Source organism: Pseudomonas sp. Q2-TVG4-2 (assembly GCF_013620795.1).
Classification (GTDB): domain Bacteria; phylum Pseudomonadota; class Gammaproteobacteria; order Pseudomonadales; family Pseudomonadaceae; genus Stutzerimonas.
Map to the genome: position 1 here is coordinate 1 of NZ_LGLW01000003.1, position 56144 is coordinate 56144.

Here is a 56144-nt window from a genome sequence, read left to right on the forward strand (position 1 = left end):
TATCGGTCCGAAGCGGTTGAGCGAGAAGGGCGGCAAAAACTACGATCGCTGGCGCAACATCAGCAGCGAGAAAATCCGTATTGGAACGGAGGAGATCGGCATCCTCGCAGACTCGTTTCCCGAGTACGCCCTTTGGCTAGTGAGCGGCCGGATTGAGCCCGAGCATGGTCACCGAAGCCCGGAATTCGACGAGGCCAACCGAAACTTGCCCAGTCAGAGCGCGGGATAGCGATCACAACGGAAGTGACTAGGCGCTGGTACGCCCGAACGACAGGGAGAGGTTAGGTATGAAGGCTGATTGGAACGACGCCCCGGACTACGTCACAAGGCACCCACGCAAGAGCCGCAGGCTAGCGAAGCTGATCCCTGGACTGATCGGCACGCTGGTGACACTAGCGGTTCTCCAGATGGCAGCCTCAGCGTTCCTACAGGGAACTGCGCAGCGCATTGCTGAAAAGCGCATTCAGCCTAAGCCAGCTCCTATTGCTGAAATCAGCAGAGCAGAGCCTGCCCCTGTCAGGGATTGGGACAAAGTGGTCGAAGAGGTTGCAGCCAGAGGTGCAACGCCTCAGCCGAAATCAGCCCAATCTCAAGTCGACCTCATCGAGACACGGCCCAGCAAACAAACCGTATTTAACGACAGCAACTATGCCCCTCAGGGTGCGACCAACATCGTCCCCGCCACGCGGGTCATCCCCGAGCAACCCGTCAAGACCGCTGCCAGCCGAAAAGAAATCATAGTGGTAGGTAAAGAGTCGCGTATAAGCGACTTTTGCCCTTACAAGGAAGGAAGTATTGGGCGCAGGAACTGTAAGGCGAGCGTGAATTTGAACACCAGAAATTAATATCAAGGCGGAAAAGCTCACACCGCCTTGATGTGTTCTGGTCTACCGCTATGGAAGTTTATGCATTGGAACCTGAGGGTTTATTTGTCGCTCGTGCATCGATTAGAACTAGGTTTTTCCCTTCTCTAAGTTCCAGTTCTTTCATTACCTTAAGGAGTTTATCTAGCTCGGTGTCATTGAAATAAAGGATAACTTTTATCGATTTTTCCGTCTGGTTTGCCGCTTCATAAACCTTAACCTGATTTGCAAGGTTCTGGCGAAGCTTGCTGTTGCTTGCTAGCTTGAACTCTACAAGCGTGGTGTCCTTCGATCCTCTTGAGATCTTATAGTCAACAGGACCCCTGCCGTTATTCACTTCGGAATTTACGTCATCTTCAGATGCATACCACGTCAGACGGAATATCAACTGAAGATCAGCTTCGCGCTTAATCGGGGCACCTTTTACATAGAAAAGGCGGTAGCCGTCGTTGTTCTCGATTACTTGCTTTAAATATTTTACACGTCGAAATGCTTCTTCGAATGTGTCACCTCTTTCTGAATAGAAAGATAACGCTCGAAGAGCCTCAGATAGATTTTTTACTTGGTTGATGAATATTGCTTCGGTTTCGCGAAGTTTTTCTTCACTTATCGCGACCGCTTGCTCTCCGTGGTCTTCTTTAAACTTAATGTAGTGATCGATAAGCGTTGGGAAATTTAGCAGCGTTTTCGATACGGCTTGGTTAATTTCTTTTTGTTTTGCATTGTCAGAAATTTGCCTCAGCAGGTAATCGTTGACCTGATCCCTAAGCTCGACGTTAGGAATAGCCTCAAGGATTAAATCGAAATCGCCAATTATGTCGTGTTTGTTTATCCAGGCTTCATCTTTAGTGAGGATATCTTTAGGCGTAAGAAGAATAAAATCCCCATCAATGTAAGGGAGTTTGTACTTCTTTGACATCCATCGACGTGTTTTGTAGTTGAATTCGGAATGAGATACGTTGACGTCTTTAAGCCGGGTTGGATCAATCTCGGCAAGTGCAAATGACTGGGTATATTCGCACAAGTAACTTTTTATTAGGTTGGTGGTGAAGTCGCTGATGCTGTCTTTACCCACCCCATCTCTAATCAGGCAAAGTTTTTCCAAATGGCTGCCTTTGGTAATTTGTTCGTTACCAAAGTCATTAAAGATAGATGAGAGATTTTCATTTAGCGCAGACGCAAACGAATTGCCTAGCCCTGCACCGCCATTTCCAACTCGGCTATAGCCTAGCCAATTCTGTTTGACCTCAGGAAACAAAAACCAGTGTTTTAGTTGGCCGTCAGATATCTTCCCCCCATCTGACACTTCCCTCAAAAAGCTAATGTAGTTGATAATCCTATCGTGTAAGGCTTGGTATTCCGCTTTGTCGCTGTTGAATAATAGAAAGGGATCTATGAATACTGGAAGGTCATTGATAAGGGATACGTTAAAAGCTCCGTATTTATCCAGTGCTTCCTTTTTTATACCAAAATAGTCAGAAAAATATATGTTCATTTTGGACTTCCTTGTTGCATCAATTGAAATTTTGTTCTGAGTAATGCGGACAATACAGTACCGTTTTGCTGGCAGCAATTTGACATTACTGCCTGATTCGTAGGGAATGCAAGGTATTCGAAAGCCGTAGTAGGGCAAGCGCGCAGGTGTCGAAAACTGTCGAAAACATACTGCGACAATGACCAACAAAGGCCACCAATTTTTTCCACTAGCCAGCAAATGACTAACGTTGACCAACGTAGGCTATTGATGGATATAACAAAATCGGATTTGAAGCCCGGCCGCACCACCGGATGCGATTGCCTTCCAGAGAGGTCTCGAACGAGGCCTGGACTGGAAACTGATGAGAGCCTACCTGAGCTCGACCTCCGAGGCCAAGGCGCTGTCGGGGCGGACCTTGCGCTCGTTGCCGAAGCGTCGGGTGAGGCCGATACGGTCGAAGTGTTCGAGTAGCTGAATGCTGCGCTTGCGGCCGAGCTGGATTTGGTCGCGGAAGGCGGCGGCGCGGATCACCCCCGACTGACGCTCCATGTCCAATACCTGATTAGCCAGCTGGCGGATGGTCGAGTCGGGATAGAAGAGGTCCTTGACGACCTGCTGCAGCTCGCCGATGCGAGACAGTTTGCGCAACAGATGACGCACACGATCCTCTTCGATCTCTAGCTCGCCGGCCAGATCGCGCACCCATGGGGGGTTGAACCGGGCTGACTCCAGCAACGGCCAGAGGCGGGCTTTCAGCGACTCTTCTTCTTCGCTCAGGTGAACGCGGTGCCCGGGAAGATGCAGCCAAGGGCCGTTGGCTTCGATCGTTCCGGCCGCCAGGGTTCGTTCCAGCAGCGCGAGGTAAACCGGCCGTTCCAGCTGGGGCAGCGCGTAGCGGCGCAGACGGTCGCGATCCGGTCCGAGTTCATCTGGTTGTGTTTCATGGAAGCGCTGCAGCGCGGCCACCAGGCTCTGTTCGAGATAGTCCCAGGTGCCGCGGTCGAACAGCCGTGGACCCACCCTCGTGGGGATTTCCAGCGCCTCGTCAGGCAGGCGCCAGGTCTGCCTCGGCCGGTTGAACTGCCGCTCCAACAAGGCCGGCTCCAGGCCATTCATGGCGCTTGGTAACAGCGCCGGCAGGATCTCTTCCAATGTTTCGCCGCCCAAGGCGCGCAGCACCGCCAGACGCGCCTGGCGATGACGGTTGCGCGGTGGGGCGAAGGGATCGAGTACTCGGCCGCCGCCCAGTGTGCGCTGTGCGGATTGGTCCCGCAGTACCACGCGATCGCCGTGCACGGCGTGGGCCGGCGCGTTCAGCAGCAGCTGTGCGTGTACGTGACCGCCGGGCGCCAGGTATTCGCCTTCCAGCAACGCGATCCGGCCCGTTACGTCCTGCGCGCCGAGATGAATGTGCACTGGGGTCCAGTGACGCAGCTCGCGGGCTTCGCTGGGCAGCAGAGTGAATTCGATGTCGATGCGCCGGGTGGCTGCCTGCAGCTCGGGCTTCAGCAGCCAGTCGCCGCGGCTGATCTGTTCCACCGCGAGGCGATCGCCAGCGAGGTTCAGGGCGACCCGCTGGCCGGCCTGGGCCTGCTCGGAGACCCGGTTCTGGGCATGCAGCCCGCGCACTCGAACGCTGCGCCCGGCTGGGCTCAGGGTCAGCTCGTCGCCGACTCGAACCCGGCCGGCGAATGCCGTTCCGGTCACGACGACGCCGGCACCGGTGACGCTGAATGCGCGGTCGATGGCCAGCCGGAAATAACCGTCTTCGCTGCGTGTGCGCACCCCTGCGGCCTGCTCGATTAACGCCGAACGAAGCGCGTCGATGCCCTCCCCGGTGATGCTGGATACCGGAAGGATTGGCGTGCCGGTCAGCGGGCCGGCCTGCAGCAGCGATTCGATCTGCTGGCGCACCTCGGCAATACGCGGCGCTTCGACCCGATCGATTTTGGTCAGCGCCACGAGCGCGCGGCGAATGCCCAGCAACTCGACGATGGCCAGGTGCTCGCGGGTCTGTGGCATCACGCCGTCGTCGGCGGCGATCACCAGCAGCACGCAGTCAATGCCACAGGCCCCGGCCAGCATGTTGTGTACGAAGCGCTCGTGGCCGGGTACATCGATGAACCCGGTGAGGTCGGACTCGCCGAGAGAGGCGTACAGGTAACCGAGATCGATGGTGATCCCCCGCAAGCGCTCGTCGCGGCGGCGGTCGCCTTCTTGTCCGGTCAGTGCCTTGAGCAGCGCAGTCTTGCCATGGTCGATGTGGCCGGCGGTACCGATGATCATGGCGTCAGCTCCCGTTGCAGGTGCGGCAACTGCTCCAGCAGTGCTGGCTCATCATCCAGTTGTCGCAGGTCGAGCCAGAGGGTGTCGTCAGCGATCCGGCCAAGGATCGGGATCGGTAGGCTGCGCAGCGCTTCTTCCAGCTGGCGCAAGCTGCGACCACGCAGGCGCCTGGATTGCAGGGGACGGATACAGAGGGCAGCGCTGGGCAGGCGTGCCACTGGCTGCGCGCCACTGCCGATCATGCCGAGGGCGTCTTCAACCGCGACCTGCCAGGAATCGCCGAGTGCCTTGGCCAACGTCGGCGCCAGGCGCTCGGCCTGGGCCCGTATGTCCGGCTGCGGGCGGCTCAGCAGGCGCAGGCTGGTCAACCGCTCGCCAAGGCGATCAGGATCACGATAGAGGTTGAGTACGGCTTCCAGCGCCGCCAGGGTCAGCTTGTCGACACGCAGCGCGCGCTTGAGTGGGTTCTTCTTGATCTTCTGGATCAGCTCCCGGCGGCCGACGATCAGTCCTGCTTGCGGTCCGCCTAGCAACTTGTCGCCGCTGAAGGTGACGATGTCGGCGCCGTCACGCAGGGCCTCCTGCACGGTGGGCTCCTTCGGCAGACCCCAGCGCGACAGGTCGACGAGACTGCCGCTGCCCAGGTCTTCCAACAAGGGCAGGTCATGAGCCCGGGCGATGGCACCGAGCTCAGCCGTGGCGACGCTGGCCGTGAAGCCTTGCACGCTGTAGTTGCTGGTATGCACGCGCATCAGCAAGCCGCTGCGCGGGCCGATGGCGTTTTCGTAATCTCGCGCGTGGGTGCGATTGGTCGTGCCCACCTCGTGCAGCTTCACTCCCGCGCGGGCCATGATGTCGGGGATGCGAAAGGCGCCACCGATTTCGATCAGCTCGCCACGGGAAATGATGCCTTCTTTGCGTACGCCGAGGCTGTTCAACGCCAGCAGCACGGCGGCCGCGTTGTTGTTGACCACGGTGACGGCTTCGGCGCCGGTCAGCTCGCGGATCAGCTCTTCGATCAGGTCATCACGGTCGCCGCGCTTGCCGGTGGCCAGGTCGAACTCAAGGTTCAGTGGATAACGAGCCGCCAGGGTCATCGCCTCGATGGCTTCATCTGGTAGCAGGGCGCGGCCGAGGTTGGTATGCAGGACCGTGCCGGTGAGGTTGAATACGCGGCGCACGCGGCTGCGATGCTGGTTGGCTAGGCGCTCACCGGCGCGTCCGGCGAGCACGGCTTCGGATAGCTCCAGCGCGGCGAGCTGACCCTGACGGACCGGCTCGCGCAGCTCGTCGAGTAGATCGCGCAGGGTGCCGAGTAACGCTTCGCGGCCATAGCGCCGCTGCAGTGGTTCGCAGGCAGGTGCGCGCAACAGGCGGTCGACCGAGGGCAGGCGAACGCTGCTCATGGCTGCCGCCTCGAATGATGTTGCGATACGGAGAGGGCGGGTTTGGCGCAAATCGTGTCGACCGCGCTGGACCCTGTTGCGAGGTTGCCTGACACGCAGGACTCCATTCTTTTTAGTATTTCGCGAGCAGCATAGACGCTTAAATCGGCACAGGGTTCAGTCGGCCTCGTGTTCTTCCTGGCGCTGAAATGAAAAAACCCGGGCAAGCCCGGGTTCTTCATTTCGTCTACGCGTGTCAGGCGTTCTGGCGGATTCCCGCAACCAGCCACGGCTGGTTCTCGCCTTGTGCACGTTCCATGCGCCAGCTTTCGCTGAAGGGCTCGCCCTGGTCGAAGCGCGAATTCTTCGATACGCCCACGAAGGTGAGGGTGGCGATGGTCTTGTCGGCCTGATCGTCCACGCCATCAAGCTGGATCTGCAAGTCGTCAACGTAGGTGGCCTGATAGGCGTCACCGATCTCGGCCCGCTCGCGCTTGAGGAACTCATGCAGCTGCGGCGTGACGAACTCGGCGATCTTGTCCATCTCGTTGGCATCCCAGTGCTGCTGGAGCGACAGGAAGTGCTCGCGCGCCGCGGCCACGAAATTCTGCTCGTTGAACCAGGCGGGGGCGTTGATCACCGGTGCAGCCGCTGCGGATGTGGCGCTGCCACCGAAGATCGACGGTTGCGCAGGCATCTCGCGCTGCATCGGCGCATGGCCGGCCACGGCCGGTTGCTGCTGGCGACGGCGGGCGGCGAGGAAGCGGAACAGCAGGAAGGCGATACCGCCGAAGATCAGGATATCCATGAACTGGATGCCTTCGAAGCCGTCACCCATGAACATGGATGCCAGCAGACCACCAGCAGCGAGGCCGGCCAGCGGGCCGAGCCAGCGCGATGCACCGCTGGCAGCGGCCGGGGTCTTGCCTGCCTGGGTCGGAGCCGCCTGGGTTTGCTTAGGCGCCTGGCGGGTCTGATGGCTCGGTGCCGAGCCGAAGCTCTTGCCACCACCGAAACGCTTGGCGTGGACGTCGAGACTGAGGGTCAGGCCGATACACAGCGCCATAAAAATGCTGAGCACACGTTGCATTTAGTATTCCTGGGTTGGATGAAGATACGAAGCTGATGGTGCACGGACCGGTCCGGGCGCGCCAGTTGCAGAGTGTTTCTGGCTTTTGCTTCGCTGCGCTTGCCCGGCATCACCGTCAAGCGCAGCGTCGCCTGGCTCAGCGCCAGTTGTACAGTTCTTTCTCTGAAATTTCGTGCATCGGCTTGACCTGCGCCTGGAAGGCTTTCATCGAGGCCCAGATGCGGCCGTTGAGCTCGCTCTGCGCGGCCAGCTCGCCGAGCACGATATCGGACTGCTCGCGCATCGCGGCCAGCACCTCGTCCGGGAAGCGCTTCAGTTCGGCGCCTTGCTGCTTGAGCTGATCGAGGGCCATAGCGTTGTTGTAGACATAATCGTCGATCATGTCGCGGCTCGCAGCTCCGGCGGCTTCGGTGAGGATGGCGCGCAGATCATCGGGCAAGCTGTCCAGGGCCTTTTGGTTGACCAGCAACTCCAGCACAGCCTGGGGCTCCTGCCAGCCGGGGTAGTAGTAGTACTTCGCCGCCTTGTGCAGGCCGAAGGCGAGGTCGTTGTACGGACTGACCCAATCGGTGGCGTCGATCGCGCCAGTCTGCAGCGCGGTGAAGACTTCACCGCCTGGCATGTTGACTGTGGTCGCGCCGAGCCGGCTCAGCACTTCGCCGCCCAGGCCTGGGGTGCGGATCTTCAGTCCCTGCAGGTCGTTCAGCGAGTTGATTTCCTTGTTGAACCAGCCGCCCATCTGCATGCCGGTGTTACCGACCACCATGGGTTTGACGCCATACGGTGCGTAAGCCTCGTCCCAGAATTCCTGACCGCCGCCGCGAGTCAGCCAGGCATTCATTTCGCTGGTCGAGAGACCGAACGGAACTGAGGTGAAGAATTGCGCCGTGGGGACCTTGCCCTTCCAGTAATAGGCGGCACCGTGCCCCATTTCGGCCGTGCCGCGCGAGACGGCGTCGAATACCTCCAGAGCAGGTACCAGCTCACCGGCAGCGTAGACCTTGACGGTCAACCGGCCATCGCTCATGGCGCTGACCCGGTCGGCCAGTCGCTGGGCGGCAGTGCCCAAGCCTGGATAGTTCTTTGGCCAGGCGGTGACCATCTTCCAGTTGTAAGTCTTAGGGGCTTCGCTGGTGGCCGGCTGCGGCTCAGCGGCGGATTCGACTTTCTTCTCATCGTTGCAGCCTGCGAGGCCGAGGGATACAAGCAGGGCAGCGGCGGCACCAAACAAGTGACGGCGTTTCATGAGTAGGATCTTCCTTTGACGGACCTTATTAGTATCGGGCACAGGTTGACGTGCACGTCATAGCGCCTTGAGTTTGGCATAACTGAGCATCAACCACTTGCTTCCTTCATCTTCGAAATTCACTTGCACCCGTGCTTGAGCGCCGGAACCTTCAAAATTCAGGATGGTGCCCTCGCCGAACAAGGAGTGGCGGACGCGCTGACCGAGGTTGAACGGGGTTTCCGGCACGTTGGCACCGTCGAACAGTGAGCCGCCACCCATGCCGCGGGTGTTGAAGCTGCGGCTGATGGTGTTGCTCAGGCGCACTTCGCTGACCAGTGCCGGGGGCAGTTCGCGAACGAAACGCGAGATCTTGTTATAGGTCTCGCTGCCGTACAAGCGCCGAGTTTCGGCGTAGGTGATGACCAACTGCTGCATCGCGCGCGTGATGCCGACGTAGGCCAGGCGGCGCTCTTCCTCGAGGCGGCCAGGCTCCTCCAGGCTCATCTTGTGCGGAAATAGCCCTTCCTCCATGCCAACCAGGAACACCAGGGGGAACTCCAACCCTTTGGCGCTGTGCAGCGTCATCAGCTGCACGCTGTCCTCGTGGTCGCCGGCCTGCTGCTCGCCAGCTTCCAGCGAGGCGTGGTCGAGGAAGGCCGCCAGCGGCGTCTGCTCGTCTTCTTCCTCCTCGCTGTAATGGTCGAAGGCGCGTGCAGCGGACACCAGTTCCTCGAGGTTTTCCACTCGCGCCTGGGCTTTCTCACCCTTTTCGTCGCGGTGGTAGGCGAGCAGCCCGGACTGTTCGATGACCAGCTGTGCCATGTTGTGCAGTTGCATGCCCTCGACTTTCAGGGCGAGGGTGTCAATCAGCTCGACGAAGCCGTTCAGCGCACTGGCCGCACGGCCGGAGACCTGCTTGGTGCCGACCGCCTGGTGCAGCGCCGCCCACATCGATGTGCTCTCTTGGCGGGCCAGCTGACGCAGGCATTCGACGGTTTTCTCACCGATGCCGCGGGCCGGCACATTGATCACCCGCTCCAGTGCCGCGTCGTTGTCACGGGCCTGGATCAGACGCAGGTAAGCCATGGCGTTCTTGATCTCGGCGCGCTCGAAGAAGCGTTGGCCGCCATAGATCCGGTAGGGGATCCGCTCGCGCAACAGCGCTTCTTCCAGCACTCGTGACTGGGCGTTGGAGCGGTAGAGGATGGCGATTTCGCTGCGCGCGAGGCCTTCTTTCTTGATGGCGCTCTCGATGCTTTCGACCACGTAGCGCGCTTCGTCGTGTTCGTTGAAGGCGGCATAAAGGCTGATAGGCTCACCCTCACAGCCCTCGGTCCACAACTCTTTGCCCAAGCGCCCTTGGTTGTTGGCGATCAGTGCGTTGGCGGCCTTGAGGATGCAGGCGGTCGAGCGGTAATTCTGTTCCAGGCGGATGGTTTCGGCGTCGCGGAAGTCTTCGCTGAACTGGTGGAGGTTTTCCACTCGCGCGCCGCGCCAGCCGTAAATCGACTGGTCGTCGTCACCCACCACCATCAGGCTCTCGCCGCCCTTGGCCAGCAATCGCAACCAGGCGTACTGGACGGCGTTGGTGTCTTGGAACTCGTCCACCAAGATATGGCGGAAGCGGCGCTGATAGTGGTCGAGCAGGCCTGGGTTGTCGCGCCACAGATCCAGCGCGCGCAGCAGCAGCTCGGAGAAGTCGATTACCCCGGCGCGGGCACAGGCCTCTTCATAGGCCTGGTAGATGCTCAGCATGGTGGCCAGGAACAGGTCGCCGCTGGGCTGGATATGCTTGGGTCGCAGGCCTTCGTCCTTCTGCCCGTTGATCCACCACTGGGCCTGACGAGCAGGCCAGCGCTGCTCATCGAGGCCGAGCTCACGGATGACCCGCTTGACCAGACGCTGCTGGTCATCGGAATCGAGAATCTGGAAATTCTGCGCCAGTTTCGCTTCTTGCCAGTGCGCGCGCAGCAGGCGATGCGCCAGGCCATGGAAGGTACCGACCCACATGCCTTGTGGGTTGACCTTCATCAGCTGCTCGATGCGCTGGCGCATCTCGGCAGCGGCCTTGTTGGTAAAGGTCACCGACAGGATCGAATGCAGCGAGGCGCGCTCGACCTGGTGCAGCCAGGCGATGCGGTGCACCAGCACACGGGTCTTGCCCGAGCCGGCACCAGCGAGGACCAGGTGACGACCCAGCGGTGCGGCCACGGCCTGGCGCTGGGCATCGTTGAGGGAGTTCAGGAGGAGGGAGATATCGTCATGCATGGGCGGCATTCTATCCGTAAACCGGCCCGGCTCGCTCGTGCAACGGACGGGCGCGGAGATCCGACCGTTTCAGCTGGTATCTCGCGATGAGTGGACGGGCCCGGCTTGGAGCGGCCGACTCTCGACTCTTGCTCAGGTGAGGTTGCAAGGTTGCGCGGCGGTTCTCGTTCGTTGGTCGGAACGGACTGTTACGGGCGGATATCAGCGTGCCATCATCGACAGGTGGCTGCAGCGCCCATAACGCCCTTTCAGACACCTACGACAAGAAAGCTCAATGATCGATTCTGCTCAAACAACCCAATCGGCGTCACCGACCATGAAGGATCAAGCCGTCTTCGATCTCGCGGACCTCGATCAGCGGAGCGAGCGCACGCGACAGCTTTACCAAGGCTCGCGTGTCTCGCTGATACTCATGGTTCTTGCCAGCCTGATATTTCTCGGGCTGCTCTGGAACAAGACACCGTCGCTGGACGTGGCGCTTTGGTCGGGCTGGACGCTGTTGTTGGCGCTGCTGCGGCTGCAGCAAGCGAGCGCATTCGACAAGGCCGATGCGGGCGATCAGCAGCGTCCTTACTGGTACCGCGCGTTTCTTGCCGGTAGCGTCGTCACGGCGGTCACGCTCTGCTACGCGATCGTGGCGCTGGTGCCTGGCGATGACTTCATCCAACAGACCCTTCTTTACGGCGCCACAGGCTCGGTCATCGTTGCCGGCAGCGTAACCAGCGGCGTTTCCCTTCGCGCCTTTTTCTGCTTCGCCGCACCCAGCCTGCTGCCAGCCGCCGTCGTTCTGCTGAGCAGCGATCAGGCGCAGCAGCAGGGCTGGGGCGTGTTGTCGGTCATCGTGCTGCTGACGCTCAGCATGGTCGCCTGGCAGACCAATCGTCTGCTGACCGCGAGCCTGGAGCAGCGCTGCTACAACCAACAGTTGATTGCACGCCTGCAGCACATGCGCGGCGAGGCGTCGGAGCTGAACGGCGAGCTGGCACGCGAGATCGAGCAGCGGCGGCACGCCGAAGCGCGACTACGGGAAGCCTTTGAGGGGCTCGAGCAGCGCGTGGCCGAGCGTACGGCGGAGCTGCGCGAAAGCGAAGCCCGGCTGAACCTGGCGCTCGAGGCCAGCGAGCTGGGGCTCTGGGACTGGGATCTCGAGCATGACGAGATTCATCATTCGCGTATGGAGATTGTGTTCGGTATTGGCCCCAGCGCCCGGCTGCGGCTGGCGGATCCGCAGCGGCCGAAAGTTCACCCGGACGACTTGCCTGAAGTGCGCACAGCCATCATTGCGCACCTCAAGGGTGAAACCGATCTCTACTCGATCCGCTATCGGGTACTGCAGGTAGACGGCCATTGTCTGTGGATGGAAGACCGCGGACGGGTCATTGAGCGGGGCGCCGATGGCCGTGCGCGGCGGATGATCGGTACCCGTCGGGATATCACTGAAGCTCATCGGCAGGCCGAGCAACAGCGCCTGGCCGCCACGGTATTCGAGGCGGCGGGTGAAGGCATGGCAATCATGGATGCTGAATTTCGCTTGCTGGCGGTCAACGACGCCTGCTGTGCGCTGTCGGGTTATCAGCGCGATGAGCTCATCGGGCGCAGCGTCGCACGCTTGGCGAGCTCCGAGGACAGCCGCCAACAATACGCGTCGATTCGCGACTGCCTGGCCCGGGACGGGCGCTGGCAGGGCGAGCTCATCGAAACCCGCAGAAACGGTGAAGTTTACCCGCAGTGGGCTCAGTTACACGCGGTTCGCGACAACCAGGGCAACGTCAGCAATGTGGTGGCGTTCATGTCGGACCTCAGCGTGCGGCGGCAGGTGGAAGAACGCCTGCGTTACCTCACGCACTTCGATGAGCTCACCGGCCTGGCTAATCGCAGCCTGCTCAAGGCTCGTCTCCATAGCGCCTGCGAGCGTACCCGCAACAGCACGCGCGGATTGGCGGTCCTGTACATCGATCTGGATCGTTTCAAGGTGCTCAACCAGAGCCTCGGTCATGAATCGGCAGACCAGCTGCTGCGCGAAGTGGCCCGTCGCCTATCGCATACGTTTTCCGATGCCGACACCATAGCGCGTCTATCAGGAGACGAGTTCGTGGTGGTGCTTGAAGGCTATGGAGGCCTGTCGACCCTGGCGCACACCGGCAGCCGCCTGCTGTCGCGCATCAGCAAGCCGGTGCTGGTCGACGGCCAGGAGCTGGTAGTCAGCGCATCCATCGGTGTCAGCCTGATGCCCGATAACGCGCGCGAAGCCACTGCGCTGCTGCTGCAGGCGAACATGGCGATGCAGCACGCCAAACACGTGGGCGGAAATACCCTGCAGTTCTTCACTGAGCGCTTGCAGGCCTCCAGCCTGGAAAATCTGAAGCTTGAAAACCAGCTGCGCCGAGCAATTGATGAAGGGCAGCTGGAGGTGTTCTACCAGCCGCGGCTGAACGTGGCCGACGATCATCTGGATGCTGCTGAGGCGCTGGTGCGCTGGCGTCATCCGCAGCAGGGCCTGATCGCGCCAGGCGACTTCATTCCGCTGGCCGAGGAGACCGGGCTGATCATTCCGTTGGGTGAGTTCGTCCTCCGCGAGGCCTGCCGGCAGGCCCGTCAGTGGCAGCTGGATGGGCTGGCGCCGATCCGGGTCTCGGTGAATCTTTCGGTGAAACAGCTGCGTCAGGGCAACTTCATCAGTCTGGTGCGTCAGGTGCTGGAAGAGAGCGGCCTGTCGGCAGACAGGCTCGAATTGGAATTGACCGAGAGCCAGCTGCTCGATGACATCGATAACGCCGTCAGTATCAGCCATCAGCTGCGCGCGCTAGGCGTGAAGCTGGCGATTGACGATTTCGGCACCGGTTATTCCTCGCTCAGCTATCTGAAGCGCTTTCCGGTGGATTTCGTCAAGATCGACCGCTCGTTCATCTCGGAACTGGAACAATTCGGCGAAGACGCCGCCATCGTTCGGGCGATCATCGCCATGGTCCACAGCTTGGAGCGGAAGGTGGTGGCCGAGGGCGTGGAAACCCAGGCGCAGATGGATTACCTCAAGGCGCATGGCTGCGATGAGATTCAGGGTTACCTGATCAGCCGCCCGATGCCGGCGGAAGAGTTCGTCAAGCTGTTGGCCTAGCGGTGGAAGGCGGAAGCCGTCAGTTTCGCGCCTACCGGATGTGGCTTTTGCGGGGTAGCTAGCCGCGGGTGGTGCTGCCCTTGACTTCTCGCATCAGCAGCGCATAGAGCAGATCACCCGCTTCCAGCATTGGCAGATAGAAACGTGAGGATTTACTGGCTGGCCCGGCGATCTTCGCAGCGCCAGATCAAGTCATGGCGAACTCCTGCCTTGGCCTCAAGTCATCTCCTAGACAGGGCTTGCCTCGAGCGCGCTGCCGACGCAAGCCAGCCATCACCCGGAGATCATCGTGAGCGTTAACCCCGTCGATGCCAGAGGCAGCCTGATTGCGACGCTTTTGCTCGGGATTGGCCTGATGGCGGCGGTGGATGAGATCGTCTTTCATCAGATCCTTGCCTGGCACCACTTCTTCGATCGATCGACCCTGGCCGTTGCTCTGCTGTCCGATGGGCTGCTACACGCGGCAGAGTTGCTGATGCTGGCGGCCGGCTTCTATCTGTTCGTCCGGCTCAGCCGCGGCCGGGCCGTGTCGCAGCGGCACGCCTGGGCAGGGTTGCTGGTCGGCGCGGGCGGCTTCCAGCTGTTCGACGGCATCATCAACCACAAGCTGCTGCGCCTGCATCAAGTGCGTTACGTCGAGGATCTGTGGCTGTATGACCTGGCCTGGAATGGCGTTGGCGCGGTGGTAATAGTGGCTGGTGTCCTGTTGTGGCGGCGTGCCCAGGCCGACAGGCAACAGGGTCGATAAAAATGACCCACGAGGCACATCTGCTAACGCTGGCCGGCATGTTCCTGTTGGTGTTGCTGACCCTGGGACTCTGGTTCGGTTATCTGCTCGGGGTTCGCAGGCAGCGCCGCTACCGCTCGGGTTGGCGCTGGTGGCGGCTGGTCAGCTTCACGTTGGGGTGCGGTCTTGTTGTGCTGGCGCTGTCGCCGGAGATGATCGAATGGGGGCACGCCGACCTACGTGGGCACATGGTGCAGCACCTGTTACTGGGAATGTTCGCGCCGATCGCGCTGATGCTGGGCGCGCCTGGCACGCTGTTGCTGCGCAGCGTGCCGGTGGGTAACGCCCGCCGGATCATCGCGTTAGCCGGGACGCCACCGGTGCGTTTCCTGAGCCACCCGGTCACCGCATTGTTTCTGGATATCGGCGCCCTCTATCTGCTGTACCTGACGCCGCTGTACTCGCTCAGCTTCAGTGAGCCGCTGTTGCACGTACTGCTGCATTTGCACTTCGTGCTGGCCGGCTACCTGTTCAGTTGGTCGATTGCCGGCCCGGATCCAGCGCCGCATCGCCCTGGTCTGCGCACCCGATTGATCGTGCTGTTCATGGCTATCGCAGCCCACTCGATCCTGGGCAAGCTGATGTATGCCCACGGTTTCCCACGTGATGCCGGTCATAGCCTGGCCGAGATCGAGGCCGCCGCGCAGCTGATGTACTACGGCGGGGATTTGGCGGAGTTGCTCCTGGCGATCGTTTTCTTCGCTATCTGCTACCGCAGTCAGCGATCCAAGCCGCTCGGCGCAATATCCAGCTAGCAGACGGCAAACCGCCGGACGAGGCGTTAGCCGGGCCCGGCGGTTTGACATGTGGCGTTGATGTCGCGATGGCTTACGCCGCGGCGATCACATCGCCATGGTTTTCCGGCTCGATCAATGCGCGATGCAAGGCTGCCACCGCCGCGTCGTAGTCTTCTTCGTTGACCACGCACTGCATCTCCACCTGGCGGATCGACTGGTGCACCGCCTGAATGCTGATGCCGGCACCGGCCAGCGCCGCCACGGTCTTGGCGAGGATGCCCTTGACCTTGAGGTCCGAGCCAATCGCCGAGACGATCGAGACGTTATGCACCGTGACTTCCGCGGCCGGGTACTTCTCTTCGATCAGTCGTGCGGCGCGGTTGATCAGCTTGCGCGAGCCCGAGGCGGCGTAGTAGGTGATGCTGTTGGCATCGGAGTCCTTGTTCACTACGTATAGGCGCAGCTGCTTGAGCAGCTTGCTGATCTCGATGTCGTAGGCGACGTCGCCGAGCATGTCCTGATCGAACACCTCGATACCGAAGACGTCCTTGCGCCCGGCGATGATCTCGACGCAGGGCTTCTCGCTCTTGTAGTCCTGGCTGATGAGGGTGCCGGCGTGTTCGGGTTCGAAGGCATTCTTGATGCGCAGCTCGATGCCGGCACGGCGCAGGGTCTTGGCCGCACGCGGATGAATCGCCTCCATGCCCAGATTCGACAGCTGGTCGGCGACGTCGTAGTTGGTACGGCCGATGGTCACCACCTTGTCGGCGCCCACCAGGTTCGGGTCGGCACTGGAAAGATGGAATTCCTTGTGGATGATCGCCTCGCGCGCCCCGGTAGCGGCCGCGATCTGGGCAAAGGTGATCTCGCTGTAGCCGCGATCGAAGGTGTTCATCAGGCCTTCGCTGCAGTGGGTATAACCGGTGGCGACCACCAGTTCGCGACTCAGGTCCACTTCTTCGAAGCTGTGGCGGACCATCTCCTCGAAGGGCAGCGGCGCGTCGCGGTGCCAGCCGGTGAGGTCGACCATCTTGGCGTTGACGCCACGATGCTTGAGCGCCAGCACCGAGTTGAATGCGCTGTGCGCTTCGCCCAGGGAGGCGAGCATCTCGCGGACCTTCATCAGGTGCTCGTCGAGCTGGAAGTGGCCGTAGGCGCAAAGGCGCTGCAGGCTGCTCATGCATTCGCGGGCATCGTCGATGCGTGAATTGACGAACTGGTTGGCTGCGCGCTGCTCGAATTCGCTGGCGAACAGCTCGGCGTTCTTGCTCAGCATGCGAGTACGTACGGTTTCCAGCGCTTCGAGCCAGGCGCCTTCGCTGCGGGCGTCAGCGAACCGCTGGTATACACCGGGCTCGCCGGTTTTCTTGTGTTCCAGCAGCAGATTGGTCATGCCACTGTAAGCCGACACGACGAAGACGCGCTGATAGAGCGCATCGCCTTCGCGTTGGCCGATGAAGATGTTGTTGAGTACTTCATCGAAGCGGCTCATGGATGTGCCGCCGATTTTTTCTACGGTATGCATCGATTCAACGTCCCGTCTTGGGGGTGAATTTTCATCCCTGGGCCGCCTTTCGGCAGGCCAACAAAGATCAGGCCCGGTTTGGTTGCGGGCCTGATGTACCTAATTCAGAGATATTGTTGTGGCTGGATCTGCAATGGTTCGAAATTCTCGCGCTCGGCGACGAAGGTCGGGCGTGGTGCGAGGCCGCAGAACGGCGCCTGCGAGGCATTATCTACGTGGTTGTAGACATAGAACAGATTGCTGCGCGCGCTGGGTGTGATGTTGCTGTTGGAGCCGTGCACGGTGTTGCAGTCGAAGAACACCACGCTGCCCGCCGGACCGGTGGCCGTGTCGATTCCGTAACGGTTGGCCAGCTCGGTGAGGCTGTTGTGATCCGGCACGCCGAGCTCTTGCTTGCGCAGGGACTTCTCGTAGTGGTTTTCCGGTGTCTCGCCCACGCAACGGATGTAGTGCTTGTGCGAACCGGGGACCAGCATCAGCGGACCGTTGTGTGGCTCGTTATCGGTCAGCAGGATCGAGCAGCTCAGGGCGCGCATGCGCGGCAGGCCGTCTTCGACGTGCCAAGTCTCGAAATCCGAATGCCAGTAGAACTCCTTGCCGGTGAAGCCGGGCTTGAAGTTCATCCGTGACTGATGGACATAGATGTCGCCGCCGAGAATGAAGCGGGCGATGCCAGCGGTCCTTTCGTCTGCAGCGATGCGGGCGAACAGCTCATTGTCCTTATGGATGGCGAACACCGAGCGGATCGCGCCGCTGTCTGGTTCCTTGATGGTCTTGCCGGAATCCGCCACGACCGGATCCTGGCGCATGCGATCGAGCTCTTCGCGGAATACCGCGACTTCGTCGGCGCTGAACAGGTTGGGAATGACCAGATAACCATCACGCTCGAAGCGTTCGATCAGGTCCGGTGCAATCGGCGCGTTGGCTAGATCGCTGCGGTAGACGACCGGATCCAGACGTTCCTGCCAGCTGGGTTCGTCGTGCTGGCGCGAAGGATAAAGGTCGGCTTGCACGGGGTTCACGTTAGTTCTCCTTGGATCGTTGTCGTAGGGCGGCTGTGGCTTGCCCTGCGGTTGTTGGGACGGGCGAACCCGTCCCACGTTCCTGCGTCAGGCGACTGTTTCGGCCTCCAGCGGATAAACACCGCTTTCGTCATGCACTTCCTTACCGTTGAGCGGCGGGTTGAAGACGCAGGCCAACTTCATTTCCTCGGTGCCGCCGCGCAGCAGGTGCTCGTCGTGCTTGTCGAGGATGTACAGAGTGCCGGGCTCGATCTTGTAGATCTTGCCGTCGGCAATGGTCTCGATCTCGCCGTTGCCGCTCATGCAGTACACCGACTCCAGATGGTTCTGGTAGTGGATGTGCGTCTCGGTGTTGGCGTAGATGGTGGTGATATGGAACGAGAAGCCCATGTTGTCGTCTTTGAGCAACATGCGGGTGCTGTCCCAGGTCTCGGTAGTGATCTTGCGGTTGGACTGCTCGCAGTCAGCCAGGGTGCGTACGATCATTTTCTCAATTCCTCACGAAGCGGCCTGGTTGGTGTCCTGCTCGGACATCACGGCGGCAAAGGCTTTGTCCAGAATGCTCATGGCCTTGTCGATCTGCTCTTCGCTGATAATCAGCGGGCAGAGACACTTGACCACTTCGCTGTGGGCGCCGCTGGTTTCGATGACCAGCCCATTTTCGAAGGCGTGGCGGCAGACAGCGGCGGCGGTGTCGCCGTCCGGGCAGCTGATGCCGATCATCATGCCGCGGCCTTTGACGAACAGCGAATCGGGACCATAACGGCGCACGATCTTGTGCATGCCATCGGCGATGCGCTTGCCCTTGGCCTGAACGCTCTTGGCGAATTCATCATCGCTCCAGAAGTGCTCGATGGCTGCAGCAGCGGTGACGAAGGCGTGGTTGTTGCCGCGGAAGGTGCCGTTGTGCTCGCCCGGTTTCCACTGGTCCAGCTCCTTGCGCAGCAGCACCATGGCGAACGGCAGGCCGAAGCCCGAAAGGGACTTGGACAGGGTAATCATATCCGGCTTGATGCCCATTTCCTCGAAGCTGAAGAAGCTGCCGGTCCGGCCGCAACCGGCCTGGATGTCATCGATGATCAGCAGCATCTCGTGCTTGCGGCAGAGTTTTTCCAGCTTGCGGATCCAATCGGCGGAGGCTGCGTTGAGGCCGCCTTCGCCCTGGACCACCTCGACGATGACCGCGGCGGGCTTGTCGATGCCGCTGGACGGGTCGGTCAGCAGCTTGTCCATCATCCCGATGGTGTTGACCTTGTCGCCGAAGTAGTTGGCATACGGCATGCGGCTGACGTCGGTCAGCGGAACGCCAGCGGCACCCCGGTGATGCTTGTTACCAGTCGCCGCCAGGGCACCGATGCTGCAGCCGTGGAAGCCGTTGGTGAAACTGATGACGTTGTTGCGGCCAGTCACCTTGCGCGCCAGCTTCAGCGCGGCCTCGACCGCATTGGTGCCGGTCGGGCCGGTGAACTGCATGACGTAGTCCATGTTGCGCGGCTTGAGGATCAGCCGGTCGAACGTCGACAGGAAGGTTTCCTTCGCGTCGGAATACATGTCCAGGCCATGGGTGATGCCGTCGGCGCCGATGTAATCGAGCAGCGCCTGCTTCAGCACGGGATGGTTATGGCCGTAGTTGAGCGTGCCGGCTCCGGCGAGGAAGTCGATGTAGTGCTTGCCTTCGCGGGTGATCAGCTCGGCGCCGCGAGCTTGCTTGAATACCACCGGGAAAGAGCGGCAGTAGCTGCGAACACCGGATTCGTGCAGTTCAAACGTTTGCATGGGGTTTCCTCTGATTCTTTTTCTGGAGTCGGTGGCGTCGAAAGGACCCGCTCGATAAAGCTCTTCATCCTCGTGCTGGCCAGCAAAGTGCTTGGCGCGGGAAAACAGCGTGCGGGTGCTGTATTCGGTCTCCAGCTGAGCGAAGGCTTTCTTGAACAGCGCCTGCGAGGCGCCGTTATCGGGCGAGATGGTCGTTTCGAGGTGACGGACGCCCTGTTCTCTGGCGACCCGAGTGACCAGGGCCATCAGCATGCGCAGAGCCAGACCCTGGCCGCGCATCGAAGCGTCTACCGCGACTTGCCAGACGAACAGCGTGTCCGGACGGGCAGGTGGGCGGTAACCGGATATGAAACCTACCAACTGGCCATTTGCATCTTCGGCCGCGATGGAGGTGTCAGCGAAGTCGGAACACTGCAGAAGGTTGCAGTAGACCGAATTGGTATCCAGAGGCTGGCAGCGCGCTACCAGATCATGGAGGGCAGAACCGTCGCCGTCGGTTGGGCGACGGAGCGTTACGGTAGGAATACTCAAAACAAGTCCTTTGGGGTTGTTGATTGAAATCCTTTATTAGAATAAACACATCAAAAACTTAATCTCAACCCGAGGCGGCGGTCATCGCCCTGAATTCACCGCTGATATCGCGGAAGTTTGCCGCTTATCGAGTGATTTGAACTTTCTGTTCCCGCCGCGAAATAAGCGCCGAATTCGGCTAGATATCGAGAGGAATCTCTTCCGTGAGTTGGGCTGACGAATCGATGGGTGTTTGCGCCGCTGCTCGCCTGCTTTTGGTGTGCTGCTGACGCGTGCGGCCAGTTTAGCTGAAGCCCATAGGGATAGAGGGCTGTGGCGGATTTTGGCGCGACTATCGGAGCCCCCGATTGCCGCCGGCGCAGGTTGTTGATGAAGTAACGGAAGTTCGGCCGCTGAATGCGCCAGATTTTGCGGTCGAACTACCGAGATCGGGCGAAGATATTGGCGGCTGATATCGGGCCCATGTTTCAGGAAGATTGGCGACTTCGTCGCACTCAGTGAAATTTTTATGGCGAGTTGATTCGGCGCCATACCGGCAAGTTGCCCTGGATAGTTGTGGGCGGCTGCTGCATTAGTTATTCCAAGATGCAGCAAGCCGCTCTGTCCCGCATGCTAGAACGGATCCGGGCCCGGTGTTCTGACGGTCGGTCAGGGCCTCAGCGCCACCAACGGCGGCCCTGGTGCTCGATAAGCTGATGCGCCTGATCCGGACCATCGGTTCCGGCCGGATAGGGTCTCGGTTTACGGTAATGGCTTTGCCAGCCCCGCAGGATCGGGTCGACCCAGTTCCAGGCGGCTTCCACTTCGTCGCGGCGCATGAAGAGGGTCGAGTCGCCTTCGATCACGTCCAGCAGCAACCGCTCGTAGGCCTCCCAACGGCGCGTGCTGCTGAACGCCTTGGCCAAGTTCAGGTCCAGCTCGACGGGCTCCAGTTGCATGCCCTTGCCCGGTGCCTTGGCCATCAGCTGCAGGCTGATGCTCTCTTCCGGCTGCAGGCTGATCACCAGGCGGTTGACCTCCCCCTTGGTGAAGAGCATGTGTGGCACCTGCTTGAAGGTGATGATGATCTCAGAGCGCTTGCGAGCCATGCGCTTGCCGGTGCGCAGGTAGAAGGGCACGCCAGCCCAGCGCCAGTTGTCGATCTCGGCCTTTACCGCGACGAAGGTTTCGGTATCACTGTCGTTATCGACATCGTTTTCGAAGTAGTAGGCCTGCACATCCTGGCCACCGATACGACCAGCCCCGTACTGGCCGCGCACCGTCTTGTCCTGCACGTCATTGCCGGCGATCGGTTTGAGCGCTTCGAGGATTTTCACCTTCTCTCCGCGTATCGATTTGGCATCGAAACGCACCGGCGCCTCCATAGCCACCAGACATAGCAGCTGCAGCAGATGATTCTGCAGCATATCGCGCATGGCGCCAGCGTGGTCGTAGTAGCTGCCGCGATTCTCGACGCCGAGGGTTTCGGCGACGGTGATCTGCACATGGTCGATATGACCGCTGCGCCAGATCGGCTCGAACAGGGCGTTGGCGAAGCGCAGCGCCATGAGGTTCTGTACGGTTTCCTTGCCCAGATAGTGGTCGATCCGGTAGATCCGCGACTCGGGAAACACTGCGCCGATGGCTTCGTTGATTTCCAGCGCGGAATCCAGGGAGTGGCCTATGGGCTTTTCCAGCACGATACGTGCGTTCTCCCCGGCAAGCCCTGCGCTTTCGAGGTTGGAGGCAATGGGCTCGAACAGGCTCGGCGCGGTTGCCAGGTAATGCACCCGCGCGCGTCCTTCGGGCTGACCGAGATGGTGCGCCAGCCCGACGAATTCGCCACGCTGGGAGGCATCCATTGCGAAGTAATCGAGCCGCAGACTGAACGCTTTCCAGATGTCCGCCTCGAAGTCGGAGCGCGCGATCTCCGCGCGGCAGTGGCGCTCGGCCAGGGTCAGGTAGGCGTTACGGTCGATATCCTGGCGGGCGATCGCGAGGATGCGCACGTCATCGTGCAGTCGGCGTTCACGGTGCAGGTGATAAAGCGCAGGGATGAGTTTGTGTAGCGCCAGATCGCCGGTACCGCCAAATACCAGCATGTCGCAGGAAATGGACACAGCGTCACTCCTAGAAGGTAGACAGACTCAATAGCTGGGCGATGCGGCAAGCCTTGTAGTATAACTACAAGCCCACTACACCCAGCCGGCAAGACGGATGCGAGCGCACCCGCAGTGTTCGACCACGCTTGCCAGGTATTGATCATAGCGAGTCCGGAACGTGAATCTGCTGCAACACATCGCTCAATCGAGAAGTTCGCTACGTAAGTCGGAGCTGAAGGTGGCCGACCATGTGCTCCTCGATCCAGCCGCCGTGATGCACAGTTCCATGGCCGACCTGGCCCACGTGGTGGGTGTCAGCGAGCCGACGATCGTGCGCTTCTGCCGGGCCATTGGTTGCCTGGGATTTCAGGACCTGAAACTGAAGCTGGCGCAGAGCCTCGCCGCCGGGGCCAGCTTCGGCCAGTTCGCCATCAGCGAGAACGATTCGGTTACCGACTTCGCACTGAAGATCTTCGACACCACCCTGCATACCCTGATGGAAGTGCGCGAGCGCCTCGACTCCGACGCGCTGGAGCGTGCGGTCGCGGCCATGGCCAAGGCGGAGCGGGTGGAGTTCTACGGCTTCGGCGCGTCCGGCGCAGTGGCCACCGACGCTCAGCACAAGTTCTTCCGCCTGCTGCTCAGTGCGGCGGCGTATTCCGATCCGCATATGCAGGCGATGTCGGCGGTCACGCTGAAACCCACCGACGTGGCGATCTGCATCTCCCAGTCGGGACGCTCAAAGGACTTGCTGATCACAGCCAACGTCGTGCGCGAAACCGGCGCCACGCTGATCACGCTCTGCCCGAGTCAGACGCCACTGGCGGAGCTCGCAACCATCAACCTGGCCATCGACGTCCAGGAAGACACTGAAATCTACACGCCGCTGACCTCGCGCATCGCCCATCTGGTGGTCATCGATGTACTGGCGATGGGCGTCGCTATGGCGCGCGGGCCGAGCCTGGTGAACCACCTCAAGAGCGTCAAGCGCAGTCTGCGCAGCCTGCGCCTGTCGCCCAAGTCGGTGAAGCCGCACGAAGACTGAGCCCGGTCGAAATGGCGCCGTGTCGAGCGTCATCGCACCGTCATCAGCCTGTCCTCATAGCGTCACCCATAGCTTCGATGCTGAGCCTCCCAGTACCCCTCTCGGGAGTTCAGCATGGCCCAGCACCGCGAAACCTATGTCAACCTCGATGCCCGTGCCCGCCGCAAGCAGCAGGATGAGCGTCGCATGTACTTTCGCCGCGCCATCGAAAGTTATGACGAGCAGCGCCAGCTGCATGCGCAATTGGTGGAGTTTCCCGATCTGATGATTGCCAGTCCGCTGTTACCGCCCTCGGCAGAGTGTCGCTAACGAGCGTCACACCGGCTGTCGACACGGGCCGCGCGGCTCATGCGGATTGCTCCAGCAACGCCATGAGATCGGCGTGCAGCGCGTCGGGTATGTCCACACCGTCGCGCAGGGTCCGCTCGCGGGCCTCGTAGCGCCGTTGTGAGGGCAACCGAGCGCCTTGCCCCTGAATGGACTCGAACATCGTCTCGGCACGCGCCAGATGCTCGTCGGCGGCGTCGCCCAGGATCCGCCTGGGGTCGATGACGATGATCAGCTCACCGCCATAAGGCGCAGATTTGGTGCCGGCATCGTAGGCCAGCGACTCCTGGCTGGTCATGTCGCCGATCAGCGGCCCTGCGAGCAGCTCGACCATCGCCGCCAAGGCTGAGCCTTTATGGCCGCCAAAGGTCAACATCGCGCCATTGAGCGCCTGTGCGGCGTCGGTGGTGGGTTTGCCATCGGCATCTATGCCCCAGCCCTCTGGAATTGGCTTGCCTGCTCGGCGATGCAGTTCGATTTCGCCGCGCGCGACGGCGCTGGTGGCGAAGTCGAAGATGAACGGGAGCTTCCCGGCACGCGGCCAACCGAAGGCGATCGGGTTGGTGCCAAACACCGGCTTGCTGCCGCCTGCGGGTGCGACCCAGGCATGGCTTGGCGTGCAGGCCAGCGCAACCAGGCCGGCGGCGGTCAGCAACTCCATTTCCGCCCAGAGCGCTGAGAAGTGCACGCAGTGATTGATCGCCATCAGTGCGATGCCTTGTTGCCGCGCCTTATCCACCAGCACCGGTAACCCGGCCTGGAACGGCACCTGAGCGAAGCCGCCCTTTGCATCCACCCGCACGATGGATGGGGCATGGTCGGTGACCTCGGGCACCGCGTCGGGATTGACCTTGCCGGCCTTCAGCGTGCCGATGCAGCCCAGCAGGCGGTAGATGCCGTGGGATTTACACTCGTCACGCTCCGCCGCGACCATGCTGTCGGCGATCGCCACGACATAGGGTTCGGCGAATCCGTGCTGGCGCAGGATGCGCTGCGCGAGATCGCGGACTTCGTCCAGTGTTAAGCGGGCCATGCGTTTCTCCTCTAACGAATCGGGGATGGCAGGTTCAGAACAGTTGCCGCGGCAGCCAGGTGGCGATGCTCGGCACGGCAAGAATGATCAGGAACAGCAGCAGCTGGATGGCGATGAAGGGCAGCACGCCCTTGTACATGTGGCCATAGGTCATGTCCGGCGGCGCGATCGAGCGCAGATAGAAGATTGAAGGCGCTAACGGCGGCGTCAGGTAAGCCGTCTGTACCACCACCATGAACATCACCGCGAACCAAATCGGATCGATGCCCGCCATCTTCACGAGAGGCATGAAGATCGGTACGAAGATCAGCACGATAGAGATCCAGTCCAGCACCATGCCGGCGATCAGCACGATGAACATCAGCGCCAGGATCAGCCAATACGGGCTCAGGTCCAATTCGCCCATGAAGTCGGCGAGCATCCAGCCACCGCCGCTGGCGGCGAAGATCGCGGTGAACATGGTGCCGCCGGTGACGATGAGCATGATCATGGCAGTGATGGTGATGGTTGAAACCAGCGCCTCGATCAGCCGCCGTACGGTCAGTTCGCGAAAGCACAGCGCCAGCAAGGCCGCACCGAACGCACCGACCGCCGCGGATTCGGTGGGTGAGGCGATCCCGGCGAGCATCGAGCCGAGCACGGCGAAGATCAGCAGGAACGGCGGAATCAGCGCCTTGAGCGTGATCGTCAGTTTTTCCATCAGCGGCGTGGCCTGCATCGCCGGCACGGCGGGTGCCAGCGCCGGGGTGATCCAGCAGCGCACGCCTATATAGAGAAGGAACAACAGCATCATCAGTACGCCGGGAATCAGGGTCGCGGCAAACAGCTGGCCGATGGATAGCTGCGCCATCGAGGCGTACACCACGACGATCACCGACGGCGGAATGATGGTGCCGAGCGAGCCGCCCGCGCAGATGGTGCCGGCGATCAGCGAGCGGTCGTAGTGGTATTTGCTCATCGCCGGAATGGCCATCATGCCGACGACGATTTCCACCGCGCCGACGATGCCCGAGCTGGCGGCGAAAATGCCGCACATGAGCATAGTCGACATCGCCAGCCCACCGGAAAAGCCTCCAAGCCACAGCTGCAGTGCTTCGTACAACCGCCGGGCCAGCCCGCTGCGCTCGAGGATCGCGCCCATCAGCACGAACAGTGGAATCGCCGAGAGGGAGAAATTGGTCGAGGCCTGCAGCAGCGAACCGAACATTTGCTGGAAGATGTTCTCGCCGAACAGCAGCAGGCCGAACAGCGCCGAAACCGTGATCAGCGAAAAGGAAACCGGAATGCCGAGAAAGATGAAGACGAACAGCAGCGCGAACATCAGCAGCGGTATGTAATCCATCATTCCGGCAATCCCCCGCTGGGCTGCTTCTGGTCGGTGAGGTAGCGGTACGCCTCGACCACGACTTGCAGGGTCAGCGCCGCCAGGCCGATGGCCAGGGCGCTGTAGAACGGCCAGATCAGCGGCGCCCAGGGACTGACGTGCTCCACTTCGGCGGTGACGAAGGCGTGCCAGGTGCGCTTGCCGGCGGTCCAGGTCAGCGCGCCAAGAATCGGTGCGAACAAGAACAGGTAGAAGCCGCCGTTGATCCAGCGTTGAATGGCCGGTTTGAGTCGCGAGGCAAGAAAGTCGATGCGCACGTGAGCGTCGATCTTCAAGGCATAGGCGCAGCCGAGGATGAACATCGCGCCATTGAGCATGTAAGAGATGTCGAAGGCCCAAAGCGTCGGTGCGTTCAGCACGTAACGCGAAAACACTTCCAGCATCATCGCCAGGACCAGCAAGACGGCCATCGCCGCTGCCACCCAGAGCAGGGCGTTGGCTGGCCAGTCGAAATAGTTGCGCTTCATCGAACCTCCAGGCCGGCCGCACTGAGGCGGCCGGAGGCGTTACTCAGTGGCGGTACAGGTAGGACGAGTTATTGGACCAGCGCTGCATGTAGTCCTGGTAATCCTTGAGGATCGCCTTCGCGTCGGTTTCGCCTGACTTGCGTGCTTCGATCTGCGAGCTGACCAGTTGATTGCCGCGCTTGGCCAGCTCCTCGATGGCCGCCGGGTCCAGCCGGAGGATTTCAATACCTGCGTCCTTGTAGGTCTGCATGGCTTTCATATCGGCATCGAGGAAATGGAAGTAGCTCTGCATGGTCGTCAGTTTGGCCGCCGCTTCGAGCTTGTCCTGGACGTCCTTGTCCAGCGCTTCCCAGCTCTCGTTGGTCATGAAAAATTCCCAGACGAACGATGGCTGGTGCACGCCGGGCGTGAGGATGTAAGGCGCGACTTCATGGAAGCCCTCGGTGAGGTTGGCGCCGGGTGTTGCCCATTCCACAGCATCCACTCCCTTGCGCTGGAGCAAGGTGTAGATCTCGCCCGGCGGCACCACCGTCGGCGATGCGCCGACCTGCTTGACCACCTCCGCCCAGGCGCCCGCCGTGCGGTATTTGACGCCCTTGAAGTCCTCCAGCTTCTCAATCTTCTTGTTCGCATGAGCCAGGATCTCGGTGCTGCCGACCCCTACCACCATCGAGTGCAGGCCCATCTCCTTCTCGCGATATTCCTGCAGGTATTTCAGGCCGTTGCCCTCGTAAAGCCAGGACAGTGTTTCCTCGCCAGACATGCCGCCGGGATAACTGGCGAAGACATTGTTGAGCGGGTCCTGATTGACCAGATAGGTGGAGGTGGAATGCCCGGCTTTGAGCACCCCGTTCTGCACCGATTCGAACACCTGAAGCGCCGGAACGATCACGCCTGCGCCGACGGGACGAATCTTCACTTCACCGTCGGTGAGCAGGTCGGCGTTCTTGGCGAAGCGGACCAGGAAGTTCTCGAAGAAGAAGCTGCCTTCAGGAACCGAGGTCGGCACCGTGTAGGTCTCGGCGGCGTGTGTGCCGGTGCAGGCGAGCGTCAGGCCGAGCGCGGCGATCAGGTGGGCTTTTTTCAGTTGCATGGCGAAACCTCTCGAGTCAGACGGCCCCGCCGCAGAGGCGGCGCAGGCAGGTTGCGGCAGTTGCGAGAAAGGTCACAGGCCCACGTCGGGCAGTGTCGGGCGGTTGGCCATGGCCTTGGCCATGATCTTCTCTACGTATTGGCGATCAGCGTCCGGCAGGGCCAGGCGTGGCGGGCGGGTCAGGGCGCTGCCGCGACCGGCGATGGCTTCACACAGTTTGATGCACTGCACCAGGTCGGCGCGGGCGTCCAGGTGGAGGATCGGCATCAGCCACTCGTATATCGGCATGGCTTCGGCGAAGCGACCGGCCTTGGCCAGGCGGAAGATGGTTTCGCCTTCCTTGGGGAACACGTTGGACATGCCCGACACCCAGCCCTCGGCCCCCACCGCGATGCTTTCCAGCACCACGTCGTCGAGGCCGGCAAAGAGCACGAAGCGGTCGCCCACTTCGTTGCGCACGTCGATGAAGCGGCGGGTGTCGCCGGAGGAATCCTTGAAGCAGACCACGTTGTCGCAATCGGACAGCGAGATGAGGATGTCGGGGGTGACGTCGTTTTTGTAGATCGGCGGGTTGTTGTAGACCATCAGCGGCACGTCGGCATTCTTCGCCACGTAGCGATAGTGCTCGGCGGTCTCGAACGGCTTGGAGCCGTAGACCAGGGCCGGCATCAGCATCACGCCGTCGACGCCGACCTTTTTAACTGCGTTCGCTACCTTCGCCGCCTGCACACTGGTGAACTCGGCTACGCCGCAGATCACCGGCACACGGCCCTTGGAGGCGTCCACCGCGACCTCGGTGACCGCGATTTTCTCTTCGGTAGTCAGCGAGGTGTTCTCCCCGACCGAGCCGCATACGACCAGCCCCGACACGCCGTCGCGAATCACATTGGAAATGACCTTGTGGGTTTCTTCCAGGTTGATGGAAAAATCGTTATTGAATTGGGTAGTAACGGCAGGAAACACGCCGCTCCAGTTGACTCGTTTGTTCATGAGATGCCTCCGCTAGAGTATTTCGTATACGTTTCGTTTGGGCTGTCCTCGTCCGGTTTGGTCCTGAGTTCAGCATGAGTCCGGCCGTGGCTTGGCCGTGTTGCGAGTTACCGCCGGCTTGTGGCTGGCGGCGGTTGAATCAGATCTCTAGTTCCACGGGCCAGGTATCCGACAGGCGATAGCCTTCCGGCCAAGGGTCGCTGGGGTCCAGCAGGTGCTGATGGGTGCCGGTGATCCAGGCTCGGCCGGACAGGCACGGCACGATCGCGGGACGCCCGGCGAGGTCGGTCAAGCTGTCGATGCGGCAGTGGAATTCAGAGCCGATGATCGAGCGGCCGATGAAGCGCTCGCCCACCCCCAATTGGCCCTTGGCATGCAGCACCGCCATGCGTGCCGAGCAACCGGTGCCGCAGGGGGAACGGTCGATCTTGCCGGGGCGGATCACCACTGCGTTGGCCGCTGTGAGCACGCCCTCGATGCGCTCGAGCGGTGCGGCAATTTGGCAGAAGGAGATATGTGCCCAGTCTGGATTGGTCGGGTGGGCAAACCCCAATTGCTGATTGGCCGCCTGGGTGACCTTCAACCCGGTCGCGACCAGGTCGGCAGCTTCATCGGTGCGCAAGGAAAAGCCCAGACGCTTAGCATCAACGATGACGAAGCTGTCGCCGCCATAGGCCGTGTCGACCTGCAGCGAGCCCAGCCCTTCCACCTCGATCCAGGCATCGAGCTTGGCGGCGAAGGACGGTACGTTCTTCACCTCGACCCGCTCGGCTTTGCCGTTGCGGCACTGTGCGATCACCTCGATCAGCCCCCCTGGCGCCTCGAGTGTGAGCCGTGTTTCCGGCTCGGTCATCGGCAGGATGCCGCTGTCCAGCAGCACGGTGGCCACGCACAGCGAATTGGAGCCCGACATGGGCGGCGTGTCGGCCGGCTCCATGATGATCCAGCCCATCTGCGCGCGTGGGTCCTTGGCGGGCACCAGCAGATTGACGTGACGAAACACGCCGCCGCGCGGCTCGTTCAGCACGAAGTTGCGTAGGGTCTCGTCGCGGGCGATCCAGCGCGATTGCTCCCACAATGTGTCACCCGGTGGAGGCGCAACCCCACCGACAATGACATCGCCGACCTCGCCCTCGGCGTGGCAGCTGACGACATGAATGACTTTGCTCGATCGCATGGCTCGCCTCTAGATCACGGATTTCAGGAAAGCCGCGGTTTCCGGCTTCTGCGGGTTGCTGATGACCTGATCGGGCGGGCCGATCTCGTGCACCAGGCCGTCGCGGAAGAATGCGACCCGATCGGATACCTCGCGGGCAAAGCCCATTTCATGGGTCACCAGCACCATGGTCATGCCGTCTTCGGCCAGCAGGCGCATGGTGTCGAGCACCTCGCCGACCAGCTGTGGGTCGAGCGCCGAAGTGGCTTCGTCGAACAGCATGTAATCCGGTGACATGGCGAGTGCCCGAGCAATGGCCATGCGTTGCTGCTGGCCGCCGGACAGCTTGCCGGGGAATACCTTCAGCTTGTCCGCCAGGCCGACATGGGTCAGTTGCTTCACCGCCAGCTCTTCGGCCTCCGCACGGCTTTTGCCCAGCACCTTTCTCGGCGCCAGCATCACGTTTTCCAGCACCGTCAGATGCGGAAAGGCATTCCATTGCTGGAAGACGATGCCAATCTTCTGCCGCAGCTTGTTGATGTCGGTGCCCTTGGCGTGGACTTCGGTGCCATCGACGCGGATCGAGCCGCTCTGAATATGTTCCAGCCCGTTGATGCACATCAGCAGCGTCGACTTGCCGGAACCCGAGCCACCAATGATCGACACCACCTCGCCCTTGTTGACGGTCAGGTCGACGCCCTTGATCACTTCCAGCTCACCAAAGGATTTGTGCACCTTGTCGATCTCGATCATTGCTGCCACCTTTTTTCCAGCCGGGCGCCCAGGCGGGCCACCACCAGGCTCATGACGTAGTAGATGAGCCCTGCGATGCACAGCACCAGCAGTGGCTCCTGAATACGAGTGACGATGGTCTGCGAGGCGCGCAGCAGTTCGATGATGCCGATCCACATCACCAGCGCGGTGTCCTTCATCACCGACAAGACCAGATTGACCCAGCCGGGAAAGGCCACCCGCGTCGCGACCGGCAAGACGATGTAGCGCAGGTCCTGCCAGTAGCTCAGGCCCAGCGAGCGGCTGGCCAGACGCAAGCTGCCCGGCACCGCCAGAACGCCACCGCGCACCACCTCGGTGAAGAAGGCCGCGGCGTAGACGCCCAGCACCACGCAGCCGACGGTGAAGGCGCTCCAGTCCAGCCCGACGATGCTTTTCAGGGCGTTGAACAGGACGAACTGGATCAGCAATGGCACGCTGCGAAAGATGTCCAGGAACCAGGCCAGCGGCAGACTCGCCCGGGGAAACAGCGCGCGAATCACGCCGAAGACGATGCCGGCGAAAGTGCCCAGCAACATGGCCCAAAAGGTCAGCATCAGCGTGACGCCAGCGCCCTTGAGCATGAACAGCAGATCGGTCGAGGTCAGGCTAGTGGAAAACATGCTCGGGTCCTCAGTAGCGGAACAGTCGCCAGGCCATCAGCCGGGCTACCGCTACGATCAGCTTGGCGATCAGGTAATAGATCGCTGCCGCCAGGGCGAAGTATTCGAAGGTGCGGAAGGTCTTGACGTTGTAGTCCTGGGTCACGCCGGTGAGGTCGTTGTTCAGGCCGACGATCACGCCCAAAGACGTCATCAATACCGCCCAGACCATCTGGTTGGAGAGTGGGTGGAAGACGATGCGCAGCAGTTGCGGGATCACGATCAGCCGGTAGGCCTGGAAGGCGCTCATGCCCAGCGAGCGTGCGGCACGCATCTGCGTATCCGGCACAGCCTTTAAACCCCCGCGGAAGTTTTCCGCCAGGTAGCCGGCATTGTTGAACGTGATGCCCGCTAGTAGCGCCGCCCACGAGCTGATATGCCAGCCGAAGGCACCGAGGCCGAAATACAGGGCATAGATCTGGAACAGCGAAGGTGTGTTGCGCGCCACCGACACCCAGGCGCTGCCAACGCCGTTGAGCAGCGGATTGCGGGTCTCGCGCATGGCGGTCAGCACCAGCGCGATGAGCACGCCGAAAATCATCGACAGGGCGGCGGTCTCGAATGTAACCACCGCGCCGGCGAGCATATCCGGCAGCGCACGGAAGGCGGGACGCCAATGGAAGGTGTAATCGAACATCGCTCAATGCGCTCCTTCGGTGTCGGCAGCCGCCAGCCAGCGCGGTAGACGGCCACTGGCGTGACCGCTGCAGGCGGTTTCGACGCATTCTGCAAGGCTGCCGAAGCGCACCTGTCGGCCAACCAGGCCGGGCGCGTAATGCGCGTATTTACCGGAGTTGGTCATCAGGGTGCGTGCGGTCAGGGGTACGACCGGCTCCTCGATCATGCACCAGCAGGTGTCGGTGACGATCTGCACGCCGAAGTGCTCGATTGTCCGTAGATGACCGGCTTCGCTGGCCTGCCGCTGAATCTCGCGGCCGCAGGTAAGCAGCATGGAAACATCGGCGTGCTTCACCTTGCCTTTGCAGAGCTGCGCGAGGCGGGCGAATTCGCTCAGCGAGAAATGCGGATTGCCCAGGCTGATCAGCTCGACGTCTGCGGATTCACCGCTATCCAGCTCGCGCCAACTATTGAGCAAGTCGCCGCGTTCTACCTGCAGGATGCGCCCCGGCCTCTGATCACCCAGAGCGGCCTCAACCGAAGGCGCCTCCGGTGTAACGCCAACGATATGAAACATCGGTGCTGCGGAGGTGGTGGCGAAGGCGGCGCCGAAGGCTTTTAGGTCGTCAAGTGTCGGATCGCTCTGTTCGAGCCCGCAGATCACCGGAATCTCGCTGCCGCAGAGCAGACCGACGTGATAGCCGAGCAGCGGGTAGAAGGCGTCATCTAGGTTTTGTAGCGACGGCAGGTCGATACGCAACGTGGCGTGGCGCTGCTCGGCCAAGTGGCAGCCCGTCAGTGGCGCGCGACCGGTCAGGGCAATGCAGATGTCCAGGAAATCGGGATATTTCAACGTCCGCGCACCCAGCACGCTATTGGCATACACCACGGCGTTGGATTCTGCCCAGACGATCTGTTCGCCGGCTCGCGGGGCGCTGTCGAGCAGATAGGGCGCACAGGTGAAACTGGCGCTGGCGCCCATCTCGACATAGGCGTCGGCCAATTGGCTGGCCGGCTCGCCGAACGCGGCGGCGACACCCATCTGCCGCCAGCGGCGCTGGTCTACCGAGATCGAGTTGAGCGTGGTCGGCACCTTTACCCGCCCACCCCAGTCGGCCAGCTGGCGAGCGAACCTGAGGCTGGCCGGCCCGGTGTAGATGCAGCCGTCGATATGCGCCTGGGTAATGTCCACCAGTTCCCGCGCGCCCTGGAGTTCAGCCATGCGCAACAGGATTTGCATGGCCGCCTGGGTGGCCTTGCCCTGTTCGCCGGCGAGCATGGCCTGGTCCTGTTGATTCAGGTCTATTTGTGTAGGGAGATAGCCGTTTGCGCTGGCGCCGTCCGAGGCCAGCCAACCATCGTCTGGCAGCTCGGCGAAGCCTTGCACCAGGCCGTTTTCAATTCGTATATAGCGGGCGTCGCGCAGCGCCGCGAAGGCTTGCTGATCGAGGCTGATGACCGGCAGCGAGTGGCCAAACAACAGCTGCGCCACCAGCACGCCGAGGGTGAGAATCTCCTCGGTTTCGGCAAAGACCAGCGCGGCGGGTGCGTGACCGTTTAGGATCAGCTCCAGCAGGACGCTGCTGCCCGTGCAGGAGCCGCGTCCGCTGGGGATTGCCAATACCTTGCCGGCGATGACTTGGCCGCTGAGCGGGTGGTGACAGTCGATCACTTCCCCACTGAACGGGTCGACCCCGCCCCAGAAGCTCAGGCCTGTGTCCGCATGCAGACAGGCTGCCTGAGCGCTGCCCGGAACCAGGCTGCGCCCCGTGAAGCCGAGCGCAGTCTGCTGCGGGGTAAACACGTGGTCGCGACGAAGCATCGTTACCGCCGATCAGTAATAGACGCCAGGAACGGTCAGATCGACCGGCTTGCCGCCGACCCACTTCTCGTACAGCTCGGCGTAGCGACCGGAGCGCACCTGCTGGTTGACGAAGAGGTTGAGATAATTCATCAGGCCGTACTCGCTGCGCTTGGCGGCCAGGGACACGTAGTCGATGACGTAGGGGGCGTCGCCAGCGATCTTCAAGCCCTTGTACTTGCCTGATTTGATGGTGGAGGCGGCGACCGTATTGGTGACAACCGTGGCGTCCACATGGCCCTGGGCGACCGCGAGGATGGTGTCGTTCTGCGACTGGTAGGCGCGGAAGCTCCCGTCGCCCCAACCCTTTACGTCCTTTTCCAGCGCGATGGCTTCGAAGGTGCCGCTGGTGTTACCGACCGGGCGACCCTTGAGATCGTCGTACTTGTCGATGCCGGTGTCTTCTCGCGTCAGTACCACCATGTTGAAGGCGAAGTAGGGGATGCTCATGCCCACCGTCTTGGCGCGCTCGAGGGTGTCGGAGGTGGAGGCGACGATCACGTCCGCACGGCCGGAGACGAGCGCGGGGATTCGGTCCGGGAAAGGCGTTTCGACCACCTCCGGTTCGACGCCCAGCACCTTGGCCAGGTCGCTGCAATAGTCGACATCGAAGCCTGCCGGCTTGTTGCCTTCATCGCGAAAGCCCATGGGCGGGAAGTCGAGGGTAACGGCACAGCGCAGCTTGCCCGAGCCAATGATGTCGTCGAGCTTGTCGGCCTGTGCAATGGAAGTCATGGAGGCAGCAAGCAGAGCGCTAACGGCCACAGCTATGGATTTCTTCATACATTCCTCGTCGATGCGGTTGATCGTCCAGTTGATTCAAGCAGCTGTTTCGAGATTTCGTATACGTTATCCGCACAGCAATAGCCGTGCCGGTCGGCTAAAGCGCGACGAGCGAAATGATTGGGGGCGAGCCAGATTGCCGCAGGACGCGGGCTAGAGCAGGCGCTGTGAGCGCAACCAGCCAAAGATGCCGGAACGACCGTTCGTCGGATTGCACTGAGAGCAAGGCATCCGGCCCATGGTTGCTACAAATGGGAGCACCGCGTTACCAGGTTGCCCGATGATTGGGTGGCAGCGCGTTTCGATAGGCGCGGGGTGACAGCCCGGTCAGCGCACGGAATTGCCGGCTGAAGGCGCTGTGATCGGCATAGCCGCAGCGCAACGCGATTTCGGTGATGGGCAGCGCTCCGTCGAGCAGCTGGGTTGCGGTGTCCAGTCGGGCCTTGTGAATCATCTGCCGAGGGGTAAGACGGAAGACGCGCTTGCACAGCCGCTCCAACTGAGCGGCTGATAGGCCCGCTATCGCAGTGAGCTCGGATAGCCTGATAGGGCGGGAATGATTCGCGCGGATATAGGCGTCCACCGCAGCGAGCTTGAGGTAAGCCGGGTTGTCGGCCTCCGGTGCCCGCAAGTCGATGGAAACCCCAGCCATGCCAATGATCCTGTTCTCCGGGTCGCGCAGGGCCAATTTGTGCGTCATGCACCAGCCAGGCTGGCGGCCTGGATACAGGTGCAATTCAAGCTGATCCTGCAGGCGCAACCCCTGGCTGAGGACGCGATGGTCCTGGTCGGTGTACTGCGCGCCGAAGCCGGTTGGAAATACCTGCGCGGCCGTCAGACCAATCAGTGCATCGGGATCGCCACGGCCACAACGCTCGGCCAGGGTCCGGTTGGCCAGGCTGTAACGGGCGCTCGTGTCCTTGATAAAGAACACCACCTCCGGCAGCGCATCGAGCAACGGCGCGATCAGTTTCAGGCTGGCGAGCAGCGTAGGTAAATTCTTGGGCGGATCGGTCGGCAGCAGGGAGAGCATCGGGGGCGCTACGAACGGGAAAGCCCGAGGATACGGCCGACGATCAGCGAATGGTAGGCAGTGTCTAGGGTGAGGTCAGGGTTTCGTGTCGCTCGGTCTAAGCTCGTCATCAGGCAAGGCAATCAGCGTGCCGATGCGTGCCGGGCTGATCGGCTGGCGCGGTTTGGGTGGTTGCCAGCCGAATAGGACGTCGCTCGCCGCGCCGCAAATTCGGCCCTGACAGGCGCCCATGCCGCAACGGCTCTCAAGCTTGGCCTCGACCCAGCTGCTGTGACTGGCCATGGCTGAGTAGGGCACGTCTTCGCAGCGGCATACCAGGGTTTCGGGGGCCGCCAGGGCTTTCAATTGCTCGTTCAGGCGGAAGGTTCCCGCCAGCAGATCGGCGAACCCCTGCCAGCGCTGGCGCTCGGCGAATCTCGCTTTGGCCCGCTCGAGATCACCGATGACGGCATGACCGGCGATGCTGCCTTCGACCCTTGCCAGTTCGCTGCCGCCGAAGCCGGTGCATTCGCCCGCTGCAAAGTGATCCGGCAGGCTTGTTGTCTGGTAGGCATCGATTTGGATGGCTCGCCCGTTTAGCCCACAGCCCAATACTTGCCCGAGTTCAGTGTTGGGAATCAGACCGAAACCGCAGGCCAGGCGATCGCAGGCGATTTCCGAAACCTTGCCGTTGTGAATCAAGCGCACGGCTTCCAGGTGATCGGTGCCCAGCGCCGCTAGCACATGAGTGCCGCTGCGATAACAGCGATCGCTCAGTTGTACGGCCTGCAACGCTTTGCCTGGCCAGCGTGACAGGCGAGCGGCAAAACCAGCGAGGGCAGCAAGCTGAGCCTGTTCGGCAATGCGCAGCAGGTGGGCGCCGGCGCCCTTGGCCGTAGCCGCACACGCCAGCAGCAGCGGGCCGCTACCGGCAATCACCAGGCGTTGGTCGACCACAGGCATGCCGCTCTTGATCAGCGCCTGCAGCCCGCCAGCGCCGGTCACACCGGGTAGCGTCCAGCCGGGAAACGGCAGCAGCAGCTCGCGCGCACCGGTGCACAGAACCAGCTTGTCGTAACCAACCAGATGCCCCTGCGCTGCGTCTTCCAGCAGCAGTTGCTTGCCGCCGGGTGCGGCGATCACCCGTACGCCGCTATGCAATTCGATATTCGCCGTTTCCGCCAGCGCCTGCCGTTGCTGGCGGGCGATGGCCGGTAGCTCGACCTGTGGGCCGTCACGCCAGATCTGTCCACCGGCCGCCGGGTTGTCATCGAGGATGGCGATGCTTGCGCCGCTGGGTGCGGCGGCGAGCGCGGCAGCCATTCCGGCAGGTCCGGCGCCGACGATGAGAATGTCGTAATGCGGTTTCATGGGCGCGTTTCCACGGACATGCCGGTGACGCAGATTGTCTGGCAGGCCAGTCGCCGCTGACCGTCGATGGTGACCCGGCACTCCTGGCAGATGCCCATGCCGCATAGCGGCGCGCGCCGCTCGCCGGTTACCGAGGTGCGGCTGCTGCCGTTGCCGCCGAGATAGAGCGCTGCGGCTACCGTCGTGCCGGGCGCGACCTCCAGCACATGCCCGTCGAGCGTGATCTCAATCATGACCGAGGTTTCCCATGGCATAGGCGGCCGTGGACGACCCGCTTGGTGAGGCGAGGAAGCGCGCTGGGCTGTAGGGTTCGATAGCCAGCGCCGACTGTCGTCCCAGCAGCTGAGCGACCAGCAGTTCCGCCGTACCGGTCGCGGTCGTTACGCCCAATCCCTCGTGACCGACCGCCAACCACAGGCCTGGCTGCTGCGGATGCTCGCCCACCAGCGGCAGGCCATCCGGACTCGCCGCGCGAAAACCGGTCCAGCTGCGAATGGCGTTCAATCGAGCCAGCCCCGGCATGTAGTCGACGGCGCGCTTGAGCATCCGCGCCAGCATCCAGCTGTCGATCGCTGGATCGCTGGTGTTGAACTGGCGCGAGGAACCGATGAACAGCTGCCCGGTCGGCCGCGGCTGGATGTTGCAGGCCACCGAAGGGCCTTCGCTGTTGTGGGCGCTAGTGACATAGCCCAGTTCCACCAGCGTATGGCTGATCTTGCCGGGGTAACGGTCGGTGATCATCAGATGGCCTTTCTTCGGCTGGATCGGCAGTTCCGGGCAGAGTTCGGTGGCATGAATCCCGTTGGCCAGCACCACAGCCTGTGCGCGCAGGACACTGCCGTCGCTCAGCTCGACCTGTTGGCTCTGTATGCGCGTTACCTGTGCCTGCCGCTGAACGACATGCTTGCCTCCTTGGGTGATTAGCCAGCGTGCCGCATTGGGCGCATAGAGGATGCCATCGCCACTGACTTTGAGGGCTCCATGCAGGCCGCTGCGCAGTTCCGGCTCTGCTGCTTTCAGCGCGGCGCTGCCGAGCAATTCGCAACGCATGCCCTGTTCGGACAAGGTGTTCAGCTTGTGTTCCGCCACGGCCATCTCGTCGTCGCTGGCGGCGAGCCAGAGGGTGCCGTTGTTGCGATAGCCGCAGCTTTCGTCCATCAGCCGGCCCAGCTCCCGCCAGCGCCGGATCGAATAGTCGCTCAGTGCCAGCTCGGCCGGGTTGTCGTCCAACGCGACCAGATGGCCCATGCCGGCAGCCGTGGCGCCACCGCGCTGGGCGTCGAGGAGCAGCACGTCGACGCCGTTAGCCGCCAATTGATGGGCGCAAGCCGCGCCGATGATGCCGGCACCAACGATGATGACGTCCGCATTCACGACCGAATGCCCCAGGCGAAGGGATCGTCCTCCTCGATCAGCAAGGTGGCTTCGGCACTCAGGTGCGCGCGACCGCGGATAGTGGGCACGATGCGGTCGCCGTCCAGCTCGTAGCTGGCGGTAAATTCGCTACCGATGACGCTGGCCTGACGCCAGGTCTCGCCGGGTTGCAACTTGCCGTCCGCCGCCAGGCAGGCGAGTTTGGCGCTGGTGCCGGTGCCGCAGGGCGAACGGTCATAGGCCTTGCCGGGACAGAGGACGAAGTTGCGGCTGTCGGCTTGCAGCGAAGCTGCTGCGTTTGATGAAGCGCCGTTTCCAGCTCCGGCTTCGCTCGCAGCGCTTTGCGGCTGTTCAGGCTCGGCAAACAGCTCGATATGGTCGACTTCGCCGCCGTCTTCGCCGCGTATGCCCTGGGCTTCTAGCGCCTGACGCACCGCCCAGGTATGGGCCGTGAGCGCTTCGAGGTTATCGCCTGCGATGCGCTGCCCATGCTCGGCCACGAGGAAGAACCAGTTGCCGCCCCAGGCGATGTCACCGGTCACGGTGCCGTGGCCTGGCACTTCGACGCTCACATCCTTGCGGTAGCGATAGGCTGGCACGTTGCGCACGCTGACCGAACGGTCTTCGTGCAGAGTTGCCTGCACGGTGCCGACCGGCGTTTCGATGCGGTGAACCCCCGGCTGGATGCGTCCCAGATGCGCCAGCGAAACCACCAGCCCGATGGTGCCGTGGCCGCACATGCCGAGATAGCCGCTGTTATTGAAGAAGATCACGCCGGCACAGGCTGTTGGGTCTACCGGCTCGCAGAGCAGCGCGCCAACCAGCACATCATTGCCGCGCGGTTCCAGCATGGTTGCGGCGCGCCAGTCATCGAAACGCTCGGCAAGCAATCGGCGGCGTTCGGCCATGCTGCCGGTTCCGAGTTGCGGGAATCCAGCGATGACCAACCGGGTCGGTTCGCCACCGGTGTGGCTGTCGAGAACTTGGATGCGCTTCATGGCCGCCCTGCCTGTACGGGAATGTGCAACAAGCATCCAACAGCTGCTTGCTTACGGCTTGAGTGTTTTCGTCGGTGTAGATGACGAAATCGGCATAGTCCAGGCGGATGGCTCGATGCCTGTCCAGCGGTGGCCATGGGGCAGGTGTTCGAACAGCGCCCGGCAGACGCCGATGATGTGGCGTTCGATCAGTTCGGCACACAGGTCCACATCGCCGTTGCGACAGGCACGCAGGATTTCACGGTGCTCCAGATCGGCGCCGTGCTTGCCCTCGTGAATGCTCATCTGGACTCGCAGGTAGCGCTCGACCTTGTCGTGAATCGAGCGAATCATTTGCATCATGAACGGCCGCTCCGCCGGTCCGTAGAGGCAGGCATGGAAAGCCCAATTCAGCTCGGCCCAACGTGCCGCATTGTCCTCATGGACGAATTCGGCACAAATGGATTCGGCCTGGGCAAAGGTGTCCTCGGTCATGTTGGGCACGGCGAGGCGGATGATCTGGGTTTCCAGCAACACCCGCACTTCGAATATCTGCGCCAGTTCCGGCTCGGTCAGCACCGTTACCACAGCGCCTTTGTTGCGCTGGAATGACACCAGTCCTTCGGCTTCCAGGCGCTTCAGCGCTTCGCGTACCGGAATCTTGCTGACGTTGAACAGTCGCGCCACGTCATCCTGGCGCACCGGTTCGCCCTCGGCGAACTGGCCGCTGATGATCGCCTCGCGCAGGTGCTTGGCGATGACCTCGGAAGCCGAGGGAACGATGCCCAGGTTCGGGGCGTTGAAGGATTTGAGGGGCACAGTCGCAAGCTCGACGGAAGTGAATGCGTTTGAGGATATCGTATACGCCGGCTCGCTTCATTTTTTCCGACGAAGCAGATGCCGCCTCGTGCGGGTGCAGCGCGCCGTCATCCTTTCTCGGCTCCGCTGAAGCGCCGCGCCAGAGCGTTGATGCGTTGCCGTTCGGTACGGGCGAAGGCGAAGAAGGTTTGCGCCACCGGCGAGAGGTATTTGCCGCGTGGATGCACCAGGCACCAGCTGCGCATCAGCGGTAATTCCTCGACCGGGAGCTCGCACAGTGCACCGCTTTCCAGCTCGCGGAGCACGGCGTGCCGAGGCAGCAGCGCCAGCCCCAGGCCGGCCAGTACGCCTTCACGTTGGGCTTCGAGCGAACCCAGCTCCATGATTTGCGGAAAATGCGCGCGCTTCTGATCGCAATATTGCTCGGCGGCGCGCCGGGTGCCGGAGCCCTGCTCGCGGATCAGCAGCGGCCATGCGGTCAGGTCCTGCAGGTTGAGGTGCGGCCTCTGGCAGAGCGGATGACCCGGCGGTGCGACGGCGATGATGGCGTTGTCGAGGAAGGGCAGAAATTCCAGATCCATATCTGCCGGCACCTGAGAGATCAGTAGCAGGTCGTCGCGGTTGGCACTCAGACGATGGATCGCCTGGGCATGATTGATCACCACCAGCTGCAGACTTACTTCCGGGTGAAGTTCACGAAACGATGCGAACAGGTGTGGCACGAAATATTTGGCACTCGATTCGACGGCCAGCTTCAGCTGACCCTGCAGCGAGCCCTGCAATGTGGACAACTGCATGTCGAGGCTTTCCAGCCTGCCGAAGATATCCTCGCTGGTGCGTTTGAGGGCTTCGGCCGCCTCGGTGAGGTAGAGCTTCTTGCCTGTGTACTCGAACAGTGGCTGCCCGAGCAGCTCTTCCAGCTGCCGGATCTGCAGGCTGACTGCGGGCTGCGTCAGCGCCATCTCCTCTGCGGCCCGGCTGTAGGAATGGTTATCGCAGACCGCCCGAAATACGCGGAGCTGGCGCAGCGTCATGCGCATCAAGGACTTTCTCATGAGTACTCCAGTCGGAAGGATTAGCCGTTGAATCTGGCGTGGTCAGGCGTTATCTATAAGCCATAGCTTATGCGCAACCAAACAATTATTCATTTTCGGTAATTGCTGCCTAGGGCGTAGGGTAAAACGCATCGCCAAGCGGCGAATCCACCGGTCCGAACTGGACTGCCTGCTCACTGATCCGAGGGACGAAGCGTGATCAAGAAGCTGCTGATCGCCAACCGCGGTGAAATTGCCGTCCGCATCGTGCGGGCTTGCGCCGAAATGGGCGTTCGCTCGGTGGCGGTGTTCGCCGAGCCTGATCGTCACGCGCTGCACGTCAAGCGTGCCGACGAGGCCCATTTCATCGGCGAAGACCCGCTGGCCGGCTACCTCAACCCGCGCAAGCTGGTGAACCTGGCCGTGGAAACCGGCTGCGATGCCTTGCATCCCGGTTACGGCTTTCTGTCTGAAAATGCCGAGCTGGCCGAGATTTGCGCCGAGCGCGGCATCCGCTTTGTCGGCCCCAGCGCCGAAGTGATACGCCGCATGGGCGACAAGACCGAGGCGCGGCGCAGCATGATCAAGGCCGGCGTGCCGGTCACGCCGGGCACCGAAGGCAATGTGGTGGATGTGAGCGAGGCGCTGAGCGAGGCCGAGCGCATCGGCTATCCGGTGATGCTCAAGGCGACATCCGGTGGTGGAGGTCGCGGCATCCGCCGCTGCAACTCACGTGAAGAACTGGAACAGGCCTATCCCCGGGTGATTTCCGAGGCGACCAAGGCCTTCGGTTCGGCTGATGTATTCCTCGAAAAATGTATCGTCGAGCCCAAGCACATCGAGGCGCAGATCCTTGCCGACTCCTTCGGCAATACCGTGCACCTGTTCGAGCGTGACTGCTCGATTCAGCGGCGCAACCAAAAGCTCATCGAGATCGCGCCAAGCCCACAGCTTACCCCGGAGCAGCGCGCCTACATCGGCGACCTGGCGGTGCGCGCGGCCAAGGCAGTGGGTTACGAGAACGCCGGCACCGTGGAGTTCCTGCTCGCCGATGGCGAGGTGTACTTCATGGAAATGAACACCCGGGTGCAAGTGGAGCACACCATCACCGAGGAAATCACCGGCATCGACATCGTTCGCGAACAGATCCGCATTGCCTCCGGCCTACCGCTTTCGGTCAAGCAGGAAGACATCCAGTATCGCGGCTTCGCCCTGCAGTTCCGCATCAACGCGGAGGAGCCGCGCAACAACTTCTTGCCCTGCTTCGGCAAGATCACCCGTTACTACGCCCCCGGCGGGCCGGGCGTGCGCACCGACACGGCGATCTACACCGGCTACACCATTCCGCCTTACTACGATTCGATGTGCCTGAAGCTGATCGTCTGGGCGCTGACCTGGGAAGAAGCGCTGGCCCGAGGCTCGCGTGCGCTGGATGACATGCGTGTGCAGGGCGTGAAGACCACTGCCAGCTACTACCAGAAGATTCTCGAAAATCCGGATTTCCGCAGCGGACAGTTCAATACCAGCTTCGTCGACAGCCATCCGGAACTGCTGAACTACTCGATCAAACGCAAGCCGGGCGAACTGGCCCTGGCCATCGCCGCCGCCATCGCCGCCCACGCAGGCCTGTGAGGAACGAACCATGACTGCTCAGAAAAAAATCACCGTTACCGACACCATCCTGCGTGACGCTCACCAGTCGCTGCTGGCCACCCGCATGCGCACCGAGGACATGCTGCCAATCTGTGACAAGCTCGACCGGGTCGGCTACTGGTCGCTCGAAGTCTGGGGCGGTGCTACGTTCGACGCCTGCGTACGCTTTCTCAAGGAAGATCCCTGGGAACGCCTGCGCCAGCTCAAGGCTGCGTTGCCCAACACCCGCCTGCAGATGCTGCTGCGCGGGCAGAACCTGCTGGGTTACCGCCACTACGCCGACGACGTGGTCGAGGCGTTCTGTGCCAAGGCAGCCGACAATGGCATTGATGTGTTCCGCATATTCGATGCGATGAATGACGTGCGGAACCTTGAAACCGCCATCAAGGCGGTGAAAAAGACCGGCAAGCACGCCCAAGGCACCATCGCCTACACCACCAGCCCGGTGCACACCGTTGAGCTGTTCGTCGAGCAGGGCAGGGCGATGCGGGACATGGGCGTCGATTCCATCGCCATCAAGGACATGGCTGGCCTGCTGACCCCGTTCGCCACCGGCGATCTGGTGCGTGCACTGAAAGCCGAGATCGATCTGCCGGTGTTCATCCACTCGCACGACACCGCGGGCGTCGCCAGCATGTGCCAGCTCAAGGCCATCGAAAACGGCGCCGATCACATAGATACCGCGATTTCGTCCATGGCCTGGGGCACCAGCCACCCGGGCACCGAATCGATGGTCGCCGCCCTGCGCGGCACGCCCTATGACACCGGCCTCGATCTGGAACTGATTCAGGAGATCGGCCTGTACTTCTACGCGGTGCGTAAGAAGTACCACCAGTTCGAAAGCGAATTCACCGGCGTCGACACCCGCGTTCAGGTCAACCAGGTGCCCGGCGGGATGATTTCCAACCTGGCCAACCAGCTCAAGGAACAGGGTGCGCTCAACCGCATGGATGAGGTGCTAGCCGAGATTCCGCGCGTTCGCAAAGACCTGGGCTACCCGCCGCTGGTCACGCCGACCTCGCAGATTGTCGGCACCCAGGCGTTCTTCAACGTGCTGGCCGGCGAGCGTTACAAGACCATCACCAATGAAGTGAAGCTCTACCTCCAGGGTCGCTACGGCAAGGCGCCGGGCATCATCGATGCCAAGCTTCAGCGCCAGGCTATCGGCGGCGAGGAGATCATCGAGGTGCGTCCGGCCGACCTGATCAAGCCGGAGCTGGACAAGCTGCGCCAGGAGATCGGCGCCCTGGCCCGCAGTGAAGAAGACGTGCTGACCTACGCCATGTTCCCGGATATCGGCCGCAAGTTCCTCGAAGAGCGCGAGGCTGGCACGCTGCAACCCGAGGTGCTGCTGGCAATCCCGGATGGTACTGCGACGACCGCCGCAAGCGGCGAGGGTGTGCCCACCGAATTCGTTATCGATGTGCACGGCGAGACCTATCGCGTCGATATCACCGGTGTGGGCGTCAAGGGCGAAGGTAAGCGGCATTTCTTCCTGTCCATTGATGGCATGCCGGAGGAGGTGGTATTCGAGCCGCTGAATAACTTCGTCAGTGGCGGCGGCAGTGGCAAGCGCAAGCAGGCCAGCGGCCCAGGCGATGTCAGCACCAGCATGCCGGGCAACGTGGTCGATGTGCTGGTCAAGGAAGGCGATACGGTCAGAGCCGGACAGCCGGTGCTGATCAGTGAAGCAATGAAGATGGAAACCGAAATCCAGGCGCCCATTGCCGGCACCGTGAAGGCGGTGCACGTGGCTAAAGGTGACCGGGTGACCCCTGGCGATCTGCTGATAGAGATCGAAGCCTGACCGTTGTCCCTGGGGAGCCGAAAGGCTCCCTTTTTTTGTCTGTTTAACCTGTGATGACGGATCCGGAGGTATCGATGGGGCTCGACCCAGTAGTGCTGTTCTTCCTGTTCGGCCTATTTGCCGGGTTGGTGAAGAGCGAACTGAAACTGCCGCCAGCACTGTACGAAACGCTGTCCATACTGCTGTTGCTGGCTATCGGTTTGCACGGGGGTGTCGAGCTTGCCGAACAGGCCAGCGCGGCGCTGCTGGGTCAATCCGCCCTGGTACTGCTGCTGGGCTGCGCGCTGCCGCTGTTGGCCTTTCCGATGTTGCGCCTGCTGGGCTTTTCACGAATCGATTCGGCCAGCGTTGCGGCGCATTACGGTTCGGTGAGCGCTGGGACCTTCGCTGTGGTTGTGGCCTTCATGCTGGCCAACAAGATCGCGTTTGAAAGCTACATGCCGCTATTCGTGGCGATCTTGGAGATACCGGCGATTCTTGTCGGCATCGTTCTGGCCAAAGGCATCACCCGCGACACTAATTGGCGTGAGCTGGGCCGCGAGATCTTTCTCGGCAAAAGCATCATGCTGCTGCTGGGCGGGCTGATCATTGGTGCCATCGCCGGCAAGGAGAGCATCAAACCGCTCGAGCCGTTCTACACCAGTATGTTCAAGCCGGTGCTGGCGCTGTTCCTGCTGGAGATGGGCCTGATTGCTTCCGGCCAGCTTGGCTCGCTGCGCCGCTATGGCCTGCGCCTGGCAGTGTTCGGTCTGGGCATGCCCTTGCTTGGCGCGTTGATCGGGGCGTTGCTGGCGCGGCTGATGGGGCTTTCGCTCGGCGGTACGGCGATGCTCGCCACGCTGGCAGCCAGTGCGTCCTATATTGCCGTGCCGGCGGCCATGCGCCTGGCATTGCCCGAAGCCAACCCCTCGCTCTCGCTGACCGCGTCGCTGGGGATCACTTTTCCGTTCAACATCCTGGTCGGCATACCGCTGTATCTGGCGCTGGCCGACACCTTGATTGCCTGGGGGCTGTGAACATGACGACCGCGACACGAGCGCTGCTCACCGTTATCTGCGAAGCGGCGCTGGAAAAGAAGCTGGTGGCCGACCTCGATCACCTGGGTGCGCCTGGCTGGACCCTGTCCGAAGCGCGCGGACGAGGCAGCCGCGGCGTACGCAGCGCTGGCTGGGACACCGATAGCAACATTCGCCTGGAGGTCATCTGCAACCGCGAGCTGGCCGAGCGCATCGCCGAGCATTTGCAGGTCAGTTACTACGACAACTTCGCCATGGTCTGTTACCTCACCGACGTGCAGGTGCTGAGGCCAGGCAAGTTCTGATGGGCATGTCGAAGAATCGTGGCCGGCTGTGATGCGGCATGCAGATGAGGCGTCCATCCAACAGACCTGGTTGGAGCCGCACGATATGCAAGCGCTGCTTGAAGAAATTCTCGATGAAGTTCGCCCGTTGTTGGGGCAGGGCAAGGTAGCCGATTACATTCCTGCGCTTGCAGACGTGCCGGCTGACCAGCTGGGTATCGCCGTTTACAGTGCCTCGGGTGAGCTCTATCACGCCGGGGATGCCAAGACGCCTTTTTCGATCCAGAGCATTTCCAAGGTGTTCAGCCTGGTCCAGGCGATCCAGCATGGTGGTGAAACGCTGTGGGAGCGGCTGGGCCATGAGCCGTCCGGTCAGCCGTTCAACTCGCTGGTGCAGCTGGAGTTCGAGCGCGGCCGGCCGCGCAATCCCTTCATCAATGCAGGTGCGCTGGTGATCTGCGACATCAACCAGTCGCGCTTTGCCGTGCCGGCGCTGTCCATGCGCGACTTCGTACGGCACCTGTCGGGCAACCCGCTGATCGCATCCGATTCGCGGGTCGCGGAGTCGGAGTACCAGCACCGTGCGCGTAATGCTGCGATGGCTTACCTGATGCAAGCCTTCGGCAACTTTCATAACGATGTTGAGGCGGTGCTGCGCAGCTATTTTCATCACTGCGCGCTGCGCATGAGCTGCATCGATCTGGCCCGCGCGTTCGGCTTCCTGGCCCGCGACGGGGCTTGCCTGGAGGGAGGCGAACCTGTGCTGAGCCCGCGCCAGGCCAAACAGGTCAACGCCATCATGGCCACCAGCGGACTCTACGACGAGGCGGGCAACTTTGCCTATCGCGTCGGTTTGCCTGGCAAAAGCGGTGTCGGTGGCGGCATCGTCGCCGTGGTGCCGGGGCGTTTTACGGTCTGCGTCTGGTCGCCCGAATTGAATCAGGCCGGTAACTCGCTCATCGGCATGGCGGCCTTGGAGAAGCTATCGCAGCGCATTGGCTGGTCTATCTTCTGATGATGACTCGGGAGGCCCGGCTGCCACACGGGGCGCAGCCCCTTTCGTTACCGCCTGTCACATCTTCGCGGTGCCGAGCGCTCGGCGTGCACCGTCGAACCTATCCAACCACTAGAGAGATCGCGTTATGAGTCTCGAAGACAAAACGACCGAAACAGCGCAGGAGGCGCTCGACAATCTCATCGCGGGGGTCATGCAGTTCCGTGAAGAGGTCTACCCTGAGCAGCGCGAGTTGTTCAGCAAGCTGGCCCACGAGCAGACGCCGCGTGCCATGTTCATCACCTGCGCAGATTCACGCATCCTGCCGGAGCTGATCACTCAGAGTTCGCCAGGTGATTTGTTCGTCACGCGTAACGTCGGCAACATCGTGCCGCCCTACGGAATCATGAACGGCGGCGTGTCGACTGCCATCGAGTTTGCCGTGATGGCGCTCGGCGTGCATCACATCATCATCTGCGGCCACTCCGATTGCGGCGCAATGAAGGCGGTGCTGAATCCGAAGAGCCTGGACGGCATGCCGACCGTGAAGAGCTGGCTGCGCCATGCTGAGGTGGCACGAACGGTGGTGGAAGAGAATTGCGGCTGCGCTGATCACAATACCCTGGGCGTCCTGACCGAGGAGAACGTGCTGGCCCAGCTCGATCACCTGCGTACGCACCCATCAGTAGCGGCGCGGCTTGCCAGCGGCCAGCTGTTCATCCACGGATGGGTATACAACATCGGTACCAGCGAGATCCGCGCCTACGATGCGGCACGAGGCGAGTTCCGTCTGATCGGCGACGGTCCGCTGCCGATGGCCACACCCAAATCACGCTACGTTTGAGGTATCGAAGCAAGGCGCCGTTCGGGCGCCTTGTGGTTCAGCGATCGACCAACTGACGTAGCCGGCTGGCCTCGCGAACTCCCGACGTAGGGTTTCGGCCAGCGGGGTGGGGCGGGTCTTCGGTGCTACTTGTGCAGTACAAACTGACCGGTGAAACGCACGGCATCGCGGCCGTCAGCAGCGAGGATCCGGCTGTTCAGGGTGAGACGTGAGCGGCCGCGTCGGCGGTAGATGGTCTCGAAGCGGTTCCAGGCCTCCTCGCTTGGCGCCGAGCAGATGGCGGTGGCGTCGCCCACAACCGGAAGCGGATAGTCGATCTGTCCTTCGTGGATGACGATGTGCCCGTCTTCGATACCTGCCTCCCGCAGACGCAAGAACAGCCAGCCCCAGCCAGCCAACACCGAGGCACAGTACAGGCTTCCGCCGAACATGCTGCTCTTGTGGTTGATGTTCGCTTGCAGCGGGACCTTCAAGCGCAGCTCATGGTCTTCCCAGCTATCGACTTGCAGGCCCATGGCTCGAGTCAATGGGATGTCGTGGTGCAGGGTGGCTTCCAAATGGCGGCTATCGCGGCTCATGCCGGGCGGATTCCTAAACGTTTGCAGATACAGGCAGACGTCAAGCATGACTGCTGAGTCACGAGATTGCCAGTTTCCACGCGCGCTTTTTTGCGGGTTCTCAGACGCCGTTCGGCGGCTCGATCAGGCACCTCAGCGAACGGTGGTTTTCTGCTGGTAGGCGCAGTAACCGGGGCGTGGGCCGATCCTCGGATGGTTGCGGCAGGTGTCAGGTCGTTTGGCGTACACCGTGCATAAGCGGGTCTGGCGATCAAGGTAGAGGCAGTCGCCATTGGTCATGCGGGTCAGGGTGAAGATCCCGTGCTTTTGATTGAAGTGTTCGATGATACCGGCCTTGCTCAGGCGCTTTGCGACCTGTTTTGCCGGCTCGTCACGCTCGAAGGCATCGACCACCTCCAGGCGGATCAGGTCATCGATGCGTACCTCGACCGGCAAGGTGCAGCAGGTCGCGTGGCAATCCCCGCATAGGCCATTGCTGTAGCGAGCCCAAGTTTCCAGGCGGTCGGGGTCGGCAGAGGCAATCAGGCGGGTCTTCATGGCGGCGGTTTCGGTAATGGCGGCGCGCGATCATAACGATCACGGGTGGAATTTCCAGCGAATCCGACGAGTCGAACCACGGACAGGCGGTCGCGCAGACTCGGCCGAAACCTGCAAACCTGTCTGCATTGCCCTTTGCGAGGTAGCCCGGTGCTGCCATGAGCGCATTCTCATTCCCTAGCTCCATGAGGTCTGTCCATGACGCAAGAGTCGACTGTCCCCAACGCCGATGAAGTCACGGCCTTCCGCAACGCGATCATCAGTAAGCTGACCTATTCGATCGGCAAGGACCCGGAACACGCCTCCGACCACGACTGGTTCGAGGCGGTGGCGTTGGCCACTCGCGACCGTATGATCGACCAGTGGATGGACCGTACGCGTGAGGGATACCGCGAGGGTAAGAAGCGCGTGTATTACCTCTCGCTGGAATTTCTCATCGGTCGGCTGCTCACCGACAGTTTGAGCAACCTGGGGCTGCTCGATACTGCCCGCCAGGCGCTGGCTGACGTCGATGTCGACTTCGAGCGCATTCGCCTGACCGAACCGGACGCAGCGCTGGGCAATGGCGGCCTGGGTCGCCTGGCGGCTTGTTTCATGGAAAGTATGGCGACGCTGGGCATCGCCGCCCATGGTTACGGGATTCGCTACGATCACGGACTTTTCCGCCAGGCCATCGTCGATGGATGGCAGCATGAACAGACCGAAACCTGGCTGAATTTCGGCAATCCCTGGGAATTCGAACGCCCCGAGGTCAGCTATCTGATTGGTTTCGGCGGCAGCGTCACGGCCATGCCGCACGATGCGGCCGGGCAAGAGCAGCCCAAGCACTTCTGGCATTGGGCCGAAGGCGTGCGCGCCATTGCTTACGACACACCGGTGGTCGGCTGGCGCGGGGCGAGTGTGAATACGCTGCGGCTTTGGCGTGCCCGCGCCGAGGCGGATTTCCATCTGGAACGCTTCAACGCTGGCGACCATATCGGTGCGGTCGCGGAGGAAGCCCGCGCCGAAAGCATCTCGCGGGTGCTGTATCCGGCCGACAGCACCGAAGCCGGTCAGGAGCTTCGCCTGCGTCAGGAGTATTTCTTTGTCGCCGCCTCGTTGCAGGACCTGATACGGCGGCACCTGGATCAGCGTGGCACGCTGCTGAACCTGCCCGAGTTCGCCGCCATCCAGCTCAACGACACCCACCCGGCGATCGCCGTGGCGGAGCTGATGCGACTGTTGGTCGATGTGCACGACATTCCCTGGCGCAAGGCCTGGGAGCTCACCGTCGGCACCCTGTCTTATACCAACCACACACTGCTGCCGGAGGCTCTAGAAACCTGGCCCGTGGGACTGATGGAACGCCTGCTGCCGCGCCACATGCAGATCATCTACCTGATCAACGCGCAACATCTCGATGCGCTGCGCGAACGCGGCGTACACAACCTAGACCTGCTGCGCTCGGTGTCGCTGATCGAGGAAGGGCATGGCCGCCGGGTGCGCATGGGCAATCTGGCATTCCTCGGTTCGCACTCCATCAATGGCGTGTCGGCTCTGCATACCGGGCTGATGCGCGAAACGGTATTTACCGACCTGCATGCGCTGTATCCGAAACGCATCAGCAACAAGACCAACGGGATCACCTTCCGCCGCTGGCTGTACCAGTCCAATCCCCAGCTGACCCGGTTGCTGGTTGAACACGTCGGTAACGAGCTGCTCGACGCACCGGAAACCATGCTGCGCCAGCTGGAGCCTTTCGCCGATCAGCCGGATTTCCGCGCTCGATTCGCCGCTCAGCGATTGGACAACAAGCAGCTTCTGGCTCGCATGATTCAAGAGCGACTGGGCATCAGCGTCGATCCGAATGCGTTGTTTGATGTGCACGTCAAACGCATCCATGAATACAAACGCCAGCTGCTCAATCTGTTGCACACCGTGGCGCTGTATCAGGCGATTCGCTCCGATCCGGGCAGTCACTGGGTGCCGCGAGTGAAGATTTTTGCCGGTAAGGCAGCGGCCAGTTACCACACGGCCAAGTTGATCATCAAACTGACCAACGACATCGCGCGGACCATCAATGATGACCCGACGGTGCGCGGCCTGCTCAAGGTGGTGTTCCTGCCCAACTACAACGTCAGTCTGGCCGAACGCATTATCCCCGCTGCTGATTTGTCCGAACAAATCTCCACCGCAGGGCTCGAGGCCTCAGGCACCAGCAACATGAAGTTCGCCCTCAACGGCGCGCTGACGATCGGCACGCTCGATGGCGCCAACGTCGAAATGTGCGACCAGATCGGTGCCGAGCACATGTTTATCTTCGGCATGACCGCCCAGGAGGTCGAGGCGCGCAAGCAAGCCAATGAGTACAACGCCGAGGCCACCATCATCGATTCACCGCGGCTCAATGAAGTGCTGATGGCGATTCGCAACGGTGCCTTCTCGGCGGACGACCCAGCGCGCTACACGGCCTTGATCGATGGTCTCAAATGGCACGACACCTTCATGGTCTGCGCCGACTTCGAGGCGTATTGGCAAGCGCAGCTGGAGGTCGAGGCGCGCTGGCGTGATGCCGACAGCTGGTGGCGTTCCGCTGTGTTGAACACCGCCCGCACCGGCTGGTTTTCCTCGGACCGGACCATCCGCGAGTACGCCGAGGAGATCTGGAAGGTGCTCTGATGCATTGATCGAGTCGCTCTGTAGCCGCGACAGGCTGCAGGGCGATCGGTTCGACGGCCGCAAGGCGCCTGCTAGAGCGGGTAGTGAAAGACGCTGCAGGCACTTTGCCGCTGCGCTGAACTCTGCGGCCCCTGGACGGGTCTGAGGGAGGGTTAGTTTCCCCATGGCCTGCTAAACTGCGCGGGTTTATCCATCCTCCGGAGTCATTTCATGTCACGCGTAACCCTGAGTCGCTACCTGATCGAGCAGACCCGCAGCAACAACACCCCTGCAGATCTGCGGTTCCTTATCGAGGTAGTGGCTCGAGCGTGCAAGGAGATCAGCCACGCCGTCTCCAAGGGTGCGCTGGGCGGTGTGCTCGGCAGCGCCGATAGCGAGAACATCCAAGGCGAAGTGCAGAAGAAGCTCGACGTTCTTTCCAACGAAATCCTGCTCGAAGCCAACGAGTGGGGCGGCCATCTGGCCGGCATGGCGTCGGAAGAAATGGATAACGCCTATCAGATCCCCGGCAAATACCCAAAAGGTGCCTACCTGCTGGTCTTCGATCCGCTGGACGGCTCCAGCAACATCGACGTCAACGTCTCGGTCGGTACTATCTTCTCCGTGCTGCGTTGCCCAGGCGAATGCTTCAGTCAGAATGATGCGCTCGGCGAGGAGGCCTTCCTCCAGCCCGGCACCAAGCAGGTAGCCGCCGGTTATGCGATCTACGGACCGCAGACCATGTTGATGCTGACGCTGGGCAACGGCGTCATGGGCTTCACGCTGGATCGCGAACTGGGCAGCTTCGTGCTCACCCATGAAAACATCCGCGTACCGGAAAGCACCGCTGAATTCGCTATCAACATGTCCAATCAACGCCACTGGGAAGCACCGGTGCAGCGTTACGTCAGCGAGCTGCTGGCCGGCACCGAAGGCCCGCTGAACAAGAATTACAACATGCGCTGGATCGCCTCGATGGTGGCCGACGTGCATCGCATCCTCACTCGCGGCGGCATGTTCATGTACCCACGCGACTCCCGCGAGCCAGGCAAGGCTGGCAAGCTGCGCTTGATGTACGAAGCCAACCCGATGTCCTTCATCATCGAGCAAGCCGGCGGAGCGGCAACCACGGGCACTCAGCGCATCCTCGATGTTCAACCCGAATCCCTGCACCAGCGCGTACCGGTTTTCCTCGGCTCTAAGGAAGAAGTCGAGCGTGTCACCGGCTACCACCAGGGCTGACCGGTGCAGGCGCCCTGGCTGGAGTTGCTGACATGGTGGTTCGGCGAGGGCGCCACTGCCAATGAGATCGCCAAGGAAAAGCAAGGGCTATGGTTCGGCTACAAGCCTGAACAGGACGCCGAAGCCCGTGCCCGCTTCGGCGATCTGACCGACCAAGCCTTGGTCGGTGGGCTGGGCGACTGGACCGAGTCGCCGCATGGTTGGCTGGCGCTGGTACTGCTGCTCGATCAGCTGCCCCGCATGATCTATCGCGACACCCCGCAGGCCTTCGCCGGTGACCAGCGCGCCCTGCAGCTGGTTCGCGAAGGCATGGCGCACGGCGGGGATGTGCTGCTCGCTCCGATTCAGCGCGTGTTCATCTATCTGGTACTCGAACATGCCGAAAACCTGCAAATACAGGAACAGGCCGTTGCGCAGTTCCAAGTGCTCCACGGGCTTGTCGCGCCCGAAGAACAGCCGATATTTGACGGCTTCCTCGACTTTGCAGAGCGCCATCGTAACGTGATCGCGAGGTTCGGTCGTTTTCCGCATCGCAACGAGGTGCTCGGTCGGGAATCCACTGAGACCGAGCAGACATTTCTGGCCACGCCCGGCTCGCGCTTCTAGTCGGCGGCGGGTACGCTCACGGCTCGTCTCCTGAGCCTTATCCGAGACGTGGCCAAGCAGGGCCAGCCTCCGACCAACCCAAGGAACCTGTCATGTCGTTGCGTCATCTATCGTTGATCATCGCCGTTGTGCTGCTCGCTGCCTGCAGCCCGGTCACCCAGGAAAATTTCGCCAAGCTGCAGGCCGGCATGTCGCGTGCGGAGGTCGAAAAACTGCTCGGCAAGCCGGGCGAATGCGCCGGCGCGCTGGGTATGTCCAGCTGCACCTGGGGGCAGAAAAACCGTTTCATCAGCATTCAGTTTGCCGGCGATAAGGTGATGATGTTTTCTGGCCAAGGCCTGAAATGAGGAGGGCTCTGTATGCGTCTGCTCACGACGCTGTGCTGTGTACTGTTGATTGCCGGATGTGCACGCTCGGGTGATCGCCAAGCGCCCGAGACGGTTGGGCAGGTCGACCTGCAACGCTACCAGGGGACCTGGTATGAACTGGCGCGTCTGCCAATGTTTTTCCAGCGCGACTGCGTGCGTTCGCAGGCCAACTACCAGTTGCAGGACAATGGCAGAGTGGCGGTGACCAATCGCTGCGAAACCAAAGACGGCGAATGGAAACAGGTCCAGGGCGAAGCGTTCCCCCAGCAGGCGGGGCAGACCGACAAGCTCTGGGTTCGTTTCGATAACTGGTTCAGCAATCTCTTTCCGGGGCTAACCAAGGGTCACTACTGGATTCTCTACCTCGACGACGATTACAGCGTGGCGCTGGTGGGGAGCCCGGACCGCGAATACCTCTGGTTGCTTTCGCGAGAAGCCGAAGTCACCCCTGCGACGCGCGACAAATTGCTCGATGAGGCGCGTCAGCGTGGCTATGACGTCAGTGAGCTGATCTGGCGCGGCGAACCGGAATCGGCCTGAACCCGGCTGAGCCACGACTGCTGACTGGCGTACTGGACACACTTCTCTCCCCGGATCGGTGGCGCTGCGGCTACTCCCAGTTCAATCGCGCCAACAGCCATTCGCCGTCCTCCCGCCACCACTCGAGCCTGACGTGATAATGGCCGACGCGTTGGGGTAGCCAGCGCTCGGCGCCGGTCAGGGCTACCTGAGCCTCGCTGTAGCCCTTGTCGGGGTAGGTTGGGTCGATCCAGCTCTGGCGGTTCAGGGCGATCACTCCTACATTGCCATGACGCAGGAACATCAGCGCGGCCGTGCGCTGCACCCAGTCGCGATCGAGTCGCTGGTTAGCGCTGAACTCGGGATGGATCCGCCCCATCAGCTCCCCTTTGTCCTTGTTTTCGATGCTGTCTTGCAGCGATTGCGCCGCGGACTCCAGCGCCGTCTGGGAATCCTCCCGGCCACAACCGGCCAGCAGCAGCGTAACCGCCACTGCAGCTGCGGCTAATTTCCATAGGGGCATGCCGAACCTCTCGAACCTCGTTATGATGCCGGAAACGTCAGGCAAGTCCCCGACCTACCGACCACGGAGTGTGCCATGCAGACCTTGTATCCGGAGATCAAACCCTACGCCCGGCATGAGCTGGCGGTCGAAGCGCCGCATGTGCTTTATGTCGACGAGAGTGGGTCGCCGGAAGGCCTGCCTGTCTTGTTTGTGCATGGCGGGCCGGGTGGTGGCTGTGATGCGCTGAGCCGTCGCTTCTTCGATCCCAATCTGTACCGCATCATTACCTTCGATCAGCGGGGCTGTGGCCGCTCCACCCCGCACGCCAGTCTGGAAAATAACACCACCGCGCACGTTATCGCCGATATGGAGCGGATTCGCGAGTTTCTTGGCGTCGACAAGTGGGTGCTGTTCGGCGGGTCCTGGGGCTCGACGCTATCACTGGCCTATGCTCAGGCGTTTCCCGAACGTGTGCATGCGTTGATTCTGCGCGGCATTTTTCTCTGTCGGCCGAAGGAATTCTCCTGGTTCTACCAGGAGGGCGCCAGTCGACTCTTTCCCGATTATTGGCAGGACTTTCTCTCGCCAATTCCCCCGGAAGAGCGTGGCGATCTGATGCAGGCGTACTACAAGCGCCTGACCGGCACCGACCAGATCGCCCAGATGCACGCAGCCAAGGCGTGGTCCTGCTGGGAGGGTCGCACCGCCACGTTGCGGCCCAATACCCAGGTGGTCGATCGTTTCTCCGACACTCATCGGGCGCTGGCGATGGCGCGCATCGAGTGCCACTACTTCGTCAATGGCGCGTTTCTCGAGCCCGATCAGTTGCTGCGCAACATGCACAAGATTGCCCATCTGCCGGGCATCATCGTGCACGGGCGCTATGACGTCATCTGCCCGCTGGATAATGCCTGGGAGCTGCACGAGGCGTGGTCCAACAGCGAACTGCAGATCATCCGCGAGGCCGGCCATTCTGCGTCGGAGCCCGGCATCTGCGACGCCCTGGTGCGTGCCGCCGCGGACGTGGCCAAGCGCCTGCTCGATTTACCGCCAGAGGAAGCCTGATGAAGGCGCTGATCCAGCGCGTGCGGCACGCGCGGGTCGAAGTGGCGAACGAGGTGGTCGGTAGCATCGACCAAGGCCTGCTGGTGCTGGTTGGCGTCGAGCGCGACGATGACCGCGCTCGGGCCGATAAGTTGTTGCATAAACTGCTGCGTTACCGCGTATTCGGTGACGAGCAAGGCAAGATGAACCGCTCCGTGACCGATACCGGCGGCGGTCTGCTGCTGGTCTCGCAGTTCACCCTAGCCGCCGATACGGGCAGCGGTCTGCGGCCCAGCTTTTCCAGCGCGGCGCCGCCGCAGCTCGGCGAAGAACTCTATGACTACCTGCTCGCACAGGCGCGCCGACAACATTCGCAGGTCGCCTGCGGTCGCTTCGGTGCCGATATGCAGGTGCATCTGCAGAACGATGGGCCTGTGACCTTCCTGCTGGAAAGCTGAAGCGACCCGCTGCGGTGCGGTCAGCGCTTCGAGGGCTCCAGATCGTTCTCGTGCAGCCAGGTAATGGCATATTCACGCAATTGCACGGCCTGGTAATCCAGCCA

Annotated in this window: 52 protein-coding genes and 2 pseudogenes (1 of these 54 running past the window's edge); 20 read left to right on the plus strand and 34 right to left on the minus strand. The window is 61.7% G+C overall.

What is annotated here, in order from left to right; genetic code table 11:
* Position 1: 1 nt before the first annotated feature.
* Positions 2-229 carry a DNA-binding protein gene (locus H3028_RS06345; RefSeq protein WP_181296214.1) on the plus strand — a complete coding sequence of 76 codons (228 nt, stop codon included), beginning with the start codon at positions 2-4 and terminating at the stop codon, positions 227-229.
* A gap of 58 nt (positions 230-287) precedes the next feature.
* Entirely contained in the window at positions 288-845 is a 558-nt protein-coding gene (locus tag H3028_RS06350) for a hypothetical protein (protein WP_181296215.1), read from the plus strand.
* A 58-nt stretch (positions 846-903) separates the two neighbouring features.
* Here H3028_RS06350 and H3028_RS06355 read toward each other — a convergent pair whose 3' ends face one another.
* The 6 genes from H3028_RS06355 to uvrD all read right to left on the minus strand — a co-directional run bounded on the left by H3028_RS06355 (position 904) and on the right by uvrD (position 10597).
* Positions 904-2358, minus strand: a complete 1455-nt coding sequence (locus tag H3028_RS06355; protein WP_181296216.1) for a hypothetical protein — start codon at positions 2356-2358, stop codon at positions 904-906.
* A 351-nt stretch (positions 2359-2709) separates the two neighbouring features.
* Complete coding sequence (selB, locus tag H3028_RS06360) at positions 2710-4626, minus strand: selenocysteine-specific translation elongation factor (protein ID WP_181296217.1); 1917 nt, start codon at positions 4624-4626, stop codon at positions 2710-2712.
* Positions 4623-6032, minus strand: coding sequence for an L-seryl-tRNA(Sec) selenium transferase (gene selA / locus H3028_RS06365; RefSeq protein ID WP_181296218.1), 1410 nt, complete (start codon positions 6030-6032; stop codon positions 4623-4625). The genes selB and selA overlap by 4 nt, the downstream gene beginning before the upstream one ends.
* Before the next feature lie 235 nt (positions 6033-6267).
* Complete coding sequence (locus H3028_RS06370) at positions 6268-7101, minus strand: Tim44 domain-containing protein (RefSeq protein ID WP_181296219.1); 834 nt, start codon at positions 7099-7101, stop codon at positions 6268-6270.
* 136 nt (positions 7102-7237) lie between these two features.
* A complete protein-coding gene (locus H3028_RS06375) occupies positions 7238-8347 on the minus strand; it encodes a TRAP transporter substrate-binding protein (RefSeq protein WP_181296220.1) in 1110 nt (369 codons plus the stop codon).
* A gap of 57 nt (positions 8348-8404) precedes the next feature.
* The gene (gene uvrD, locus H3028_RS06380; protein WP_181296221.1) at positions 8405-10597 is read right to left on the minus strand and encodes a DNA helicase II; all 2193 of its coding nucleotides are present in this window, start codon (positions 10595-10597) and stop codon (positions 8405-8407) included.
* Between the two features lie 316 nt (positions 10598-10913).
* On the opposite strand from uvrD, the gene H3028_RS06385 reads away from it, so the two are divergent.
* From H3028_RS06385 to H3028_RS06395, 3 genes are all read left to right on the plus strand, one after another.
* Positions 10914-13712, plus strand: coding sequence for a bifunctional diguanylate cyclase/phosphodiesterase (locus tag H3028_RS06385; protein ID WP_258237719.1), 2799 nt, complete (start codon positions 10914-10916; stop codon positions 13710-13712).
* A gap of 289 nt (positions 13713-14001) precedes the next feature.
* Positions 14002-14460, plus strand: coding sequence for a DUF2243 domain-containing protein (locus H3028_RS06390; RefSeq protein ID WP_181296223.1), 459 nt, complete (start codon positions 14002-14004; stop codon positions 14458-14460).
* A 2-nt stretch (positions 14461-14462) separates the two neighbouring features.
* A complete protein-coding gene (locus H3028_RS06395; protein ID WP_181296224.1) occupies positions 14463-15254 on the plus strand; it encodes a cytochrome c oxidase assembly protein in 792 nt (263 codons plus the stop codon).
* A 73-nt stretch (positions 15255-15327) separates the two neighbouring features.
* Here H3028_RS06395 and H3028_RS06400 read toward each other — a convergent pair whose 3' ends face one another.
* The 6 genes and pseudogenes from H3028_RS06400 to zwf form a co-directional block, all read right to left on the minus strand.
* Positions 15328-16761, minus strand: a complete 1434-nt coding sequence (locus tag H3028_RS06400) for an aspartate kinase (RefSeq protein ID WP_181296225.1) — start codon at positions 16759-16761, stop codon at positions 15328-15330.
* Between the two features lie 104 nt (positions 16762-16865).
* Complete coding sequence (thpD, locus tag H3028_RS06405; protein WP_181296524.1) at positions 16866-17774, minus strand: ectoine hydroxylase; 909 nt, start codon at positions 17772-17774, stop codon at positions 16866-16868.
* A gap of 96 nt (positions 17775-17870) precedes the next feature.
* Positions 17871-18269, minus strand: a complete 399-nt coding sequence (locus H3028_RS06410; RefSeq protein ID WP_181296226.1) for an ectoine synthase — start codon at positions 18267-18269, stop codon at positions 17871-17873.
* 12 nt (positions 18270-18281) lie between these two features.
* Positions 18282-19559: a diaminobutyrate--2-oxoglutarate transaminase gene (gene ectB, locus H3028_RS06415; protein WP_219919970.1), complete on the minus strand. Its 1278-nt coding sequence runs from the start codon at positions 19557-19559 to the stop codon at positions 18282-18284.
* A gap of 99 nt (positions 19560-19658) precedes the next feature.
* A pseudogene (gene ectA, locus H3028_RS21060) lies at positions 19659-20090 on the minus strand (diaminobutyrate acetyltransferase); the annotation flags it as partial.
* Between the two features lie 656 nt (positions 20091-20746).
* Positions 20747-22171, minus strand: a complete 1425-nt coding sequence (gene zwf / locus H3028_RS06420; RefSeq protein ID WP_219919972.1) for a glucose-6-phosphate dehydrogenase — start codon at positions 22169-22171, stop codon at positions 20747-20749.
* 178 nt (positions 22172-22349) lie between these two features.
* Between zwf and hexR the strand changes: the two genes are divergently transcribed.
* Positions 22350-23216, plus strand: a complete 867-nt coding sequence (gene hexR / locus H3028_RS06425; RefSeq protein ID WP_181296228.1) for a transcriptional regulator HexR — start codon at positions 22350-22352, stop codon at positions 23214-23216.
* Positions 23217-23330: 114 nt separating this feature from the next.
* Entirely contained in the window at positions 23331-23525 is a 195-nt protein-coding gene (locus H3028_RS06430; RefSeq protein WP_168422491.1) for a PA3496 family putative envelope integrity protein, read from the plus strand.
* Positions 23526-23562: 37 nt separating this feature from the next.
* Here the strand turns inward: H3028_RS06430 and H3028_RS06435 are convergent, their stop codons facing one another.
* The 18 genes and pseudogenes from H3028_RS06435 to H3028_RS06520 all read right to left on the minus strand — a co-directional run bounded on the left by H3028_RS06435 (position 23563) and on the right by H3028_RS06520 (position 40969).
* Positions 23563-24576: an Ldh family oxidoreductase gene (locus tag H3028_RS06435; RefSeq protein WP_181296229.1), complete on the minus strand. Its 1014-nt coding sequence runs from the start codon at positions 24574-24576 to the stop codon at positions 23563-23565.
* 34 nt (positions 24577-24610) lie between these two features.
* Entirely contained in the window at positions 24611-25921 is a 1311-nt protein-coding gene (locus H3028_RS06440) for a TRAP transporter large permease subunit (protein ID WP_181296230.1), read from the minus strand.
* Positions 25918-26427: a TRAP transporter small permease subunit gene (locus H3028_RS06445; protein WP_219919955.1), complete on the minus strand. Its 510-nt coding sequence runs from the start codon at positions 26425-26427 to the stop codon at positions 25918-25920. The genes H3028_RS06440 and H3028_RS06445 overlap by 4 nt, the downstream gene beginning before the upstream one ends.
* 43 nt (positions 26428-26470) lie before the next feature.
* Positions 26471-27520, minus strand: a complete 1050-nt coding sequence (gene dctP / locus H3028_RS06450) for a TRAP transporter substrate-binding protein DctP (protein WP_181296231.1) — start codon at positions 27518-27520, stop codon at positions 26471-26473.
* A gap of 72 nt (positions 27521-27592) precedes the next feature.
* Positions 27593-28510: a dihydrodipicolinate synthase family protein gene (locus tag H3028_RS06455; RefSeq protein ID WP_168422487.1), complete on the minus strand. Its 918-nt coding sequence runs from the start codon at positions 28508-28510 to the stop codon at positions 27593-27595.
* 139 nt (positions 28511-28649) lie between these two features.
* A complete protein-coding gene (locus H3028_RS06460) occupies positions 28650-29687 on the minus strand; it encodes a proline racemase family protein (protein WP_181296232.1) in 1038 nt (345 codons plus the stop codon).
* 9 nt (positions 29688-29696) lie between these two features.
* A complete protein-coding gene (locus tag H3028_RS06465; RefSeq protein WP_181296233.1) occupies positions 29697-30419 on the minus strand; it encodes an amino acid ABC transporter ATP-binding protein in 723 nt (240 codons plus the stop codon).
* Complete coding sequence (locus tag H3028_RS06470) at positions 30416-31060, minus strand: amino acid ABC transporter permease (RefSeq protein ID WP_168422484.1); 645 nt, start codon at positions 31058-31060, stop codon at positions 30416-30418. Before H3028_RS06470 ends, H3028_RS06465 begins: the two co-directional genes overlap by 4 nt.
* 10 nt (positions 31061-31070) lie before the next feature.
* Positions 31071-31736 carry an amino acid ABC transporter permease gene (locus H3028_RS06475; RefSeq protein ID WP_168422483.1) on the minus strand — a complete coding sequence of 222 codons (666 nt, stop codon included), beginning with the start codon at positions 31734-31736 and terminating at the stop codon, positions 31071-31073.
* A gap of 3 nt (positions 31737-31739) precedes the next feature.
* Positions 31740-33539 carry an aconitase X gene (locus H3028_RS06480; protein ID WP_181296234.1) on the minus strand — a complete coding sequence of 600 codons (1800 nt, stop codon included), beginning with the start codon at positions 33537-33539 and terminating at the stop codon, positions 31740-31742.
* Positions 33540-33551: 12 nt separating this feature from the next.
* The gene (locus H3028_RS06485) at positions 33552-34361 is read right to left on the minus strand and encodes a transporter substrate-binding domain-containing protein (protein ID WP_181296235.1); all 810 of its coding nucleotides are present in this window, start codon (positions 34359-34361) and stop codon (positions 33552-33554) included.
* Between the two features lie 265 nt (positions 34362-34626).
* Positions 34627-35394, minus strand: coding sequence for an AraC family transcriptional regulator (locus H3028_RS06490; RefSeq protein WP_181296236.1), 768 nt, complete (start codon positions 35392-35394; stop codon positions 34627-34629).
* A 75-nt stretch (positions 35395-35469) separates the two neighbouring features.
* On the minus strand, positions 35470-36744 hold the full coding sequence (locus tag H3028_RS06495) for an FAD/NAD(P)-binding oxidoreductase (RefSeq protein WP_181296237.1): 1275 nt from the start codon (positions 36742-36744) through the stop codon (positions 35470-35472).
* Complete coding sequence (locus tag H3028_RS06500; RefSeq protein WP_181296238.1) at positions 36741-36977, minus strand: (2Fe-2S)-binding protein; 237 nt, start codon at positions 36975-36977, stop codon at positions 36741-36743. Before H3028_RS06500 ends, H3028_RS06495 begins: the two co-directional genes overlap by 4 nt.
* Positions 36970-38118, minus strand: coding sequence for an FAD-dependent oxidoreductase (locus tag H3028_RS06505; protein WP_181296239.1), 1149 nt, complete (start codon positions 38116-38118; stop codon positions 36970-36972). The genes H3028_RS06500 and H3028_RS06505 overlap by 8 nt, the downstream gene beginning before the upstream one ends.
* Positions 38115-39116: a proline racemase family protein gene (locus tag H3028_RS06510; RefSeq protein ID WP_181296240.1), complete on the minus strand. Its 1002-nt coding sequence runs from the start codon at positions 39114-39116 to the stop codon at positions 38115-38117. The genes H3028_RS06505 and H3028_RS06510 overlap by 4 nt, the downstream gene beginning before the upstream one ends.
* Positions 39117-39251: 135 nt before the next feature.
* Positions 39252-39914 (minus strand): annotated as a pseudogene (locus tag H3028_RS06515) (GntR family transcriptional regulator); the annotation flags it as partial.
* Positions 39915-40021: 107 nt separating this feature from the next.
* Entirely contained in the window at positions 40022-40969 is a 948-nt protein-coding gene (locus H3028_RS06520; protein ID WP_181296242.1) for a LysR family transcriptional regulator, read from the minus strand.
* Between the two features lie 195 nt (positions 40970-41164).
* Here H3028_RS06520 and H3028_RS06525 point away from each other — a divergent pair, with 195 nt between their 5' ends.
* From H3028_RS06525 to H3028_RS06550, 6 genes are all read left to right on the plus strand, one after another.
* A complete protein-coding gene (locus H3028_RS06525) occupies positions 41165-42580 on the plus strand; it encodes an acetyl-CoA carboxylase biotin carboxylase subunit (RefSeq protein ID WP_181296243.1) in 1416 nt (471 codons plus the stop codon).
* A gap of 10 nt (positions 42581-42590) precedes the next feature.
* Positions 42591-44408 carry a sodium-extruding oxaloacetate decarboxylase subunit alpha gene (gene oadA, locus H3028_RS06530; protein ID WP_181296244.1) on the plus strand — a complete coding sequence of 606 codons (1818 nt, stop codon included), beginning with the start codon at positions 42591-42593 and terminating at the stop codon, positions 44406-44408.
* A 74-nt stretch (positions 44409-44482) separates the two neighbouring features.
* The gene (locus H3028_RS06535) at positions 44483-45424 is read left to right on the plus strand and encodes a sodium-dependent bicarbonate transport family permease (RefSeq protein ID WP_181296245.1); all 942 of its coding nucleotides are present in this window, start codon (positions 44483-44485) and stop codon (positions 45422-45424) included.
* Positions 45425-45426: 2 nt separating this feature from the next.
* Positions 45427-45729, plus strand: a complete 303-nt coding sequence (locus H3028_RS06540) for a P-II family nitrogen regulator (protein ID WP_181296246.1) — start codon at positions 45427-45429, stop codon at positions 45727-45729.
* Positions 45730-45814: 85 nt separating this feature from the next.
* Entirely contained in the window at positions 45815-46723 is a 909-nt protein-coding gene (gene glsB, locus H3028_RS06545) for a glutaminase B (protein WP_181296247.1), read from the plus strand.
* 127 nt (positions 46724-46850) lie between these two features.
* Positions 46851-47546: a carbonic anhydrase gene (locus H3028_RS06550; RefSeq protein ID WP_181296248.1), complete on the plus strand. Its 696-nt coding sequence runs from the start codon at positions 46851-46853 to the stop codon at positions 47544-47546.
* 125 nt (positions 47547-47671) lie between these two features.
* Here the strand turns inward: H3028_RS06550 and H3028_RS06555 are convergent, their stop codons facing one another.
* Together H3028_RS06555 and H3028_RS06560 are read right to left on the minus strand one after the other, a co-directional pair.
* A complete protein-coding gene (locus tag H3028_RS06555) occupies positions 47672-48124 on the minus strand; it encodes a thioesterase domain-containing protein (RefSeq protein WP_181296249.1) in 453 nt (150 codons plus the stop codon).
* Between the two features lie 132 nt (positions 48125-48256).
* Complete coding sequence (locus H3028_RS06560; RefSeq protein ID WP_181296250.1) at positions 48257-48661, minus strand: YkgJ family cysteine cluster protein; 405 nt, start codon at positions 48659-48661, stop codon at positions 48257-48259.
* Positions 48662-48859: 198 nt separating this feature from the next.
* Between H3028_RS06560 and H3028_RS06565 the strand changes: the two genes are divergently transcribed.
* The 5 genes from H3028_RS06565 (at position 48860) to H3028_RS06585 (ending at position 54054) form a co-directional block, all read left to right on the plus strand.
* The gene (locus tag H3028_RS06565; RefSeq protein ID WP_181296251.1) at positions 48860-51319 is read left to right on the plus strand and encodes a glycogen/starch/alpha-glucan phosphorylase; all 2460 of its coding nucleotides are present in this window, start codon (positions 48860-48862) and stop codon (positions 51317-51319) included.
* Positions 51320-51529: 210 nt separating this feature from the next.
* Positions 51530-52540, plus strand: coding sequence for a class 1 fructose-bisphosphatase (locus H3028_RS06570; protein ID WP_181296252.1), 1011 nt, complete (start codon positions 51530-51532; stop codon positions 52538-52540).
* A gap of 3 nt (positions 52541-52543) precedes the next feature.
* Entirely contained in the window at positions 52544-53146 is a 603-nt protein-coding gene (locus H3028_RS06575) for a DUF924 family protein (protein WP_181296253.1), read from the plus strand.
* Positions 53147-53238: 92 nt separating this feature from the next.
* Entirely contained in the window at positions 53239-53493 is a 255-nt protein-coding gene (gene bamE, locus H3028_RS06580; protein WP_181296254.1) for an outer membrane protein assembly factor BamE, read from the plus strand.
* A gap of 12 nt (positions 53494-53505) precedes the next feature.
* Positions 53506-54054, plus strand: a complete 549-nt coding sequence (locus H3028_RS06585; RefSeq protein ID WP_181296255.1) for a lipocalin family protein — start codon at positions 53506-53508, stop codon at positions 54052-54054.
* 70 nt (positions 54055-54124) lie between these two features.
* Here the strand turns inward: H3028_RS06585 and H3028_RS06590 are convergent, their stop codons facing one another.
* The gene (locus H3028_RS06590) at positions 54125-54556 is read right to left on the minus strand and encodes a hypothetical protein (RefSeq protein WP_181296256.1); all 432 of its coding nucleotides are present in this window, start codon (positions 54554-54556) and stop codon (positions 54125-54127) included.
* A 75-nt stretch (positions 54557-54631) separates the two neighbouring features.
* Here H3028_RS06590 and pip point away from each other — a divergent pair, with 75 nt between their 5' ends.
* Complete coding sequence (gene pip / locus H3028_RS06595; RefSeq protein ID WP_181296257.1) at positions 54632-55603, plus strand: prolyl aminopeptidase; 972 nt, start codon at positions 54632-54634, stop codon at positions 55601-55603.
* Complete coding sequence (dtd, locus tag H3028_RS06600; protein WP_181296258.1) at positions 55603-56040, plus strand: D-aminoacyl-tRNA deacylase; 438 nt, start codon at positions 55603-55605, stop codon at positions 56038-56040. Before pip ends, dtd begins: the two co-directional genes overlap by 1 nt.
* A gap of 20 nt (positions 56041-56060) precedes the next feature.
* On the opposite strand, the gene H3028_RS06605 is transcribed toward dtd, so the two are convergent.
* A protein-coding gene (locus H3028_RS06605) for a UPF0158 family protein (RefSeq protein ID WP_181296259.1) crosses the window boundary here: on the minus strand, positions 56061-56144 show its 3' portion. The gene runs 336 nt beyond the window's last position; only the last 84 of its 420 coding nucleotides appear in the window; the start codon falls outside the window, past its right edge; its stop codon occupies positions 56061-56063.

What these genes read in the sequence shown, in the direction of transcription:
- H3028_RS06585 (WP_181296255.1), top strand. Translation starts at nt 53,506, where the DNA reads ATGCGTCTGCTCACGACGCTGTGCTGTGTACTGTTGATTGCCGGATGT.
- H3028_RS06540 (WP_181296246.1), top strand. Translation starts at nt 45,427, where the DNA reads ATGACGACCGCGACACGAGCGCTGCTCACCGTTATCTGCGAAGCGGCG.
- bamE (WP_181296254.1), top strand. Translation starts at nt 53,239, where the DNA reads ATGTCGTTGCGTCATCTATCGTTGATCATCGCCGTTGTGCTGCTCGCT.
- H3028_RS06500 (WP_181296238.1), bottom strand. Translation starts at nt 36,977, where the DNA reads ATGATTGAGATCACGCTCGACGGGCATGTGCTGGAGGTCGCGCCCGGC.
- H3028_RS06510 (WP_181296240.1), bottom strand. Translation starts at nt 39,116, where the DNA reads ATGAAGCGCATCCAAGTTCTCGACAGCCACACCGGTGGCGAACCGACC.
- dctP (WP_181296231.1), bottom strand. Translation starts at nt 27,520, where the DNA reads ATGCAACTGAAAAAAGCCCACCTGATCGCCGCGCTCGGCCTGACGCTC.
- H3028_RS06550 (WP_181296248.1), top strand. Translation starts at nt 46,851, where the DNA reads ATGAGTCTCGAAGACAAAACGACCGAAACAGCGCAGGAGGCGCTCGAC.
- H3028_RS06400 (WP_181296225.1), bottom strand. Translation starts at nt 16,761, where the DNA reads ATGCATACCGTAGAAAAAATCGGCGGCACATCCATGAGCCGCTTCGAT.
- zwf (WP_219919972.1), bottom strand. Translation starts at nt 22,171, where the DNA reads ATGCTGGTATTTGGCGGTACCGGCGATCTGGCGCTACACAAACTCATC.
- H3028_RS06495 (WP_181296237.1), bottom strand. Translation starts at nt 36,744, where the DNA reads ATGAAACCGCATTACGACATTCTCATCGTCGGCGCCGGACCTGCCGGA.
- H3028_RS06560 (WP_181296250.1), bottom strand. Translation starts at nt 48,661, where the DNA reads ATGAAGACCCGCCTGATTGCCTCTGCCGACCCCGACCGCCTGGAAACT.
- H3028_RS06455 (WP_168422487.1), bottom strand. Translation starts at nt 28,510, where the DNA reads ATGAACAAACGAGTCAACTGGAGCGGCGTGTTTCCTGCCGTTACTACC.
- H3028_RS06465 (WP_181296233.1), bottom strand. Translation starts at nt 30,419, where the DNA reads ATGATCGAGATCGACAAGGTGCACAAATCCTTTGGTGAGCTGGAAGTG.
- oadA (WP_181296244.1), top strand. Translation starts at nt 42,591, where the DNA reads ATGACTGCTCAGAAAAAAATCACCGTTACCGACACCATCCTGCGTGAC.
- H3028_RS06440 (WP_181296230.1), bottom strand. Translation starts at nt 25,921, where the DNA reads ATGATGGATTACATACCGCTGCTGATGTTCGCGCTGCTGTTCGTCTTC.
- H3028_RS06480 (WP_181296234.1), bottom strand. Translation starts at nt 33,539, where the DNA reads ATGCTTCGTCGCGACCACGTGTTTACCCCGCAGCAGACTGCGCTCGGC.
- uvrD (WP_181296221.1), bottom strand. Translation starts at nt 10,597, where the DNA reads ATGCATGACGATATCTCCCTCCTCCTGAACTCCCTCAACGATGCCCAG.
- H3028_RS06470 (WP_168422484.1), bottom strand. Translation starts at nt 31,060, where the DNA reads ATGTTTTCCACTAGCCTGACCTCGACCGATCTGCTGTTCATGCTCAAG.
- selB (WP_181296217.1), bottom strand. Translation starts at nt 4,626, where the DNA reads ATGATCATCGGTACCGCCGGCCACATCGACCATGGCAAGACTGCGCTG.
- H3028_RS06485 (WP_181296235.1), bottom strand. Translation starts at nt 34,361, where the DNA reads ATGAAGAAATCCATAGCTGTGGCCGTTAGCGCTCTGCTTGCTGCCTCC.
- H3028_RS06475 (WP_168422483.1), bottom strand. Translation starts at nt 31,736, where the DNA reads ATGTTCGATTACACCTTCCATTGGCGTCCCGCCTTCCGTGCGCTGCCG.
- H3028_RS06385 (WP_258237719.1), top strand. Translation starts at nt 10,914, where the DNA reads ATGAAGGATCAAGCCGTCTTCGATCTCGCGGACCTCGATCAGCGGAGC.
- H3028_RS06555 (WP_181296249.1), bottom strand. Translation starts at nt 48,124, where the DNA reads ATGAGCCGCGATAGCCGCCATTTGGAAGCCACCCTGCACCACGACATC.
- selA (WP_181296218.1), bottom strand. Translation starts at nt 6,032, where the DNA reads ATGAGCAGCGTTCGCCTGCCCTCGGTCGACCGCCTGTTGCGCGCACCT.
- H3028_RS06355 (WP_181296216.1), bottom strand. Translation starts at nt 2,358, where the DNA reads ATGAACATATATTTTTCTGACTATTTTGGTATAAAAAAGGAAGCACTG.
- H3028_RS06410 (WP_181296226.1), bottom strand. Translation starts at nt 18,269, where the DNA reads ATGATCGTACGCACCCTGGCTGACTGCGAGCAGTCCAACCGCAAGATC.
- H3028_RS06490 (WP_181296236.1), bottom strand. Translation starts at nt 35,394, where the DNA reads ATGCTCTCCCTGCTGCCGACCGATCCGCCCAAGAATTTACCTACGCTG.
- H3028_RS06590 (WP_181296256.1), bottom strand. Translation starts at nt 54,556, where the DNA reads ATGCCCCTATGGAAATTAGCCGCAGCTGCAGTGGCGGTTACGCTGCTG.
- H3028_RS06430 (WP_168422491.1), top strand. Translation starts at nt 23,331, where the DNA reads ATGGCCCAGCACCGCGAAACCTATGTCAACCTCGATGCCCGTGCCCGC.
- H3028_RS06445 (WP_219919955.1), bottom strand. Translation starts at nt 26,427, where the DNA reads ATGAAGCGCAACTATTTCGACTGGCCAGCCAACGCCCTGCTCTGGGTG.
- H3028_RS06570 (WP_181296252.1), top strand. Translation starts at nt 51,530, where the DNA reads ATGTCACGCGTAACCCTGAGTCGCTACCTGATCGAGCAGACCCGCAGC.
- H3028_RS06350 (WP_181296215.1), top strand. Translation starts at nt 288, where the DNA reads ATGAAGGCTGATTGGAACGACGCCCCGGACTACGTCACAAGGCACCCA.
- ectB (WP_219919970.1), bottom strand. Translation starts at nt 19,559, where the DNA reads ATGCAAACGTTTGAACTGCACGAATCCGGTGTTCGCAGCTACTGCCGC.
- H3028_RS06565 (WP_181296251.1), top strand. Translation starts at nt 48,860, where the DNA reads ATGACGCAAGAGTCGACTGTCCCCAACGCCGATGAAGTCACGGCCTTC.
- H3028_RS06395 (WP_181296224.1), top strand. Translation starts at nt 14,463, where the DNA reads ATGACCCACGAGGCACATCTGCTAACGCTGGCCGGCATGTTCCTGTTG.
- H3028_RS06435 (WP_181296229.1), bottom strand. Translation starts at nt 24,576, where the DNA reads ATGGCCCGCTTAACACTGGACGAAGTCCGCGATCTCGCGCAGCGCATC.
- H3028_RS06520 (WP_181296242.1), bottom strand. Translation starts at nt 40,969, where the DNA reads ATGAGAAAGTCCTTGATGCGCATGACGCTGCGCCAGCTCCGCGTATTT.
- pip (WP_181296257.1), top strand. Translation starts at nt 54,632, where the DNA reads ATGCAGACCTTGTATCCGGAGATCAAACCCTACGCCCGGCATGAGCTG.
- H3028_RS06460 (WP_181296232.1), bottom strand. Translation starts at nt 29,687, where the DNA reads ATGCGATCGAGCAAAGTCATTCATGTCGTCAGCTGCCACGCCGAGGGC.
- H3028_RS06375 (WP_181296220.1), bottom strand. Translation starts at nt 8,347, where the DNA reads ATGAAACGCCGTCACTTGTTTGGTGCCGCCGCTGCCCTGCTTGTATCC.
- H3028_RS06370 (WP_181296219.1), bottom strand. Translation starts at nt 7,101, where the DNA reads ATGCAACGTGTGCTCAGCATTTTTATGGCGCTGTGTATCGGCCTGACC.
- H3028_RS06535 (WP_181296245.1), top strand. Translation starts at nt 44,483, where the DNA reads ATGGGGCTCGACCCAGTAGTGCTGTTCTTCCTGTTCGGCCTATTTGCC.
- dtd (WP_181296258.1), top strand. Translation starts at nt 55,603, where the DNA reads ATGAAGGCGCTGATCCAGCGCGTGCGGCACGCGCGGGTCGAAGTGGCG.
- glsB (WP_181296247.1), top strand. Translation starts at nt 45,815, where the DNA reads ATGCAAGCGCTGCTTGAAGAAATTCTCGATGAAGTTCGCCCGTTGTTG.